The organism is Luteococcus sediminum (assembly GCF_054783495.1).
The window spans coordinates 54787-111240 of sequence record NZ_BAAGQL010000013.1; the positions used below are offsets into that span (position 1 = coordinate 54787).

Below are 56454 nucleotides of genomic sequence, written 5' to 3' on the forward strand. Positions count from 1 at the left end.
CATGGGGGCCCTGGCATCGGTCGGGATCGACATGGATGACGTGGTCACCCAGCTCGAGGAGGAGGGCGTGTTCAAGTTCGTGACCTCCTGGGAGGAGCTTGTGGGTACCGTAGGGGCAGCAGTGGAGGCCGCAAAGGCCTGACCAGCTTCACCTCGACGGCCCGGGCCGGCAGGCGGTGCCGGTCCGGGCCGTCCTGTGTCCCCACTCCACACAGACCCGACAGGAGCCCCCGTGCGCGACGACGAACGCATCAATCCCCTCCGCGACCCACGCGACCGGCGCCTTCCCCGCATCGCCGGCCCCTGCGCCCTGGTGATCTTCGGCGTCACCGGAGACCTCGCCGGCAAGAAGCTGTTGCCGGCCGTCTACGACCTGGCCAATCGCGGCCTGCTGCCGCCCGGTTTCGCGCTGGTCGGCTATGCCCGGCGCGACTGGGACGACGACTCCTTCTCCGAAGTGGTGCTCGAGGCGGTCAAGCAGCACGCCCGCACCCCCTTCCGCACCGAGGTCTGGGAGCAACTGCGCCGCGGCATCCGCTTCGTGAAGGGCGACTTCTCCGGCGACGAGGGCTTCGCCGGGCTCAAGCAGACCCTGGCCGACCTGCGCGAGAGCGAGGGAACCGGCGGCAACCACGCCTTCTACCTCTCGATCCCCCCGGGCAGCTTCGACTCGGTGGTGGGCAAGCTGCGACGCCACGGCCTGGCCGAGGCCCGCAATGGCTCCTGGAGCCGGGTGATCATCGAGAAGCCCTTCGGCCACGACCTCGAGAGTGCCCGCGAGCTCAACGACGTGCTGGGCAGCGTCTTCCCGGCCGAGTCGATCTTCCGCATCGACCACTACCTGGGCAAGGAGACGGTGCAGAACATGCTGGCGCTGCGCTTCGCCAACCAGATGTTCGAGCCGATCTGGAACAACAACTACGTCAGCCACGTGGAGATCACGATGGCCGAGGACATCGGCATCGGCGGGCGCGCCGGCTACTACGACGGCATCGGTGCGGCCCGCGACGTCATCCAGAACCACCTGCTGCAGCTGATGGCGCTCACCGCGATGGAGGAGCCCAACACCTTCGAGGCCGACGAGCTGCGCGCCGAGAAGACCAAGGTGCTGCGCGCCGCCTCCACCCCCGCCGACCTCGCCGCCCACACCGCCCGCGGGCAGTACCTGGGCGGCTGGCAGGGCGGGCAGAAGGTCAAGGGATACCTGGAGGAGGACGGCATCGAACCCACCTCCGGCACCGAGACCTATGCGGCCATCCGGGTCGACGTGGACAACCGCCGCTGGGCGGGCGTCCCCTTCTACCTGCGCACCGCCAAGCGGATGCCGCGACGGGTCACCGAGGTGGCGCTCAACTTCAAGCGCGCACCCCACCTGCCCTTCAACGACACCGACACCGCCGCGATGGGCACCAATGCCCTGGTGATGCGCATCCAGCCCGACGAGGGCGTCACCATGCGCTTCGGCGCGAAGGTGCCCGGCACGGCCATGGAGATCCGCGACGTCACCATGGACTTCGGCTATGGCGGCTCCTTCACCGAGTCCAGCCCCGAGGCCTACGAGAGGCTCATCCTCGATGTGCTGCTCGGCGAGCCCCCACTCTTCCCCCAGCACGAGGAGGTGGAGCTCGGTTGGAAGATCCTCGACCCGGTGCTGGACTTCTGGGCCACGCAGGGCCAACCCGAGGGCTACCCCGCCGGCACCTGGGGCCCCGCCGGGGCCGACGAGATGCTGGCCCGTGACGGCTTCACCTGGCGACGTCCCTGAAAGGCGCGACATGATCATCGAACTCGAGAAGACCTCCACCTCGCAGATCGCCAAGGCGCTGCAGCAGGCCCACCAGCAGACCGGCACCACCGCCATGGCCTTCACCCTGGTGGTGGTGACCCAGGAGAAGCACGCCAAGCGCGTCACCCAGGCCTGCCTGCAGGCGGGCTCGGAGCATCCTTCCCGCATCCTGCTGGTGGTCACCGACAGCCAGGCCGAGTCGCGGCTGGACGCTGAGATCCGCACCGGTGAGGGGATGCCGGGAGACATCGTCACCCTGCGCATGGGCGGTGAGGTCGGCGAACACGCCGCCTCGGTCGTGCTGCCACTGCTGTTGCCCGACTCCCAGGTGGTGGTCTGGTGGCCCAATGAGTCACCCGAGAACCCCGGCGATGACCCCATCGGGGCCCTGGCCACGCGACGGATCACCGACGCCTCGGGGGCCCGCCACCCGATCGAGGCCGTCGCCATCCGGGCCCGCTACCACGCCCCCGGCGACACCGACCTGACCTGGACCCGCCTGACCCGCTGGCGAGGACTGCTGGCCGCCTCGCTGGACCAGTACCCGGGCCGTGTGCGCGGCGCCACCGTCGAGGCTGCCAAGGACAATGCCCCCGCCGAACTCCTCGCGGCCTGGCTGCAGGCCCGCCTGGGCGTGCAGGTGGAGCGCCGCACCACCAAGGGTCCCGGCATCAGCGCCGTGCGCCTGACCACCGCTGCCGGGGACATCGCGATCACCCGGCCCAGCAAGGGCAGCGTCGCCAGCTACCAGGTGCCGGGCCAGCCCGAGCGGCAGGTGGCGCTGCCGCGGCGGGACGTGAACGAGCTGATCACCGAGGAATTGCGCCGGATGGATGCCGACGCCATCTTCGAGCAGGCCAGCCAGACGCTGCTGGAACGCAACGCCCGGGCCGATGACGAGGACGCCCGATGAGCAGCCAACGCGTCCTGCGTCACGATGACCTGGACCAGCTCGTCGACGAGGTCGCCGAGGCCTGGACCCGGACCGTGCTGCGGTTGCAGGAGACCCAGGAGGTGATCAACATCGGCCTGACCGGTGGGCAGACCGCCAACCGGGTCTACGAACGCTTCGCGCAGGTGGCGCCCGGCCGTGGGCTGCGACCGGAGGGCATCCGCCTGTGGTGGAGCGACGAGTGCTTCCTGCCCACCAGCGATCCCCAGCGCAATGCCCTGCAGGCCCTGGCGATCCTGGCCCGCACCCTACCGATCAGCCGCACCGAGACCCACCCCATGCCGGGCAGCGACGGCCAGGACGACCCGGACGAGGCCGCCTTCGCCTATGCCCGTGACCTGGGCGAGACGGTGCTCGACATCTGCCTGCTCGGCCTGGGGACCGACGGCCACGTCGCCGGCCTCTTCCCCGGCCGGGTGCCCAGCGATGCCAGCAGCTCCCAGGTGGTCGGCATCACCGACGCGCCCGTCGGTTGCCAGGAGCGGATCAGCCTGAGCTATGCGGCCCTGAACCGCAGCGAACGCATCTGGGTGGTGGCCTCCGGCGAGCACAAGGCCGATGCCCTGGCCCGCACCCTGGCCAAGGATCCCGACAGCCCCGCCTCCCACCTCGACCCGCGCGGAGAGCTGGTCTGGTGGGTCGACGAGGACGCGGCGCTGGCCCTGCCCTCCTACCACTGCGAGCTCTGACCACCGGGGCCCTGCCCCCGCGGAGGCGACGAAGGCCCTACCCGAGCGGGTAGGGCCTTCGTCGTGCTGTCGTCTCGGCAGGTGGCGCTGCTGGCTCAGTAGATGACGTCGCCACGGGCGCGACGCTCACGCAGGATCTGCAGTGCCTCGTCGAGGATGGCCTTGGCCTGCTCGTCGGTGCGGCGCTCCTTCACATAGGCCAGGTGCGTCTTGTACGGGGTGATCTTCGGCGGCGGGGGCGGATTCTCGGAGTCCCTGTTGGCCGGCAGCCCGCAGCGCGGACAGTCCCACTCCTCCGGGACCTGGGCCTCGACCGCGAAAGCCGGCCGGGTCTCATGTCCATTGGCGCAGAAGAAGGAGATGTGGACGCGCGGTGCTGCTTCCCCGCGCTCCGCCTCCCCCATGGGTCCTGCTCCGACGCGGCTCCCCCGAATGGCGCTGCCACCAGCCACTGTGCACTCCTCTGTTCATCACGGCTCGATTGACGCCCATGTGGCGCGTCACTGGCGCCCAGGGGCGCCCTTGTCATCCGGTGACGGGCCACATGGCCCGTCGGCTCAGGCGTAGCGGTAGAGCAGCAGCAGGCCGATGATGGTCGCGAACCACAGCAGACCGATGACGATCGTCAAACGGTTGAGGTTGCGCTCGGCCACCGAGGTGCCACCCATCGAGGTGGACATGCCGCCACCGAACAGATCGGACATGCCGCCCGCACTGCCCTTGTGGAGCAGGACGAACAGGGCCAGGATCACGCTCAGCACGATCAGGATGATCGAGAGTGTCATGATGGGCCAGGTCGTCAGCGGTACCAGAATCACAAGGCAGATCGTAACCCACGGCCACTGCATTTCCACATTTGCCGGGGACCTCGCGCGCGGCGCACAGACGCCCGACGGGGCGTCACCGCATGCGGTGACGCCCCGTCGGGGACTGCTGCTGGTGCGTGACTCAGACCGAGACGGCCGGCAGCTCGTAGAAACGAACGATGCCGGCGAACTCCTCGGCGTCCAGGCTCGCGCCGCCCACCAGGGCGCCGTCGACGTCGGGCTTGGCCATCAGCTCGCCGACGTTCTTGGCCTTGACCGAGCCGCCGTACTGGATGCGCACGGCCTCAGCGGTCGGGGCGTCGTAGAGCTTGCCGATCTCCTCGCGGATCGCGCCACAGACCTCCTGGGCGTCCTCGGGGGTGGCAACCTCGCCGGTGCCGATGGCCCAGACGGGCTCGTAGGCGATGACCAGGTTGGCCACCTGGGCGGCGGGGATACCCTGCAGCGCGCCACGGACCTGGTCCAGGGTGTAGGAGACCTGGTTGCCGGCCTTGCGGATGTCCAGGCCCTCGCCGACGCAGATGATCGGCGTCATGCCATTCTCGATGACCTTCTTGGCCTTGGCATTGACCAGGGCGTCGTCCTCGGCGTGGTACTGGCGACGCTCGGAGTGGCCGACGACCACGTAGGAGCAGTTCAGCTTGGCCAGCATCGGGGCCGAGACCTCACCGGTGTAGGCGCCCTTGTCCTGTGCGGAGACGTCCTGCGCACCGAAGGCGATGGGCAGCTTGTCGCCCTCGACGAGGGTCTGCACGGTGCGGATGTCGGTGAAGGGGACCAGCACGACGGCCTCGGACTTGCTCTCGTCGTAGCCCTTGTCCTTCAGGGTCCAGGCCAGCTTCTGCACCAGGCCGGTGGCCTCGACGTGGTCGAGGTTCATCTTCCAGTTGCCTGCCATGATCGGCTTGCGTGCCATCAGTTGCTTCCTTCCAGAACGGTGAGACCCGGGAGCTCCTTGCCCTCCAGGTATTCCAGCGATGCTCCACCACCGGTGGAGATGTGGCCGAACTCGTCGTCGGCGTGGCCCAGCTCGCGCACGGCGGCGGCGGAGTCGCCCCCACCCACGACGGACAGGCCGTCGACCTCGGTCAGGGCCTTCGCGACGGCAGCCGTGCCGTGGGACAGTTCCTTGATCTCGAAGACGCCCATCGGGCCGTTCCAGACCACGGTCCTGGCGGTCTTGATGGCGTCGGCGTAGAGCTTCTCGGTCTCGGGGCCGATGTCCAGGCCCATCTTGTCGGCGGGGATGGCATCGGACTTGACGACCTCCACCTCACCCTCGACGGTCTTGGCGTCGAAGTCCATGCCGGTGGCCACCCGCACGTCGACGGGCAGCAGCAGCTTCTTGCCCGACTCCTCGGCCTGCTTCAGGTAGCCCTTGCAGGCCTCCACCGAGGCCTCGTCGAAGAGCGACTGGCCGATCTCGTGGCCCTGGGCCGCGAGGAAGGTGTAGGCCATGCCGCCACCGACGATGACGGTGTCGGCGATCTTGAGCAGGTTGTCGATGACGGCCAGCTTGTCGGCCACCTTGGCGCCACCCAGCACCACGACGAAGGGACGCTCGGGGTCGGAGAGGACCTTGGAGAAGACGTCGCCCTCCTTCTTCACCAGCAGGCCACCGGCGCTGGGCAGCAGCTTGGCGATGTCGTAGACCGAGGCCTGCTTGCGATGCACGACGCCGAAGCCCTCGGAGACGTACACGTCGCCCAGCTCGGCGTACTTCTTGGCAAGCTCGATGCGCTCGGCCTCGTCCTTGCTCTCCTCGCCCTTCTCGTAGCGGACGTTCTCCATCAGTGCGACGTCGCCGTCGGCCAGGGAGGCGACGGTCTCCTGGGCGGAGCTGCCGACCACGTCGGAGGCCAGCTTCACCTCGGTGCCGAGCAGCTCGCCGAGGCGCTTGGCGACGGGCGCCAGGGAGTACTTGGGGTTGACCTCACCCTTGGGGCGGCCCAGGTGGGCCAGCACGACGACGCGGGCGCCGGCCCCACGCAGCTCGTTGAGGGTGGGCAGCGCGGCCTTGATGCGGCCGTCGTCGGTGATGGTCTGGCCGTCGAGCGGCACGTTGAAATCGCAGCGGATGACCACCCGCTTGCCCTTGAGGTCTCCGAGATCCTTGATCGACTTCACGTCAATCCCTTCCGTTGGAAAGTGTGCGGGGCCAGGCCCCGATGTCCTGGTGCGGAGCTGCGCCCCGATGCCATGATGTGACGACGGGGTGGGACGCCGGAGCGTCCCACCCCGTCACACAGGTTCTGCGGTGGATCAGGCCAGCTTGGAGCCGACCAGCGAGGTCAGGCGGACCAGCGAGTTGCTGTAGCCCCACTCGTTGTCGTACCAGGACAGGACCTTGACCAGCTTGCCGATGACCTTGGTCTCGTTGGCGTCGAAGATGCTGGTGTGCGGGTCGCCCACGATGTCGGAGGAGACGATCGGGTCCTCGGTGTACTTCAGGACACCCTTGAGCTCACCCTCGGCGGCCTCCTTGACGGCAGCCTTGATCTCGTCGACGGTGACCTCCTTCGAAGCCTCGAAGGTCAGGTCGGTCAGCGAGCCGGTGGGGGTGGGGACGCGGACGGCCAGACCGTCGAACTTGCCCTTGAGCTCCGGGATCACCAGGGCGACGGCCTGGGCGGCGCCGGTCTTGGTGGGGATCATGTTCAGCGCGGCGGCGCGGGCGCGACGCAGGTCGCTGTGCGGGGCGTCGAGCAGGCGCTGGTCACCGGTGTAGCTGTGGATGGTGGTCATGATGCCGCGCTCGATACCGAACTTGTCGTTCAGCACCTTGGCCAGCGGGGCAAGGCAGTTGGTGGTGCAGGAGGCGTTGGAGATGATGTTCATCTCGTTGGTGTAGTCGCCGTCGTTGACGCCCATCACGAAGGTACCGTCCACGTTCTTGCCGGGGGCGGAGATGATGACCTTCTTGGCGCCGGCCTCGATGTGGGCCTTGGCCGTCTCGCCGTCGGTGAAGAAGCCGGTGGACTCGATGACCACGTCGACGCCCAGGTCGCCCCAGGGCAGGTTCTTGGGATCGCGCTCGGCCAGGGCCTTGATCTTCTTGCCGTCAACGGTGATGTACTCGTCGTCGTAGCTGACCTCACCGGAGAAGCGGCCCATGAGGGAGTCGTACTTCAGCAGGTGGGCGAGGGTCTTGTTGTCGGTCAGGTCGTTGACGGCAACGACCTCGATGTCGGCACCCTGCTCGATGAGGGCACGGAAGTAGTTGCGGCCGATGCGGCCGAAGCCGTTGATTCCAACCTTGACGGTCATGCGTTATCTCCTTCGAGATATCAGTGTCGCTGCACACACGTGCTGCGACGTGTTCGGACACCCCGAGTCTACCGAACCGCGCCTGATGCCGCTTGACCAGACCGCAACAGTCAGTGGTATCAGCGTCACGCGAACAGCGGCCTGCCGGCGCCGGCAATGACCCGTTCGGGGGCATCGTGCGCCCCTCAGCCCTGGTCGCCCCCGCCCGGGCCCGCCCCGGCCCCGTGCAGGCCCGCCTCGGTACCGGGGATGCCCAGCTCGTGGGCCCGCTTGTCGGCGGTGGCCAGCAGGCGACGGATCCGGCCCGCGACGGCATCCTTGGTCAACGGAGGCACGTGCAGCTGACCCAGCTCCTCGAGGCTGGCATTGCGGTGCTCCAGGCGCAGCAGGCCCGCGGTGCGCAGGTGGTCGGGCACGTCGTCACCCAGGATCTCCAGGGCACGCTCCACCCGGGCACCGGCGGCGACCGCGGCGCGCGCCGAGCGGCGCAGGTTGGCATCGTCGAAATTGGCCAGCCGGTTGGCCGAGGCCCTCACCTCGCGACGCATCCGGCGCTCCTCCCAGACCAGCAGGCTCTCGTGGGCCCCCAGCCGGGTGAGCATCGCGGCGATCGCGTTCCCGTCCCGCACCACCACACGGTCGACGCCGCGCACCTCACGGGCCTTGGCCGTGACCTGGAGGCGACGGGCCGCCCCGACCAGCGCCAGGGCCGCCTCGGAGCCGGGACAGGTGACCTCCAGCGACATGGACCGGCCCGGCTCGGTCAGCGAGCCGTGGGCCAGGAAGGCGCCACGCCAGGCCGCCACCTGGCAGCAGGTGCCGCCACCGACGATGATCGACGGCAGGCCGCGCACCGGGCGGCCGTGGGAGTCGGTCAGGCCGGTCTGCCGCGCCAGGTCGTCGGCACCCTGCACCAGGCGGAGGGTGTAGCGCGTCTGGCGACGGATCCCGGACGCGTTGACCATGATCATCTCGGCGGTCAGCCCGTGGAGCTCCTGGATGGCGGTGCGCAGCCGACGGGCCGCGGCACCGGTGTCGAACTCGGCCTCGACGACGATCCTGCCGCTGACGATGTGCAGGCCCCCGCCGAAGCGCAGCATGCTGGCCACCTCGGCGCGGCGACAGCACGGCTTGCTGACGCGAATGGTGGCAAGCTCCGCCTTCACCTGGGGGGTCATGGCCATGGGGATGTCCTTCCTCTGCCCGTCCAGCGGGCACGACTGCGTTCAGCGGGCACGACAGTCGCCCCCGCGATCCAGCTGCCTCCCCCGAGGCCGGACACCGCCTGCACGACGAGGCCCGCGACACGGGGGTGATTCAACCATGATCACGCCCTCGGCGCGCGACCACCGGTGGACGGGCCCCGGGCAGCTGGGGACAGCTCACTCCCCCATCAGGTCCGCATAGACCGAGGCCAGCCGCAAGGGGTCGTGGCGCGGCGTCCCGTCGCGCATCGCCACGTCGGCGACCACCAGCTCCGCCCCCAGGGAGCGGACGAAGGTGTCCAGGTGTTCGTCGGCGAAGCTCTGGTCGGCCACCACGACATCCAGGCGAAGGCTCGGCGCATGCTCGGCGACCAGCTCGATGTGGCGCGAGGCACTGAAACCGTCGGTCTCGTCCGCGGGTGCGATGTTCAGCGTCAGGATCCGCCTCCCGCGCGCACCGGCAATGGCCGTGGCCAGCTCGTCGACCAACAGGTGCGGCAGCACGGAGGTGAACCACGAGCCCGGGCCGAGCACGATGTAGTCGCTCTGCTCGATGGCGGCCAGGGCGTCCGGACAGGCGGGCGCATCGGCCGGCTCGAGCCGGATCTTCTGCACCTGGGCGCGCGTCTTGGCCACCGTCGCCTGACCCGCCAGGGTGCACATCTCGTCGGGACGCAGCGGATCAAGGCCGATCACCTCGGCGGCGATGGTGAGGGGGGTCAGTGACATCGGCAGCACCCGCCCCCGGGTGCGCAGCAGCTGGCCCACCCGGTCCAGCCCCTCGACCGGATCGTCCAGGTGCTGCCACAGTCCGGCGATGAGCAGGTTGCCCACCGCGTGCCCGGCCAGGGGCCCGTCCCCGGTGAAGCGCGACTGCAGGACGTCGGCCCACAGCCGGCCGTCGTGGTCGTCGCCACACAGCGCGGCCAGGGCCATCCGCAGGTCACCGGGGGGCAGGCAGTCGAACTCGCCGCGCAACCGGCCCGAGGAGCCCCCGTCGTCGGCGACGGTGACCACCGCGGTGAGCCGGTCGGTCACCCGGCGCAGGGCGCTCAGGCTCGCCGACAGGCCATGGCCGCCACCCAGCGCGGTGACCGCCGGTCGATCGGATCGACTCATCGGCTCACTCCTTGCCCAGGTCGCGGTGCATCACCGTCACCGGGATGCCCCGGGCGCGCAGGCGGGCACCGAAGGCCTCGCTCATCGCCGTGGAGCGGTGCTTGCCTCCGGTGCAGCCGATGGCGATGGTCACCTGGCGCTTGCCCTCCCGCACATAGCCGGGAGCCATCGTCGCGAAGAGCCCCTCGAGCTGGTCCAGGAATTCCTCGGCCCCGGGCTGGGCCAGCACATAGCCGCTGACCGCCTCGGACAGGCCGGTCTGGGGCCGCAGCTCGGGAACCCAGTGGGGATTGGGCAGGAAGCGCACGTCGAGCACCAGGTCGGAATCCAGCGGCACGCCGTTCTTGAAGCCGAAACTCATCACCGCAGCACGGATCCGGTCGCCGTCGTCCCCGCCATAGGAGTGCGCCACGCGTGCCCCGAGCTGGTGCACGTTGATGTTGGAGGTGTCGATGACGATGTCGGCCGAGGCGCGCAGCGTGGACAGCATCGCGCGTTCCTTCTCCACCCCGTCCAGCAGGCGGCCGTCGCCCTGCAGCGGCAGCGGGCGGCGGATCGACTCCTGGCGCTGCACGATGACGGCATCGTCGGCCTCGAGGTAGAGGATCTCGATGTCCACGCCCTGCTCGCCGAGGTCGGCGAAGACCGCGCCGAGCTGGTCGAACAGGGTGCGGCTGCGCACGTCGAGCACGACGCCCAGCTTCTCGATCTGCTTGTCCCTCGCCAGGTCGACGAGGTTGGGCAACAGGGACGGCGGGAGGTTGTCCACGACATACCAACCGAGGTCCTCCATCGCATGGGCGGCCGTGCGGCGCCCGGCGCCGGACATGCCGGTGATGACGACGACGCGAGGACTGCTCTGGGGGCTCATGGCCCCATTATGGCCGAGCACGGCGAAAGCCGCGGCTGCCTTGTCACCGTGGCCACCCTTGCCAGTCCGGTACCGACGCCCATCCAGCGATCGGTCCGGGGGGGTCGCGGGGCCCTCAGGCCGGCAGCACCTCGCCAGTGGTCATGTTGACCTGCTCGCCGGGCTCCTCGGCCCGCAACGCCGAGGCCACCTGGCCGGCCAGCTTGGGGCCGAAGCCGGGCACCATCGCGATCTCCTCCTCGCTGGCCGAGCGCAGCTTGCGCAGGGAGCCGAAGTGCTTGAGCAGCGCCTTGCGCCGGGTTTCGCCAAGGCCGGGCACGTCGTCCAGCACCGACTCCACCATCGCCTTGCTGCGCCGGCCACGGTGGTGCGTGATGGCGAAACGGTGCGCCTCGTCGCGCAGCCGCTGCAACAGGTAGAGCCCCTCGGAGGTGCGCGGCAGGATCAGCGGATACTCCTCCCCCGGCATCCACACCTCCTCCAGCCGCTTGGCCAGCCCGCACAGGGCGATCTCGCCGGCCAGCCCCAGCTCCTCCAACACCTCGGCCGCGGCCTCCACCTGGGGCTGGCCGCCGTCGACCACCACAAGCTGAGGGGCATAGGCGAACTTGCGGGGCGCCCCGGTGGTGGCGTCGATCAGCACCGGACCCCCCTCAGCCTCGGCGCTCATGCTCGCCCGGTCGTCCAGCAAGCGGCGGAAGCGCCGGGTGAGCACCTCCTTCATGGCGCGCAGGTCGTCGGAGCCCTCGAAGCTCCTGATCACGAAACGGCGGTACTCGCTCTTGCGGGGCAGCCCGTCCTCGAAGACCACCATCGAGCCGACCACCTCGGTGCCCTGCAGGTGGGAGATGTCATAGCACTCCAGACGCAGCGGCACGGTGGGCAGCTCCAGCAGGTCCTGGATCTGCTCCAACGCACGGTTGCGGGTCGACAGGTCGCTGGCCCGCTTCATCTTGTGCTGCTGCAGGCCCTCGGTGGCATTCTTGGCGACGGTCTCCATCAGCACCCGCTTGTCCCCGCGCTGGGGCACGTGCAGGTTCACCTTGGCGTGGCGCTGCTCGGACAGCAGCTGGGCCATCGCCTCGCCGGAGGCCGGCATCACCGGAACCAGTACCTCGCGCGGGATCGCCGAGGCGGTCTCGGTGTCGGCGGCCTTCTCGTCGGCATAGATCTGCAGCAGGAACTGCTCCACCAGCTCCGCGGTGTCGGCGTCGTCGGCCCGGTCCGCCACCCAGCCGCGCTCACCCCGTACCCGGCCCTGGCGGACGTTGAAGATGTGCACCGCCACCTCGAGGGGGTCCTCGGCCAGCGCGATCACGTCGGCATCGGTACCGTCGTCGAGCACGATGGCATTGCGCTCACTGGCCTGCCGCAGTGCCTCCAGCGAGTCGCGCAACACTGCAGCCTTCTCGAATTCGAGCTCGCGGGAGGCCTGCTTCATGTCCGCCTCGATGCGGCGCAGCAACTGGCCGGTCTGGCCCGCCATGAAACTGCAGAAGTCGGAAACGATCTCGCGGTGCTCCTCGGGACTGATCCTGTCCACGCAGGGGGCCGAGCACTTGCCGATGTAGCCCAGCAGGCAGGGCCGCCCGGCTGCGGCGGCATTGCGGAAGACCCCATTGGTGCACGAACGCATCGGGAAGACGTGCAGCAGGGCGTCGACGGTCTCGCGGATCGCCCAGGCCTGGGCGAAGGGGCCGTAGTAGCGGTAGCCCTTCTTCTTGGCGCCGCGGCCGACGAAGACGCGCGGGTACTCCTCGCTCCAGGTGATGCACAGCCACGGGTAGGACTTGTCGTCGCGGTACTTGACGTTGAAGCGAGGGTCGTACTGTTGGATCCAGGTGTACTCGAGCTGGAGGCTCTCCAGCTCGTTCTGCACCACCGTCCACTCCACCTTGGCGGCGGTGCGCACCATCGTCTGGGTTCGGAAGTGCAGGTTGGCCGGGTCGGCAAAGTAGGAGTTGAGCCGCTGGCGCAGGTTCTTGGCCTTGCCGACGTAGATCACTTGGCCGTGGGCGTTGCTGAAGCGGTAGACCCCCGGGTCGGTGGGGATCGTGCCGGGCTGGGGGCGGTAGGTGGACGGATCGGCCATGCCGGCCAGTCTAGGAGGCGCCTCCGACAGACCCGATCTCGTCGGGAGGCCGCCCGCCAGCTGACCCCGAGGCCCCCTGCCGACGACGCCAGGGGTGGTGGATAGGTTGTCAGGACCACGACCTCCAGGAGTAGCCATGAGTCCCACCCGCCGTGACGTCCTCAAGACCGCTGGCCTCGCCGCCGGAGCAGCCACCGGGGCCGCAGGCCTGACTGGCTGTTCCTCGCCCGAGACCATCGCCGAGGGCCCTGCCACCATCAAGGCCGCGGAGGTGCCGGTCGGGGGTGCCGTGATCGTCGAGGACTCCCGCTTCGTCGTGGCCCAGCCCACCGCCGGACAGTTCAAGGCCTTCGACAGGCTGTGCCCGCACGCCGGCTGCGACGTCACCCGCGTGGAGAAGTCCGAGATCGTGTGCACCTGCCACGATGCCCGCTTCTCCGCCGCCGACGGGTCGGTGCTCTCCGGCCCTGCCGAAACCGGCCTCAGCGGCGCGATGGCCACCCTCGACGGGGAGGTCGTCACCCTGCGCGAAGCCTGAGACGGGGCCACACTGCGGGCTCCCGGTCCACCGGGTAGCGTGGGCCACCAGACGAGCCCCCGTCGACAAGACCTGACCAGGAGTACCCATGAGCCCCACCCGTCGTGACGTCCTCAAGACCGCTGGCCTGGCCGCTGGCGCCGCCTCTGGTGCGGTCGGCGTCGCCGGCTGCTCGAGCCCCGAGGAGAAGACCGCTGGCCCGGCCGAGGTGCCGGCCTCGGAGGTTCCTGTCGGCAGCGCCAAGATCATCGAGGGCTCCAACTTCGTGGTCTCGCAGCCCACGGCCGGTGAGTTCAAGGCCTTCACCCGTATGTGCCCGCATGCCGGCTGCGACGTCACCCGCGTGGAGAAGTCCGAGATCGTGTGCACCTGCCACAATTCCCGCTTCTCCGCGGCCGACGGGTCGGTGCTGGGCGGCCCCGCCCAGGGTGGGCTCGGAAGGGCCGTGGCCACCGTCGAGGGTGACACCGTCAGGGTCTCCGGCTCCTGAGCCAGCCCACCAATCGCGCGAGGAGCGTGCTGCCCCCGCCCCTCCAACGTCTTCCATCGGCACCCCGAATGACACCAGGGGCGGGCCATGATCATCGTGATCATGGCCCGCCCCGTGGCTGCCGGCCGGCGGCCGAGAGGTCGGACCCTAGGAGGACCTGCCGGCCGCAGTCTTCTTCGCCGTCGCCTTTGTGGCAGTTGTCTTCTTGGCCGTGGTCTTCTTCGCCGTCGCCTTTGTGGCAGTTGTCTTCTTGGCAGTGGTCTTCTTCGCGGCAGCCTTCTTCGCACCCTTGGCCGGGGCCGTCGCCGCGGCCGGCAGCTCCACGGGCTCGGCCACCGGCACCTCCTTGCCGGCCAGCGCCTGCTTGAGGAAATGCCCGGTGTAGCTCTCCTCGCAGGCCGCGACGTGCTCGGGCGTGCCCTGGGCCACCACGGTGCCGCCACCCGATCCGCCCTCCGGGCCCATGTCGATCAGGTGGTCGGCGGTCTTGATCACGTCCAGGTTGTGCTCGATCACCACGATCGAGTTGCCATGGTCCACGAGACGCTGCAGCACGCCCAGCAGCTTGCGGATGTCCTCGAAGTGCAGGCCTGTGGTGGGCTCGTCGAGCACGTACATGGTGCGTCCGGTGGAGCGTCGCTGCAGCTCGGTCGAGAGCTTCACCCGCTGCGCCTCACCGCCCGAGAGCGTGGTGGCCGGCTGCCCCAGCCGCACATAGCCCAGGCCCACCTCGTCCAGCGTCTTGAGGTGGCGTGAGATGGCGGTGTGGGCGGCGAAGAAGTCGACGGCCTCGCTGATCGGCATGTCCAGCACCTCGGCGATCGTCTTGCCCTTGTAGTGCACCTCGAGGGTTTCGCGGTTGTAGCGGGCCCCCTTGCACACCTCGCAGGGGACGTAGACGTCGGGCAGGAAGTTCATCTCGATCTTGATCGTGCCGTCGCCCATGCAGTTCTCGCAGCGCCCGCCCTTGATGTTGAAGCTGAAGCGCCCGGCCTGGTAGCCGCGCACCTTCGCCTCGGGGGTGGCGGCGAAGAGGTTGCGGATCTTGTCGAAGACACCGGTGTAGGTGGCCGGGTTCGAGCGCGGCGTGCGGCCGATCGGTGACTGGTCGACGTGGATGATCTTGTCGATCTCGTCCATGCCGTCGATGCCCTGGTGCCGCCCCGGCACTGCCTTGGACTTGTAGATCCGCTGTGCCAGCGCCTTGTAGAGGATCCCGTTGACCAGCGTCGACTTGCCTGAGCCCGAGACGCCGGTCACGGCGACGAACTGGCCCAGCGGGAAGGTGACGTCCACCTGCCGGAGGTTGTTCTCGCGCGCACCCCGGATGGTGAGGCTTCGGCCGGTCGAGGCCCGTCGGCTGGCCGGCAGCGGGATGGAGCGCCGTCCCGAGAGGTAGGCGCCGGTGAGCGACTCCTTGCTGGCCAGCAGTTCCTCGACGGGACCCGAGACCACGACATTGCCGCCCAGTTCACCGGCGCCGGGGCCGATGTCGACGGTCCAGTCGGCAATCCGGATGGTGTCCTCGTCGTGCTCGACCACGATCAGGGTGTTGCCGAGGTCCCGCAGTCGCAGCAGGGTCTGGATCAGCCGGTGGTTGTCGCGCTGGTGCAGGCCGATCGAGGGCTCGTCGAGGACGTAGAGCACGCCCACCAGTCCAGACCCGATCTGGGTGGCCAGACGGATGCGCTGCGCCTCGCCACCTGACAGGGTGCCCGCCGCCCGGGAGAGCGTCAGGTACTCCAGGCCCACGTCGAGCAGGAAGCGCAGCCGTTCGTTGATCTCCTTGACCAGGCGCTCGGCGATCTGCGACTCCCGCTCGCTCATCTGCAGCGCCCCAAGGAAGTCGGCAACCTCCCGGATGGACATGTCGGCCAGTTGCGAGATGTTGCGGTCACCGACGGTCACGGCCAGGCTGGTCGGCTTCAAGCGGGCGCCATGGCAGGTGGGGCACGGGATCTCGCGCAGGTAGCCGCCCCAGCGATCCTTGGCCGAGTCCGTCTCGGCCTCGTCGAAGCGGCGACGCACATAGCGCAGCACGCCCTCGTAGTTCTGGGTGAAGGTGCGGGTGCGTCCGAAACGGTTGCGGTAGCGCACGTAGACCGGGTCCCCAGCGCCCTCCAGCAGCAGCTTCTGCACCTTTGCCGGGAGCTCGCGCCAGGGCTGGGTGACGCTGAAGCCGTGCTGCTCGGCCATCGACTCGAAGACGTGCTCGTAGTGGGAGGCGACGTGGGCATTGGCCCAAGGCGCGATCGCGCCGTCGACCAGCGACTTCGTCTCGTCCGGCACCACCAGTTCCGGATCCACCTCATTGGTCGTACCCAGGCCGGTGCAGGCCGGGCAGGCGCCCCAGGGGCCGTTGAAGGAGAACTGGCGGGGCTCCAGCTCCTCGATGGAGATGTCGTGCTCGTTGGGGCAGGCCATCTTCTCCGAATAGCGACGCTCACGGCCAGGGTCCTTGGCGTCCAGGTCGACGAAGTCGATGCCCACCACGCCCTGGGTGAGGCGCAGCGCGGTCTCCACCGAGTCGGTGATCCGCTGCTTCGCCGTGGGTTTGACCGCCACCCGGTCCACCACCACGTCGATGTCGTGCTTGAACTTCTTGTCCAGCGTGGGCGGGTCGGTGAGCTGGTGCACCTGGCCGTCGACCCGCACCCGGCTGAATCCGTCGGTGGCGAACTGGCGGAAGAGCTCGACGTGCTCGCCCTTGCGCCCACGCACCACCGGGGCCAGCACCTGGAAGCGGGTCCCCTCGGGCAGCGCCATCAGCCGGTCGACGATCTGCTGCGGGCTCTGGCGGCTGATCGGCTCACCACACTCGGGGCAGTGCGGGTGGCCGATGCGCGCATACATCAGTCGCAGGTAGTCGTAGACCTCGGTGATGGTGCCCACCGTCGAGCGCGGATTGCGGCTGGTCGACTTCTGGTCGATCGAGACCGCCGGGGACAGGCCCTCGATGAAGTCGACATCGGGCTTGTCCATCTGACCCAGGAACATGCGGGCATAGGCGCTGAGGGACTCCACATAGCGGCGCTGGCCCTCGGCGAAGATCGTGTCGAAGGCCAGGGAGGACTTGCCGGAGCCCGACAGGCCGCTGAAGACGATCAGGGCATCGCGCGGCAGGTCCAAGGACACATTGCGCAGGTTGTGCTCACGGGCACCTTTGACGACAAGACGATCATTCACCCTTCCAGAGTAGGGCGCCCCACTGACAAGTCCGCGACGGCGACGATCCGGACCCTCCAGGACCGCCCGGCAGGTGGCCGTGCGGGAGGCTGGTGGTCAACCGCTCCCCACGGCAGCTAGGTTTGGTACATGAGCGATCAGCAGGAGGCCGACGCGCAGGTCATGCCCGTGACAGCGTCGATGGCCCTGCTGCGACGCCGCAAGCTGGAGGCCACCCAGGCCCTGCTCGGCGACACAATCTCGATCACCGACGAGCAGTGGCACGAACCCAGCAGGCTGACCGGGTGGACCCGGGCCCACGTCGCCACCCACCTGGCGCGCAATGCCGACGGACTGCGCCGCGTGGTGCACGGCCTGCTCACCCACGTCCCCACCACCATGTACCCCGACGAGCGCACCCGGCGGCGCGAGCTCGAGGCGGGCTCGCGGCGCGGTGCGCTGGAACTGCAGATCGACCTCGACACCTCGACCGGGGACCTCAACGAGACCTTCGACTACCTCCAGCAGGCCGGCATCGCCGACGACGTCGAGGTGCGTCCCGGCGTGTGGATGCCCGCCCACCACCTGATGGTGGCCCGCCTCAACGAGGTGGTGCTGCACCGCATCGACCTCGACCACGGCTTCACCGCCGGACAGGTGGAAGCCGACATCGCCCGGTGGCTGCTGGAGTGGAACTGCCAGCGCATCGCCCGCCGCCAGGACTTCCCCGCCCTGCAGGTCTCCAGCACCAGCGGCTTCACCTCCCGCATCGGGCCGAAGGATGCCGACGCGCCCCTGGTGCGGGGAAGCGACGCCCACCTGCTCGGGTGGCTGACCAGCCGCGCCAGCGCCGACGAGGTACATGGCGCGGAGAGCCTCGAACTCCCGGAGTTGTAGATGACCATCCAGACCCATGAGCTGTCCGACGGCCTGAGCCTGAGCACCACCGTGGTGGGAGGCATGGGCAACAACGCCTACCTGCTGCACACTGAGGAAGGCCGTGCCGTACTGGTGGACGCCGCCGACGAGCCCGACCGCCTGCGCGAACTGGTGGGCGAGTGCACCGTCGAGACGATCATCACCACCCACCGGCACCACGACCACATCCAGGCCCTGGCCGAGATGGCCGAGCGGACCGGGGCCCGCACCGTCTGCGGTGAAGCCGACGCCGCGGCCATCGAAGAGGCCACCGGTGTGGCCTGTGAGGGCCTGTGGACCGGTGATGTGGTGCAGCTGGGAAAGCACTCCCTGCAGCTGGTGGGACTGGTGGGCCACACCCCCGGCTCCGTGGCGGTGGTCGTGCGCACCCCCGGCGCCCCCGTGCAGCTGCTCACCGGCGACGCCCTCTTTCCCGGAGGCGTCGGCAAGACCTCCAGCCACGACGACTTCTCCAGCCTCCTCGACGACGTCGAGACCCACCTGTTCGCCCCCTTCGACGACGACACCGTCGTCTGGCCCGGTCACGGCGACCCGACCACCCTCGGGGCCGAACGCCCGCACCTGGACGAGTGGCGCACGCGCGGCTGGTAACCATTGCGTATCACGGGTGATACTCATGGCTCATGAGCGTTCCGGTTCGTGATCTCCGCAACAACAGCGCCGCCCTGCTGAAGAGGGTCCAGCAGGGCGAGAGTGTCGTGGTCACCAAGGACGGCGAGCCGCTGGCAGAAGTCATTCCCCTCCGCCGAACTCCACTCCATCGGGACCGACTGCTGGAGCGTTGGGCAACGCTCCCCCCGATTGACACGGAGCAGTTCCGGCACGACATCGACGACATGCTGGACTGGTGGCTGTGAGAACGACACAGGGCGTTGGCCTCCTCGACACGAATCTCGTGATCGACCTCGCCCGCGTCACCCCCGAGGACCTCCCCGAGGTGCCGCTCATCAGCACAGTCACCCTCGCGGAGCTGTCCATTGGACCGCTCCTCGCAAGTGACCCGACGGAGCGAGCGCGCCGACAGCAGGTGCTTCAGCTGGCGGAGGCATCCTTCGATCCCCTGCCATTTGACGCCGCTGCCGCGCGTGCCTTCGCCGCTGTGGCGGCGTCGCTGCGTGCATCGCGTCGCAAGCCAGCAGCGCGTGGGTACGACGCGCTCATCGCCGCAGTGGCGATCTCCCAGGCCATGCCGCTGCACACCGCGAACCCCGACGACTTCGCACACATCGAGGGGTTGGACCTTCGGCTGGTTCGTCGCTCAGGTGGGTGAGGGGTTCCACTTCGACGCAGCCATGCGGGACTACTGTGCCGAGACCGGCGGGCACCAGACACTGGCCGATGCCCTGGAGCACGACCGCACTTCCCGCGATCACCATGACACGTCGATCGGCGAGCAGTTCGAGCACAACCGCTTCACCTGTGCTTGGGATGCCGAGCACCCGGGAAGGTCGCACGATGAGTTCCTCGCTGCGTGGCAGAGATACCGTTCTCTCCCCGTGGACGAGCGCGGACGCATCCGAACTCCCCCCGGCAGGGTTCCCCGGAGCCGTCGGGAAGACCTCCAGCCAAGACGACTTCTCCAGCCTCCTCGACGACGTCGAGACCCACCTGGTCGCCCCCTTCGACGACGACACCGTCGTCTGGCCCGGTCACGGCGACCCGACCACCATCGGGCCGAACGCCCGCACCTGGTCGACCGGGACGCGGGCGCGGACGGTGAGACCAGCCGCCGGGTGGCAGTCGTTCCGCTAGCCTCCCCGGGGTGAGCGATCCCCACCCCACCCCCGATGCCACCCCCGCGTCGTAGCCCGCCGGGTTGAACACGCCGGCGATGCGCCGCATCCTGTTCTCGAGCTTCATGGGCTCGGCGATCGAGATGTACGACTTCCTGTTGTACGCGCTGGCCACGAGCCTGGTCTTCGACAAGGTCTTCTTCAACAACCTCAGCCCCGGCATGGCGACGGTCGCCGGCTTCGCCACCTTCGCCGTCGGCTACCTGGCCCGCCCCTTCGGCGGCTGGCTCTTCGGCCAGTTCGGCGACACCCTGGGCCGCAAGAAGATGCTCGTGGTCACCATGATGCTGATGGGGCTGGCCTCGGTGGGCATCGGCCTGCTGCCGGACCAGAACTCCATCGGCATCGCCGCGCCCGTGCTGTTGCTGATCCTGCGGGTGCTGCAGGGCATCGGGCTGGGTGGCGAGATCGGTGGCGCGGTGCTGGTGGCCGTCGAGCACGCGCCCGGCGCGCGTCGTGGCTTCGCGGCCTCCTTCGCCAACCTGGGTGGGCCGGCCGGCTCCTTCCTGGCGGCCTTCGCGATGGGCTGGCCAGTCGCAGCCTGTCGCCCGAGGCCTTCCTGTCGTGGGGCTGGCGCAACCCCTTCCTGTTCTCCGTGCTGTTGCTCGCCGTGGGCATGGTGGTGCGCGTCCAGGTGGCCGAGACGCCGCTCTTCCAGGACCTGCAGGACCGCGCCGAGTCGCGCCGCTCGCCGGCCACCGAGGTCTTCACCCGCCACGGACGTGTGCTGAGTTTGGGCATCCTGGCCGGCATCGCCGGCTTCGCCACCCAGGGCATCCTGTCGGTCTGGGCGGTCCAGCACGCCCGCCAGCTGCGCGTTCCCCAGCCCGCGATCCTGGACATCAAGGCGTGGGCTCCGCTGGGCATGTTCATCGTGATGGCCCTGGCCGCCTGGATCTCCGACCGGGTGGGCCGGCGCGCGGTGATGCTGACCGCCTGCGCGGTGGGTGCCGTGCTCAGCTTCCCCCTGCTGCTGGCACTCGACACCGGAACCATCTGGGGCACTGCGGTGGCGATCATCGTCGGGCAGGCCCTGGTGCAAGGGGCGCTGTTCGGCCCCTACACCGCCTTCCTGTCCGAGCTCTTCCCCACCGAGGTGCGCTACACCGGCACGTCCCTGGCCTACCAGAGCGCCTCGACCCTGGGCGCCGGGTTCACTCCCCTGCTCGCGGCCGAACTGATGCGCCGTTCGGGCTCGGTCATCCCCATCGCCGTGGTCTACCTGGCGGCCTTCGTCATCACCGCGACCGCCGTACTGGTGGCCCGGGAGGGCCGCGGCCGGGAGTTCAGCGAGATCGACAGCGACGCGAGGGCACGGCTTTCCTGAGACTCCGCCAGATGGTCGGATTGCGCGAAGACGGGGCAAGGGTGGGAAACTCTTGTAGCGGAGGGGAGTACTCCTCAAAGTGCAGTCCCGTCACCACGGTGCCGCTGACCGGTATCCGGGCCTGCCGCCCACCCGGGCGGACGAGACCTCCGAAGATCTTCCCTGAAAGGGTTCCGCGTGGACATCCATCTCTACACCTGGCTGATCACCGTCGGCGTCATGACGGCTGTGCTGCTCTTCGACGTGCTGGTGATCGGACGGCGGCCACACGAACCGTCCATGAAGGAGTGCGGCATCTTCGTCGGCATCTTCGTGGGCCTGGCCATCCTGTTCGGCATCGGCGTCACGTACTTCTCCGGCGCGCAGTACGGCAAGGAGTTCTTCGCCGGCTGGCTGACCGAGTACAGCCTGAGCCTGGACAACCTGTTCATCTTCATCATCATCATGGCCAAGATGAAGGTGCCCCGGCACCTGCAGCAGTACGCGCTGCTGGTGGGCATCATCCTGGCCCTGGTCTTCCGTGGCATCTTCATTGCCCTGGGCAAGAGCATGATCGAGGCCGCCGCCTGGGTCTTCTTCATCTTCGGTGCCTACCTGCTGTACACCGCCTTCGACCTGGTCAAGGACTTCCTCCAGAAGGACCACGACGACGAGGCCACCGAGAACGTCATGATCCGTTGGGTGAAGCGCACGCTGCCCTTCACCGATGACTGGCAGGGCACCAAGAGCACCATCAAGATCGACGGCAAGCGCCTGTTCACCCCGATGTTCCTGGTGATCGTGGCGTTGGGCTCGACCGACATCCTGTTCGCGCTCGACTCGATTCCCGCGATCTACGGCCTCACGCAGGAGCCCTACCTGGTCTTCACGGCCAATGTCTTCGCCCTGATGGGCCTTCGCCAGCTCTACTTCCTCATCGGTGGCATGCTGACCAAGCTGGTCTACCTGCCGATCGGCCTGTCGGTGATCCTCGGCTTCATCGGCATCAAGCTGGTGTTGCACGCCGCGCACCACTACCACCTGGTGGGCGACTGGGCCGAGATCGGCATCGAGGTGAGCCTCGGTGTGATCGTCAGCACCCTGCTGATCACCACCGTCGCGAGCCTGATGAAGACCCGCGGCATGAGCCAGGAGGAGCTCGACGCGATGCACTGACCTGCACCGCAGCTCCACGGCAAAGGGCCCATCCCGAATTCGGGATGGGCCCTTCTCGTCGTCCCGGCCGGGCCTGGAGGGCCCGACTGACGGCTACTTGTTGGCCTCGATCATGGCGCGCAGCTCCTTCTTCAGGTCGCCGATCTCGTCGCGCAGGCGTGCCGCGAGCTCGAACTGCAGCTCTTCGGCCGCGGTCTGCATCTGGTCGGTGAGTTCCTGCACCAGGTCGGCCAGCTCGCCGACGGCCATGTTCGAGGTGTCGAGCCCACGGGCCTTCTCCACCACCCCCGGCACCGGCGAGGTGGGACGCTTGCCCTTGGGATTGGCCTTGCCCACCAGTTCGGCGGTGTCGGCCTGCTCACGGGCGAGCATGTCGGTGATGTCGGCGATCTTCTTGCGCAGCGGCTGCGGGTCGATGCCGTGCTCGGTGTTGTAGGCGACCTGGATGGCGCGGCGACGATTCGTCTCGTCGATGGCCCGCTCCATCGAGGGGGTCACCTTGTCGGCATACATGTGCACCTGGCCGGCAACATTTCGGGCGGCACGGCCGATCGTCTGGATCAGGGAGCGGTCGGAGCGCAGGAAGCCCTCCTTGTCGGCGTCCAGGATGCTCACCAGGCTCACCTCGGGCAGGTCGAGGCCCTCACGCAGCAGGTTGATGCCCACGAGCACGTCGTACTCGCCCATCCGCAGCTCGCGCAGCAGCTCGACGCGCCGCAGCGTGTCCACCTCGGAGTGCAGGTAGCGGGTGCGCACCCCGTTCTCCATCAGGTAGTCGGTGAGGTCCTCGGCCATCTTCTTGGTGAGCGTGGTGACCAGCACCCGCTCGTCGCGCTCGGCCCGCGGGCGGATCTCGGCCAGCAGGTCGTCGATCTGGCCCTTGGTGGGCTTGACGATGATCTCGGGGTCCACCAGGCCGGTGGGCCGGATGATCTGCTCGACGAAGCCGTCGGAGCGGGCCAGTTCGTAGTTGCCGGGGGTGGCGGACAGGTAGACCGTCTGGCCGATGCGCTCGACGAACTCCTCGAAGCGCAGCGGCCGGTTGTCCAGCGCACTGGGCAGCCGGAAGCCGTGGTCCACCAAGGTGCGCTTGCGGCTGGCATCGCCCTCGTACATGCCACCGATCTGCGGCACAGTGACGTGCGACTCGTCGATCACCAGCAGGAAGTCCGAGGGGAAGAAGTCCAGCAGGGTGTGGGCGGGCTCGCCGGCCTGGCGTCCGTCCATGTGGCGCGAGTAGTTCTCGATGCCGGAACAGGTGCCGATCTGGCGCATCATCTCGATGTCATAACTGGTGCGCATCCGCAGCCGCTGCTCCTCCAGCAGCTTGTTCTGCTGGTGCAGCTCGCCCAGGCGCTGCTCGAGCTCGGCCTCGATGCCGACGATGGCCCGCTCCATCCGCTCCGGACCGGCCACATAGTGCGTCGCCGGGAAGATGTACATTTCGTCATCGGTGCTCAGCACCTCGCCGGTCAGCGGGTGCATTGTGCTCAGGGCCTCCACCTCGTCGCCGAAGAACTCGATGCGCACCGCGTTCTCCTCGTACATCGGGAAGACCTCGACGGTGTCACCCCGCACCCGGAAGGTGCCGCGGGTCCCGGCCAGGTCATTGCGGGCGTACTGGATCTCCACCAGGCGACGCAGCAGCGCCTCGCGCTCGTACTCCTCCCCCACCCGAAGCTTCACCATCCGGTCGACGTACTCCTCGGGCGTGCCCAGGCCGTAGATGGCGCTCACCGTGGCCACCACGATCACGTCGCGACGGGTGAGCAGGCTGGCGGTGGTGGAGTGGCGCAACCGCTCGACCTCCTCGTTGAGGCTCGAGTCCTTCTCGATGTAGGTGTCGGTCTGCGGCACATAGGCCTCAGGCTGGTAGTAGTCGTAGTAGCTGACGAAGTACTCCACCGCATTGTCGGGGAAGAACTGGCGCAGCTCGTTGGCGTACTGGGCAGCCAGCGTCTTGTTGGGCTGCATCACCAGCACCGGACGCTGCAGCCGCTCGGTGAGCCAGCCGATGGTCGCCGTCTTGCCCGTGCCGGTGGCGCCGAGCAGCACCACGTCCTGCTCACCGGCCCTGATGCGCCGCTCCAGCTCATCGATCGCCTGGGGCTGGTCACCGGATGGTTCGAAACCCGCCTGCATCGTGAAGGGGGCCACCACCCGCTGGATCTCGTCTACCTTGCGCATGACGAAGAGGCTACCCGGGCCCACTGACAAGAGGATGGCCCCCGGCGTGGCGCCGGGGGCCATGAAGGGGGGTCAGTGGCAGGCAGCGGTCGCGTGCTTGGCCAGCACCGAGTTCACCGCCACCCAGCGTCCGTCACGCAGGTGGTACCAGCCCTGGGTGCCGCCCCTGGCCTGCTGCACCTCGACGCGGCACACCGCGGTCGCGTGGCTGCGGGGCGCCATGGTGCGCACGGTGGGCGCCTTCGCCAGCGGGGCCTGCTTGACCGCCGCGCGGGTGCGGGCCGTCAGGACGGTGGTGGTATTGCCGTGGCACCAGTGCGGCAGCGCCCCGACGTTCTTCACGTAGCGGGCGGCCACGAAGGCAACCCCCTCGCCGTCACGCATCTGGTACCAGATGTCATTGCCCGCCGCTCGCTGGCCACGCACCTTGCAGGTAGCGGTGACCTTGTCGTCCTTGTGGAGGATGCCCAGCTGCTGCGCCTGCGTGGTGGGCGCCGTGCGGACGCTGAGCTGGGCGGTGGTCCGGCCGGTGGCGGCCCCCTTGGCGACCGCCGCATCGGCGGGAAGGGAGCAGGCCAGGCTGGCGGCCATGGCCAGGCCGGCGGCAGGGGCGAGGATGCGAGGGCTGGTGTTCATGGTGACTCTCCTTGACATGGAGGACGCGTCCACCGCATCTTTCACACTGTCCATGCACGCCACCGGTGGGGATGTTGCGGGATTCGTCTGAGATTTCGATCAGAAAGCACTGAGATGTGCGCACACCACGCCGAATCCTTGCATCGGCAGAGGACGGCTCTGCCATCACGGCTCAGCAGCCGCAGCCGTCCCCCTGCTGGCCGCGCAGCTTGAGCACCTCGTGCCAGACGGCATGGGTGCGCTCGGCCAGCTCCTCGAGACCGGCATCATTGCGGATCACGAAATCGGCCACCCGGAGCCGCTCGACCCGGCTGGCCTGGGCCCCTATCCTGGCCCGGGCCTGCTGCTCGTCCAGGCCATTGCGAGCCATCAGGCGTTCCAGCTGGACCTGCTCGTCGACATCGACCACCACCAGGGCGTCGAAGTCATCGGCCTGGCCAGTCTCCACCAGCAGCGGCACCATGTGCACCACGATCGCGTAGGGGTCCTCGACCTGCGCCTCGATGGACGCCTTCGCCTCGCGCACCCGGGGGTGGATGATGCCGTTGAGCACCGCCAGTGCCTGCTCGTCGCCGAAGACGATGCTGCCCAGCCGGGCGCGATCCAGGCTGCCATCGGCCAGCAGCACCTCGCTTCCGAAGTGATCCACCACCTCGGCGAGGCCCTCGCTGCCGGCCACCACAACATCGCGGGCGAGTTGGTCGGAGTCGACCACCAGCGCACCGAGAAGACGCATCTGCTCGCCCACCGTCGACTTGCCCGAGGCGATGCCCCCGGTCAGACCCACCCTGATCATCGCCACTCCCTCGCATCGTCATGTCCCCTCGCACGTGACGACGCTACCCGACTGCGCCACGGCGGGCCCGACCAGGGCCGCGCAGTGCCCGGTGCGGGGCGGGATCAGGCAGGGCCCAGCTGGAAGTCACCGCTGGCCGCGAAGGAGTCGGTGGCCCGGCACCACAGCTCCATCACGTGCTCCCCGCCATGGCCCTCGGCCTCCACGACGTGGAGCTGGGCCTCGGGCAGCTCCGCCTTGACCGCCCACGGCACGGCGACCGGCCCTGAGATGTCACGGCGCCCGTGCACCATGCACAGCGGCAGTCCCTCCAGGGCAGCCAGGCGGCCGAGCAGGGGGCCGTCGGGCAACCACTGCGGGTCGAGGGCGGCATGGCGCGACCAGTAGTGGCTCACCAGGGTGGTGAAGGCCATCTGCTGGGCGATCGGTTCGTCACCGACCTTGGCGGGGCGCAACTGGTCGACCGGCAGCCCGATCTGGATGTGGGTCTGCTCCCAGTCCATCCAGGCCAGCGCCATCTCGGTGCGCACCTCCGCGTCGGCAGTGAGCATGATCTGGGCCACGGCGTCGACCAGGCGCCCCTTGCCGGGCGCCCAGTCGCTGTGGGCGGCCACGGTTGCGGCCAGCTGCTGCCATGCCTCCGGGTAGATCATGCCCACGCCCTCGGTGATCCAGTCCACCTCGTCGGGGCTGGTGGTGGTGACCGCCACCAGCACCAGGCCACGCACGCGGTCACGATGACCCAGGGCGTAGTGGAAGGCCAGGGTACAGCCCCAGGAGATACCGCTGACGAGCCAGGAGTCGATGCCGAGGTGCTCGCGCACGACCTCGATGTCGGCGACGAGGCGGGCCGTGTCGGTGCCCTCCACCAGACGCTCGGGGGAAGCGTCTGCTGGGGTGCTGCGACCGGCACCGCGCTGCTGCAGGCCGATGATGAGGTACTTCGACGGGTCGAAGTGGCGACGGTAGCCGGGGCGCAGGATGCCACCGGGTCCGCCATGCAGGTACAGGACCGGGATGCCTTCGGGATTGCCGGATGTCTCCCAGTACAGATCGAGGGAGGGTCCTACCGTCAGCATCCCGGAATCGTGGGGGGAGATCGGGGGATACATGGCACAGATGCTAGTGCCCCGCACCCTCCCAGCCGTGGCGAACCGCTGGACCTCCGGACACGACGAGGGGCCCCGACCGCATGGTCGGGGCCCTTCGGTGCTCACCCTGCCACAGCAGGGTTCACCAGTTCATCAGCTCAGGCGTTGCCGGAGAGCTTGTCGCGCAGGGCCTGCAGGGCCTCGTCGGAGGCCAGCGACCCCTCGGGCTCGACATCGGCCTGGGCCGAGGACGAGTAGGTCGGGGCGCTGCTGCTGGTCTCGACAACGGCATTCTTGTCGGCCTGCTCGGCCTCCTCGGCCTGCTTCTTGAGGGCCATCCACCGGGCCTGGGCCTCGGCGTACTGCGCCTCCCACGCACGCTGCTGCTCCTCGAAGCCGGGCTTCCACTCGTTGGTCTCCGGATCGAAGCCCTCGGGGTAGATGTAGTTGCCCTGCTCGTCGTAGCTGGCGGTCATGCCGTACAGCGACGGGTCGAAGTCGTCGGAGCCGAGGTCGATGCCCTCGTTGGCCTGCTTCAGCGAGAGGCTGATGCGACGACGCTCGAGGTCGATGTCGATGATCTTGACCATGACCTCGTCGTTGACCGTGACGACCTGCTCGGGGATCTCGACGTGGCGCTCGGCCAGCTCGGAGACGTGGACCAGGCCCTCGATGCCCTCCTCGACACGCACGAAGGCGCCGAAGGGGACGAGCTTGGTGACCTTGCCCGGCACGATCTGACCGATCTGGTGCATGCGGGCGAAGGTCTGCCACGGGTCTTCCTGGGTGGCCTTCAGCGACAACGAGACGCGCTCGCGGTCCATGTCGACGTCCAGCACCTCGACGGTGACGGGCATGCCGACCTCGACGACCTCGCTCGGGTGGTCGATGTGCTTCCAGGACAGCTCGGAGACGTGCACGAGGCCGTCCACGCCGCCCAGGTCGACGAAGGCGCCGAAGTTGACGATCGAGGAGACCACGCCGTTGCGGATCTGGCCCTTCTGCAGCTGGGTGAGGAAGTTCTGGCGAACCTCGCTCTGGGTCTGCTCCAGCCAGGCGCGACGCGACAGGACCACGTTGTTGCGGTTCTTGTCGAGCTCGATGATCTTGGCCTCGAGCTCCTGGCCCACGTAGGGCTGGAGGTCGCGGACGCGACGCATCTCGACCAGGGAGGCGGGCAGGAAGCCGCGCAGGCCAATGTCGACGATGAGGCCGCCCTTGACGACCTCGATGACGGAACCGGTGACGACGCCGTCCTCTTCCTTGATCTTCTCGATGGTGCCCCAGGCGCGCTCGTACTGAGCGCGCTTCTTGGACAGGATCAGGCGGCCTTCCTTGTCCTCCTTGGTCTGGACCAGGGCCTCGATCTCATCGCCGACGCTGACGACCTCGAAGGGGTCGACGTCGTGCTTGATGGAGAGTTCCTTGGAGGGGATGACGCCTTCGGTCTTGTAACCGATGTCGAGGAGAACCTCGTCACGGTCGACCTTGACGACGGTACCGGTGACGATGTCACCGTCATTGAAGTACTTGATGGTGGCGTCGATCGCTGCCAGGAAGGCTTCGGGCGAGCCGAGGTCGTCAATGGCGACCTGAGGTGCGGCCTCAGTGCTGGAGGTCATGTAGTAGGACTCCGTAGTGGATGTGTGTGTCGTGTGGTGCTCCGTGGCCCTTCGACGAGCCAGGATCGGGCCGGACCAACAGGTCCGGCGATTGACATGACACGACGAGCACAGCCTGCTCCGTCCGAGGATGCGCAGACCACAGCGCACTGCCGAGTCTATCTTTTGCCCTCCTGAAGGGTCAACCGGGTACTGGCACCGGCAACCGGGACCCCGGGTACTGTCGGACCCCCGGGGGCTCGTCCGTCCCCGTGCACCCGAGGAGGACCCACGAATGAGCAGAGCACGCCGGATCGTCGCAGTGATCGCGGGCGTGACCGCACTGGCGCTGCTCGCCACCTGGTGGGTGCTGACCGGGCGCCAGCAGTCGATCACGGCTGATCCCGCCCCCAACACGACACCACCCAGCACCACTTCACCCAGCGCGGGCGCGGCTTCGGGCTCCGCCTCGGCAGGCTCCAGTGCCTCCGGCGGGTCGTCCATGGGGGCAGGCCAGCCGACTGGCCAGACCTCCGCGTCGCCCCAGCCGAGTGGCGCGGCATCCCCCGCCCCACCGGCCGGTTGTTCCACGGACTTCTCCAGGATGACGCCCACCCGGGCCACCGTGGGTGACCTGGTGCGTGACACCCCGGTGCTGAGCCTCGGGGTGGCCAAGGACGGCAGCGTGGCCACCCCGCCCTTCTCCCAGCCCAATTCCATCGGCTGGTACAACCTCGGCCCCCGCCCCGGCGACGTGACGGGCAAGGTGGTGCTCACCGCGCACACCTTCCGCAACGGCGGTGCCCTGGGCAATGCCATGCATGCCAGCAACGGCGGCCTGCGCGCCGGCGACGTGATCCGCGTCTCCGATGCCACCGGCCGCACCCTGTGCTACCGCTACACCACCAGCACCAAGATCGCCGTCAAGGACTACGACCCGGACTCCACGGTCCTCTACGACGCCAAGGGCAGGCACCAGCTCGCGATCGTCACCTGCTGGGACTTCGACGCGCGACGCGAGCACTGGGACTCCCGCATCATCTACTACGCCGAGCCGATCACCGCCTGAACCGGAAGCCCTTGGCGCCCCGGGCCGATCGGGTCGCCGGAGCCGTGTGGGCGCCCGGTCAGTGCGCGGCCTCGTGCCAGCTGCGACCGGTGCCCACACTCACGTCGAGCGGGACGTCGAGTGCCATCGCGCTGCCCATCCTGTCTCGCACCACGGCCTCGACCTGCTCGGCCTCGCCCGGGGCCACCTCCAGGACCAGTTCGTCGTGCACCTGGAGCAGCACCCGGCTGGCCAGGCCGGACTCGTCGAGCGCCTTCTCCACCTGGAGCATGGCGACCTTGATCATGTCGGCGGCCGAGCCCTGGATGGGGGCATTGAGCGCCATCCGCTCGGCCATCTCGCGGCGTTGGCGGTTGGTGGAGTTCAGGTCGGGCAGGGGCCGGCGACGACCCAGCAGGGTGGCGGTGTAGCCGGTGCGACGGGCCTCGTCGACCACACCGGCCAGATAGTCCCGCACCCCGCCGAAGCGCTCGAAGTAGCCCTCCATCAGCTCCTTCGCCTCGGCCACCGGGATGGTGAGCTGCTTGGACAGCCCGAAGGCACTCAGGCCATAGGCCAGCCCGTAGTTCATCGCCTTGATCCGGGCCCGCTCCGTGGTGGTGACCGCATCGGGAGTGGTCTCGAAGACCTTCGAGGCCATGGCGGAGTGGAAGTCCTCGCCGCTGCGGAAGGCGTCGATGAGCCCCTTGTCGGCCGAGACGTGGGCCATGATCCGCATCTCGATCTGGGAGTAGTCGGCCGTCATCAGGCTCTGGTAGCCCTCACCGACCACGAAGGCCTCCCTGATGCGGCGTCCCGCCTCGGTGCGGATCGGAATGTTCTGCAGGTTCGGTTCGGTGGAGCTGAGCCGGCCGGTGGCCGCGATCGTCTGCATGTAGGTGGTGTGGATACGCCCGTCGTCACCGACGCTCTTGAGCAAGCCGTCGACGGTCTGGCGCAGGCGGATCGCGTCGCGGTGGGCCAGCAGGTGCTCCAGGAAGGGGTGCTGCGTCTTGGCGTAGAGCCCCTCCAGCGCGTCGGCATCGGTGGTCCAGCCGCTCTTGGTCTTGCGCGTCCTGGGCATGTCCAGCTCGTCGAAGAGAACCCCTTGCAGCTGCTTGGGCGAACCGAGGTTGATCTTCTTGCCGATCACCTCGTAGGCGGCATTCTCGGCGGCGACCACCTTCGCGTCGAAGTCGGCTCGCAGCTGTTCGAGGTGCTCCACGTCGACGGCGATCCCGTCGCGCTCCATCCGGGCCAGTACCCCTTGCAGGGGCAGTTCCACCTCGCTGAGCAGCGACAGCTCCCCCATGGCCTCCAGTTCCTCGGTGAGCTGTCGCGCCAGGTCGATCACGGCGCGTGCCCGCACCATGGCAGCCTGCACCTGTGCCGGGTCGGGGCCCTTTGCCGGCTCGTCGAAGAGCGACTCCTGGTCCACAACGGCAGACCTGCCGCTGGACTCGGCGCGCAGGTCGCGCTTGAGGTGACGCAGGCACAGGTCGGCCAGGTCGAAGGTGCGCTGGTCGGGCCGCAACAGGTAGGCGGCCAGCACCGTGTCACAGCTGATTCCACGCAGGTCCCAGCCCCGGGCCCAAGCCGCCAGGCGTGGCCCCTTGCCATCGTGGATGGCCTTGGCCACGTCCTCGTCGGCCAGCCAAGCCGCCAGGGCCTGGTCGTCCTCGGGGCTGAGCCTGGAGCTGTCGATCCAGGCGGCGTGGCCGTCGGAAGCGGCCAGCGCGAGGGCGGTGATGTCCCCGCTGCCGGACCCCCACTGGCCGGTGACGTCGAGTCCGGTCAGCTCGCCGTGGCCATGTTCGGCCAGCCAGCCGGCCACCTGGCCTTCCTCCAGCTGGGCCCCGGTGACCTCGAAGCCGTCCTGGACCTGGGCCACCTGGCCGGGCTCGCCGAAGGCCTCGATCAACCGGTCGCGCAGCACCCGGAACTCCAGCTGGTCGAACAGGCCGTGGACCGCCTCACGGTCCCAGTCGCGCCGCTCCAGGTCGGCCGGGGTGACTTCGAGCTCCAGGTCGCGGACCAAGGCATTGAGCCGGCGGTTGCGCTGCACGTCGTCGAGGTGCGCGCGCAGGCTCTCGCCGGCCTTGCCCTTGACCTGGTCGGCGCGCCGGATGAGGTTCTCCAACCCCTCGTACTGGGCCAGCCACTTGGCGGCCGTCTTCGGCCCCACCCCGGGCACCCCGGGCAGGTTGTCGCTGGTCTCCCCCACCAGGGCGGCCAGCTCCGGGTAGACGGCTGGCGCGACGAGGTACTTCTCCTCGACCGCCTCGGGGGTCATGCGGGCCAGCTCGCTGACGCCCTTCTTCGGGTAGAGCACGGTGACGTGGTCGTCGACCAGCTGCATGGCGTCGCGGTCACCGCTGACCACCACGGTCTGGAAGCCGGCGGCGGTGGCCTGCGTCGACAGGGTGGCGATGATGTCGTCGGCCTCGTAGTTGTCCTTGGTGACGAAGGGGATCTCGAGGGCCTTGAGGACCTCCTGGATCAGCGCCACCTGGCCCTTGAACTCGTCCGGCGAGGCCGAACGGGTGGCCTTGTACTCGGCATAGCTCTCGGTGCGGAAGGTGACCCGCGACAGGTCGAAGGCGACCGCGGCGTGGGTCGGCGCCTCGTCACGCAGCAGGTTGATCAGCATCGAGGTGAAGCCGTAGACGGCATTGGTGTGCTGTCCGGTGCTGGTGGAGAAGTTGTCGACCGGCAGCGCGAAGAAGGCGCGGTAGGCCATCGAGTGGCCGTCGACGAGCAGGAGCTTCGGCTGGGCAGGGGTCAGATCAGTCACGTCCCCGACTCTAGTGGCCGCCACCGACAGCGACATGGCCGTCGGCGCGAGCTGCCCTAGAGTGACGCGCATGAATGGTGCCGAACTGCCCGACTGGGTCGCCGACCTGGTCAGCCCCCTGGACGACAAGCTCGGCCTCGAGCTGCTTGAGGTGGGTCCCGAACGCGTCGTCGGGCGAATCCCGGTGCAGGGCAACACGCAGGTGGTGGGACTGCTGCACGGAGGGGCGAGCGCCGCGCTGGTGGAGACGCTCGGATCGGTGGCGGCACTGGCCCATGCGCGCGAGCAGGGCGGGATCGCGGTCGGCATCGACCTGAACATCACCCACCACCACGCCGTGCGCACGGGCTGGGTGACGGGCGTTGCCACCCCCCTGCAGCGGGGGCGGCAGCTGGTGAGCTACCAGGTGGAGCTGACCAATGACGAGGGCCGACGCACCGCCTCCGGCCGGCTGACCTGCCTGGTCAGGCCCACCCCTGGCAAGGGGCCGGGCGGCGCGGGCAGCTGATGCCGTCCTGCGCCGCCCCGGCGGTCACTTCTTGGTCTTGCCCTGGGTGATGACCTTCTCGGCGACCTCGCGCATCGAGATGCGAAGGTCCATGGCGGTCTTCTGGATCCAGCGGAAGGCCTCCGGCTCGCTGAGGCCCAGCCCTTCCTGCAGCATGCCCTTGGCCTGGTCCACCGCCTTGCGGGAAGCCAGGCGCTCCTCGAGGTCGGCCACCTCGTCCTCAACGGCGCGGATCTCGGCGAAACGCCCCATCGCGATCTCGATCGCGGGCACCACGTCGGAGGCATCGAAGGGCTTGACCACATAGGCCATGGCGCCGGCCTCGCGGGCCCGCTCCACCAGGTCTCGCTGGCTGAAGGCCGTCAGCATGACCACCGGGGCGATGCGCTCCTCGGCGATGACCTCGGCGGCAGTGATGCCGTCCATCCGGGGCATCTTGACGTCCATCACGACCAGGTCTGGGTCGAGCTCGCGGGCCAGCTCGACGGCCTCCTGGCCGTCGGCGGCCTGGCCCACGACGTCATAGCCCTCGTCGGTCAACAGCTCGACGAGGTCCATCCGGATGAGGGCCTCGTCCTCGGCGACCAGGACGCGCGACCTGGGACGGGTGGTGGTGTTCTCTGCGTTGCTCACGGGGCGTCCTTGCGTTGGCGTTGTACGGACTGCAGGGGATTGGGTGGTCTGACCTCACTCAGGATTCCACACCACGCCGTGTGGTCAACAGGCCGGACGAGCTTGGTATTCCCCCACAACCCACGGGCACCACGGGTGTGCCCAGGGAGTGCCCAGGAGGGGAGTCGAACCCCCACGGTCGTGAGACCAGACGGGTTTGAGCCGTCCGCGTATGCCATTCCGCCACCCGGGCAGGTGGATCTTGAGTTGTCCATGATGCCACAACGACATCGGCGTGACATGTCACACCATCGTCGGCACCCACCCCCACGGGCGGGTGCCGACGACATCACGTGGTGCGTCATGCAGACTGCCGGATCAGTGCTGGTCGTCCATCGCCGGGCCCTTGATCTTGTGGACCCGCAACGAGTTCGTCTTGCCGGGCACGCCCATCGGGGAGCCCGAGACGATGACGATGTATTCGCCCACCTGTACCTGGCCGGCGTCCAGCATGATCTTCTCCACCGCGCGCACCATCTCTTCCGGATCGGTGAACTCGGGGGTGATCTGCGCAGTGGCACCCCAGGTGAGGGTCATGGTCTGGCGGGTCGACTGGTCGGGGGTGAAGACCAGCATGGGGATTGCTGGACGCAGGCGCGACAGGCGCTTGGCGGTGTCACCCGACTTGGTGAAGGCCACCAGGTACTTGGCGTCGACGCGCTTGGCCACCTCGGCGGCCGCCTTGGCGATCACGCCACCAGTGGTGTGCGGGTCCCAGTCGATCTCGTTGATCTTCGCCAGGCCGTGCTCCTCGGTGTTGTTGACGATGTCGGCCATCGTGCGCACCGTCTCGATCGGGTAGGCACCCACCGAGGTCTCGCCCGAGAGCATGACGGCATCGGCACCGTCGAGGATGGCATTGGCCACGTCGGAAGCCTCGGCGCGCGTCGGACGCGGCGCCGAGATCATCGACTCCAGCATCTGGGTGGCGACGATGACCGGCTTGGCCCACTTGCGCGCGGCCCGCACGATCCGCTTCTGCACCAGCGGCACCTCGTAGAGGGGCAGCTCCACGCCCAGGTCGCCACGGGCCACCATGAAGGCGTCGAAGGCGTCGATGATGGCGTCGAGGTTCTCGATGGCCTGCGGCTTCTCCAGCTTGGCGATCACCGGGACTCGGCGACCCTCCTCGTCCATGATCTCGTGGACGCGGGTGATGTCGTCCGCGCTGCGCACGAAGGACAGGGCGATCATGTCGACGCCCTTGCCCAGCGCCCAGCGCAGGTCCGACTCGTCCTTCTCGCTCAGGGCGGGGACGCTGACGGCGACGCCGGGCAGGTTGATGCCCTTGTTGTTGGACACGGGGCCCGCAACGGTCACGCGGCAGACCACGTCGGTCTCGGTGACCTCGGTGGCCTCCATGGCGATCCGGCCGTCGTCGATCAGGATGGTGTCGCCGGGCTTCACGTCACCCGGCAGGCCCTTGAAGGTGGTCGAGCAGCGGGTCTGGTCACCCTTGATGTCATCGGTCGTGATGGTGAAGGTCTGGCCATAGCTCAGCTGCACCTTGTCCTCGGCGAAACGCCCGAGGCGGATCTTCGGGCCCTGGAGGTCAGCCAAGACGCCCACGGTCTTGCCGGTCTTCTCGGCAGCATCGCGCACCAGCGTCAGGCGCTTGTCGTGCTCCGAGTAGTCACCGTGACTCATGTTGAGGCGGGCGACGTTCATGCCCGCATTGACGATTTCTTCCATACGCTCCGGGGTCGAGACTGCCGGCCCGAGCGTGCACACAATCTTTGCTCTACGCACAGGTCAAGACTACCTGAAGCCTCTTGTGGAAAGGCTGAGCGCGCCGGGTTGCCAAGGGTTGTTCACGCCCCCGTCACCCCACCGACGCCGGGGCTCACCCCTCGCGGACGATCTCCAGGGCCACTGCCAGGTCGTCGGGATAGTCCGAGGTGAAGGTGACCCACTCCCCCGTCCCGGGATGGGTGAAGGACAGTTCCACCGCGTGCAGCCACTGGCGCACCAGGCCCAGGCGCTGGGCCAGCACCGGATCGGCACCATAGGTGGGGTCGCCGACGCAGGGGTGCTTCATGGCGGCCATGTGCACACGGATCTGGTGGGTGCGCCCCGTCTCCAGGTGCACCTCGAGCAGGCTCGCGTGCCGGTGGGCCTCCAGCGTCTCGTAGTGGGTCACCGAGTGGCGGCTACCGTCGACGATGGCCATCTTCCACTCGCTGCCCGGATGACGGCCGATGGGCGCGTCGATGGTGCCGCGCAGCGGGTCGGGATGGCCCTGCACCAGCGCATGGTAGGTCTTGTCGACGGTCCGGTCCCGAAAGGCCTGCTTGAGCACCGTGTAGGCATGCTCGCTCTTGGCCACCACCATCAGTCCCGAGGTACCCACGTCGAGACGCTGGACGATGCCCTGGCGCTCCGGGGCTCCGCTGGTGGAGATCCGGAAGCCGGCACCGGCCAGGTGCTCGACGATGCTGGGACCCTCCCATCCCAGGGACGGGTGGGCCGCCACCCCGACGGGCTTGTCGACCACCACCAGGTCGCGGTCGTCGTGCACGATCCGTACCCCCTCCACTTCCTGGGGTGTCACCTGGACCCCGCTGGGGACGGCATCGAGCTCCACCTCGAGCATCTGGCCCACCATCACCCGCTGGGAGGTCCTGGAGACCTGCCTGCCGTCCAGTTGCACGGCACCGGCCTCGACCAGGTCGGCGACACGGGAGCGCGAGAGTCCAGTCATACGGGCCGCGGCGGTATCCACACGCTCGCCGTCCAGCCCGTCGGGGACCAGCAGGATGCTCATGACTCCTCCCGAGCAGGCCGTTCACCACGAAAGGCGAGCACCACCAGGACCGCGGCAGTGCTGGTGATGAAGATGTCGGCCACGTTGAAGATGGCGAAGTGGGGCAGCTGGAAGAAGTCCACGACGTGTCCGCGCAGCGGCCCCGGCGGCCTCAGCAACCGGTCGACCAGGTTGCCCAGGATGCCGGCGCTGGCCAGGCCAGCCAGCAGCCCCTCCCCACGGGTGCTCAACCGGGGGGCGACGACGACCACCATGGCGATGGCTGCGGCGAGGGCCAGCAGGCTGATCACGACGGTGGAACCGGCCCCCAGGGAGAAGGCCGCCCCCGGATTGCGGATCAGCTGCAGACGCAACAAGCCCCCCAAGAGCACCGGCGGGTCCTGGGGATCGAGCCGCGCCACGGCCAGCGCCTTGCTGCTCTGGTCGAGCACGAGCCCCAGCAGGGCCACCACCGCCATCACCAGACGGGCGCGGGGGGTGCCGTGGGACGCCCCCCGCGCGGGGGTGCTCAGCGTCGCTCCTCGCGCTGCTTGCAGGACACGCACATGGTGGCACGCGGGAAGGCCTGCAGGCGCGCCTTGCCGATCGGCTCGTTGCACACCTCGCACAGCCCGTACTGGCCCTTGTCGAACAGGCTCAGCGCGAGCTGGGACTGCTCCAGCATCTCGCGGGCATTCTGGGCCAGCGACATCTCCTGGTCGCGCTCGAAGTTGGAGGAGCCCACGTCGGCCGGATCACGCCCGGCCCCGTCGCCGCCCTCGCGCATCAGGCCGGCCAGCTCCGCCTCGGCCACCTCGATGGCCTTCTCCATGCGCTCGATGTCATGGGTGAGCTCCTCGCGGACCTCTGCGACCTCCTCGGCCGTCCACGGCTCCTCACCGTCACGAACCGGCAGGACGACCTTCTCGTCCTGTGACTTGTTGCTGGCCACTGTGTGCTCCCTCTGGCAATGGGGACGAGGACCCCAATGGCCTCGTCGTGCTCGCATTGGCGGCCATGGCCGCCTCCTGAGTTGCCGAAGATACACCAGAGGTCAAGCCGCTGCAGGACACGGGGCACTGCGCCGCCCCTCCCATAGCAGTGCAGGCGCTCCGCGGGCAGGATGCACCGCACGGGACCACGCCCTCAGGACATGATGGAGGGCCCGCGACCGTCGTGACGGTCGCGGGCCCTCCCGTGGTGCGTGGCGCTCACTTTCCTTCGGCGAGCAGCGCATCCAGACGCGGGGTCTGCGAGCCATTGCCCTGGGCTGCCCGGGCCTCGTCCAGCGAGGCGGGGGCTTGGGAGGGCTCGGCGTGACCATTGCGCACCGACTCCAGCTGACGGGCCAGCTGCTCGGCCATGGTGCTGCGGTACTCACGCTCGAAGTTGCGCAGGCTGTCGATGGCCACGACCAGCTGGTCGCGCTCGGCCTCCAGCTTGGCGAAGAGCTCGCGACGGCGGTTCTCCACGTCGGTGTTGACCCGGTCGGAGTTGGCGCGAGCCTCGGCGGCCAGACGCTGCGCCTCGGCCTGGGCCGAGGAGGTGAGCTGGTCGGCATTCACACGGGCCTCGGACTGCGTCTTCTCGGCGCGTGCATTGGCCTCATTGGTGAGCTCCTGGGCCCTGCGCTCGGCCTCGGCGACGGTGCGCTCTGCCTCGTTCTCGGCTTCGGTGACCACGGCCTCGGCCTGCTCGGTGGCGAGCTGCACCAGACGGGTCACTGCGGGGCTGGCCTGGGCGGCGGTGCTGACCACGATCTTCTCGATCCTGCTGCCCGAGCCGTCCATCACCGTCAGGCCGGTGGCCTGGCGGGCCTGCTCCAATTCACTGCGCACCTGCTCCAGCTGGCGCTTGAGCTCCTCGTTCTCCTGCGTCAGACGACGGGTCTCGGCGTCGTCGGCCTCGCCCGCAGCGCTGTCACGGCGCAACTGATCGAGCTGGCGGCGCAGCTCGTCGTTCTCGGACCTGAGCTCGGCGCGCAGACGCTCCTGCTCGGCCTCCTGCTGGGGGTCGGGGGTGGCGGCACCATCCAGGGCCTCGAGCTGCGCACGCAGACGCTCGTTCTCCTCAAGCACATTGCCGAAGGTCAGGTCGACCTTGTCGACGAAATCGTCGACCTCGGTGGCTCGGTAGCCCTCGCCCACGCGCTTGGCGATCGGGAAGCGAACGTTCTTCACGTCCTCAAGGGTCAGCGTCATGTGTTACTCCCAGCTAGATGAGGTTGTTCACCCCGGGCGACGGCGCGTCGCCCGGGACCGGGGGTCAGGTGGCCACGTCAGTCGGGACCGGTCCATTCCCCGGGACCTGTCGCAAGGCTACTCCAGCCGCGAGCGGGGGCACCACCGCCAGGTCGAGGGTTGGCCGTGAGCCCGCTTGCGCTCTTGGCCAAGCTTCAGCTCTGGTTGAAGAAACCGCCCGCCGCGATGCGTTCCTTGTCCTCGGCGGTGACGGTCACGTTCTGCGGAGAGAGCAGGAAGACCTTGCTGGTGACCCGCTCGATGGTGCCCCGGAGGCCGAAGATGAGCCCTGCCGCGAAGTCGACCAGACGCTTGGCGTCGGCATCCTCCATGTCGGACAGGTTCATGATCACCGGGACATTGTCGCGGTAGTGCTCGCCGATGGTGCGCGCCTCATTGTATGTGCGCGGGTGGACCGTGATGATCCGGGTCAGGTCAGCGGTGCTCGGCTCCGGAACCGGACGCTGTGCGGGCGCGGGGCTCACGCTGACCGACTGTGGCGCGAGCTGCTCGGCCGGCTTGGGGGCCACGGTGGCACCGCCGCGACGCTCGGGCAGCGAGGTGATCTGCGAGGACTCCTCACGGGAATCGGTGAAGACCTCTTCGGTCAGCTCCCCGTTCGCCTCGTAGTCGTAGCGCGAGTCCTCGATGAGGCCGAGCCACTTGCCCACCTTCTTCATGCTGCTTTCCGACATGTGTGCCTCCTGGAATGACGTCTGGGACGACACTACCCGGTGTGCGGGCACGGTGGGTCAAGGGCAGCTCACGACACGCGACACACGAGCCCTGCAAGGCGTCCCGCCCCGTCGCCGTCACGCCGGTGCGAGTGCAGCACCGGTGTGGTCATGGTGCATCCGCCCACGCTGCGCCACCCGACCCCCAGCGCCTCGAGCTGACGCCCGCAGGCACCACCCAGGTCGAGCGAGTCGCTCCCCCAGCGGGTCGTGGCCCGGATGCCCGGATGGCGCGTCTCGAGTTGCTCTGCCATCTGCGGCGGCACCTCGTAGCAGCCGGCGCACACGTGCGGCCCAACCACCGCCTCGATCCTTCCGGCGCCCAGCCGCCGCATCGCGGTGACGGTTGCCTCCAGTACGCCCAGGTCGACCCCGGCCCGCCCGGCATGCGCGACGCCCAGCACCCCGCCGGTCGCGTCGGCAAGCAGGACCGGGACACAATCGGCAACCCGCACCACCAGCGCGATGCCGGGCCGGTCGGTGACTATTGCATCGGCCTGCGGCAGCGGCGGCCCACCAGCGGCCTCACCCAGCCAGGAGTCGCGGCCCCAGCCGGACAGGAAGGACTCGTCGGCCACCAGCACCTCCCGCCCGTGCACCTGGTGGGTGGCGACCAGCAGCTCGGCACCGAGGGCCCGGCGCACCAGCTCACCATTGGCGCGCACCGCCACCAGCTCGTCCACATCGGTGCGCCCCAGGTTCAGGCTGCCCATCGAGCCGGTGCTGTGGCCACCCTCACGGTCGGTGAAGGCCACCTGGATGGTGCCCCTGGCGCCGGTGATCCGTTCGTGGAAGCAGAACATCCCCCGAGGCTAGTGCCTCGGGGGATGCTGCGGCCGGACAGGCGATGCGTCACGCGCCCTGCGCGAGGGTGCTCACTTCAGGAAGTCGGGGATGTCCAGGTCGTTGTCGTCCTCGACGGGACGCGGAGTACGCGCCGTCTCGAAGGCATTCTGCTGCGCATTGGCCTGCTGGTAGGGCGAGGCCTGCTGCGGCTGCTGCGAAGCCTGCTGCGGCTGCTGCGAAGCCTGCTGCTGGAACTGCGGGGCCTGCTGCTGCGGCTGGTACTGCTGCGCGGGCTGCTGGCGCTGCACCTGCGGCGAAGTGGAGCCCGTCACCTGCGGCCCGCGGGCCACCTGGGTGGCCGTCGGGGTGTTCTGCGCCTGCGGCGGCGTCAGCGGCGTGTTGCGGGTGCCATTCATGTTGAGCCCCGGGGAACGCTGCACGCCCGGCTGGCGGCGGGGCGGGGAACCACCGTCGAAACCGGCGGCGATGACGGTGACACGCACCTCGTCACCCAGGCCGTCGTCGATGATCGTGCCGAAGATGATGTTGGCCTCGTCGTGGGCAGCGGCCTCGATCAGGTTGGCAGCGGCCGATACCTCGAACAGACCCAGGTCCGAACCGCCCGCGATCGACAGCAGGACGCCGTGGGCGCCGTCGATGGAGGCCTCCAGCAGCGGCGAGTTGATCGCCGTCTCCGCCGCGGCGCGGGCACGATCCTCTCCCCTTGCCGAACCAATGCCCATCAGGGCCGAGCCGGCATTGCTCATCACCGACTTCACGTCCGCGAAGTCGAGGTTGATCAGGCCCGGGGTGGTGATCAGGTCGGTGATGCCACTGACACCCTGCATCAGCACCTGGTCGGCCTGCTTGAAGGCATCCAGGATGGCGACCTGGTGGTCGGTCATCTGCAGCAGCTTGTCATTGGGGATCACGATGAGGGTGTCGACCTCGTCGCGCAGGCGGCCAATGCCCTCCTCGGCCTGGTTCGAGCGGCGCTTGCCCTCGAAGGAGAAGGGGCGGGTGACCACACCAATGGTCAGGGCGCCCAGCGAACGGGCGATCTTGGCCACGACGGGGGCACCACCAGTACCGGTGCCACCACCCTCACCAGCGGTCACGAAGACCATGTCGGCACCCTTGAGGGTCTCCTCGATCTCCTCCGCGTGGTCCTCGGCGGCCTGGCGGCCCTTGTCGGGATCCGCGCCGGCGCCAAGACCACGGGTCAACTCGCGGCCCACGTCGAGCTTGACGTCCGCGTCACTCATCAGCAGCGCCTGGGCATCGGTGTTGATCGCGATGAACTCCACGCCCTTGAGCCCGGCCTCGATCATGCGGTTCACGGCGTTGACACCGCCGCCGCCGACACCGACGACCTTGATCACTGCCAGATAGTTCTGCGATGCACTCGCCACGGGGACCCCGCCTCAATTCTTGTACGTGTGGGTTTGGGAACCACACGCCACCCCACTCGACCAGAAGGCGTCGGGGGCAACGCTCAGGTTGACCCCAACAGGCTATGAGAGGCGCAAAACCGCTGTCCAACACGCGAGCCCCGCCGGGGACAGACTCTCAACCAAGCCTTGAGCCATTGGTCGAGGGCCCCGATCTCAACGCGTGCTGGGTGTCCCGGGTGAGCTGACGTCATAGACCTGGGCCTGCTGGCCCAGCAGCACCTCGAGCACCCGGACCTTCTCCCGCGAGGCCGACGAGCTGCCCCAGACCACGCGCCGGCCTTCGTCCAGCTGCAGCTCGATCCGGTCGGCGCTGTCGGCCTGGACCGAGTCCACCTGCTTGGCCACGGCCGGGCTGAGGCTGCCCACCACCGTCGCCACGTCGGCCAGCAGCCGATTGTCGACGGTACTGGTGCGCGCCACGGCAAGCCCCTCCACCGGGTCCGTCTGGCTCGCGAAGACCACCCCGTGGGAGTCCACCAACTGGTGGTTGGGGCCAGAACGGCGCTGGAAGACCGCGGTGCGCTCGGTCACCTCGACCACGACCGTCGACGGGGGCCTGGTGCGCACCTCCACCTTCTCCACCGGGGTGAGACCCTCGGCCACCCGCCGGCCCACCGACTCCACGTCCACCCGGGCCAGTGGCGTGCCCATCGGCACCGCGGCCGCCCGCACCACCTGCTCCTGGGAGACCCGTCGGGCGCCCTGCACCTCCACATGACGGGCAGCAAGGACCGGGCTGAAGCGCACCAGCCAGACCGCGACCAGGGCCAGGACCAGCAAGCCCACGGCCACTGCGACGGCCAGCCTGCGACGTCGGCGCTCCAGCCTGCGCCGCTCGGCGATCGCGGCGGAGACATCGGTGGGGGTGGCGGGCCGACGACGGGCCGGCTCGGGAGCCCGGGTGGCGGGGGCCATCAGGCCTCGCGTCCCTGCTGCTCCAGCTCGGCCACCAGGAGCGGGCCGACCAGGGTCACGTCGCCGGCACCCAGGGTCATCACCAGGTCGCCCACGGTGACCAGTCCGGCCAGCTCCGTGGGCAGGGCTGCCTTGTCGGGAACGTAGACGGTCCGGGCGCCGGCCGCCTGGGCGGCGCGGGCGACCAGGCTGCCGTCGACACCCTCGACCGGGTCCTCACGGGCACCGTAGACGTCGCTGACCACCACCAGGTCGGCCAGCGCCAGGGCCTGGCCGAAGTCCTGGCTGAACTCGCGGGTGCGGCTGTACAGGTGCGGCTGGAAGCAGGCCACCACACGCCCCTCGCCGGCAGCCCTGCGTGCGGCGGTGAGCGCTGCGCGGATCTCAGTCGGGTGGTGGGCGTAGTCGTCGAAGACCTGCACCCCAGCAGGCTGGCCCACCAGCTGGAAGCGGCGCAGGGTGCCGGTGAAGGTGGCGGCAGCGTCGACCAGCCGCTGCGGGTCAAGGCCCAGCAGGCGCCCCACGGCGAAGGCAGCCGCGGCATTGCCCAGGTTGTAGCGGCCGGGCACCTGGAGCCGGAGCCGCCCGCTCCATCCGTCATGGCTGATCGTGGCCGCGGCCTGGGTGCCCTCGAAGTCGAGTTCGGACAGGCGCACCTCGCAGTCGGTGGACTCGCCGAAGGCCAGGACCTGCTGCCCCTGGCAGCGCAGCCGCTGGCCCAGCTCGGCGGCCAGCGGATCGTCGCCGTCCAGCACGACGGCCCGTACCCGCTCACCGGTGGCGAAGCGCTCGAAGCCGGCGCAGTAGGCCTCGGCAGTGCCCCAGTTGTCCAGGTGGTCGGCCTCGACATTGGTGATCACGGCGATGCTGGTGGGGTACTGCAGGAAGGAACCGTCGGACTCGTCGGCCTCCACCACGAAGGCGGCCCCGCTGCCCAGGTGGGCGCTCTTGCCGGTGGCGGCCAGGGGTGAGCCGATCACATAGGAGGGGTCGGCGCCAGCACCGGCCAGCATCACCGCAGCCATGCCGGTGGTGGTGGTCTTGCCGTGCGTCCCGGCCACCGAGACCGCCTCGGTGTCGAGCATCAGGCTGGCCAGCGCGGCGGAACGGTGCCAGATGCGCAGGCCACGGCTGCGGGCCGCGACCAGCTCCGGGTTGTCCTCGCGGATCGCGGAGGAGACCACCACCGTGCGCGCCTGGCCGAGCTGCTCGGCGGCGTGGCCCACGTGGGTGCGGATGCCCTGTGCCGCCAGGGAACGCAATGCAGCAGAGTCGTGCTGGTCGGATCCGGAGACCTCCACCCCCAACTCGCCGAAGAGCTGCGCGATGCCGCTCATCCCGGCGCCGCCGATGGCGATGAAGTGGACCGGCCCGGCCTCGGCAGCGGGGATCACCTCGACGGGTTCACGCAGCATGTCAGTTCCTCTCGGGGCGGGTGGTGCCAGCACGGGGGCCGGCCTGCGGCACGCAGTCCATCACCGCGCGGGCGACGGCCTGTGCGGCCCCGGCGCCCAGCAGGGCCGGACCGGCCGCACCCATCGTGGCCAGGGCCTGGTCGTCCAGGATGCGCGGGAGCACCTCGCCCAGCAGACGGGCGGCATCGAGCTCGTCGTCAGGCACCAGCACTCCCCCGCCGGCGGCCACCAGTCCGGTGGCATTGCGGGCCTGCTCCCCATTGCCGTGCGGGAGCGGCACGAAGACCGCGGGCAGCCCGCAGATGCCCGCCTCGTAGACGGTTCCGGCTCCCGAGCGGCACAGCAGCATGTCGGCAGCGGCATAGGCGCGCTCCATGCCGTCGACATAGGCGACGGGGTGGTAGGCGGCACCCGTGGTGGGATCGGTGACCACCTGCATGTCCTTGGTGAAGTTCTTGGGCCCCCACACGTGCAGCACCTGCACCCCGACGGCCAGCAGGTCGTCGCGGCCCGCCAGCACGGCGGTGTTGATGCTGCGGGCGCCCTGCGAACCGCCGGTCACCACCAGGGTGGGACGATCCGGGTCGAGCCCGAAGCCCTGGCGGGCCTCGCGCCGGGTCGCGGCCCGGCCGGTGGCGGCCAGCGCGTCGATCTCGCGGCGCACGGGCATGCCGACGTGCTCGCACCGCGGCAGCGGGGTGTCGGCGAAGGTCGACAGCACCCGGGAGGCGAAGCGCGCGGCCACCCGGTTGGCCAGTCCCGGCACGGCATTGCCCTCGTGGACCACCACCGGGATCCCGCGACGCCGGGCCGCCAGGTAGGCAGGCATCGAGACATAACCGCCGAAGCCCACCACGACGCTGGCCCGGGGGCTGGCGCCGTCACCGTCGAGCACCTCCCCGGCGCGGCGCACCGAAGCCGCCAGCCGCGAGGGCACCTTGAACAGCGCCAGCGTGGGGCGGCGCGGCATGGGCACCGGCGGGATGAGCTCCAGGGGCAGTCCCGCCTCGGGCACCAGCCGCGTCTCGAGGCCGCGGGCGGTGCCGATGCACACCAGCTCGGGTGCCCCGGGCAGCTCGGCCAACGCCTGGGCGGTGGCGATCATCGGGGCGATGTGACCCGCGGTGCCGCCGCCGGCCAGGACGATCCGGGTGGTGGGGCGCTCGACCATCATTCCTCCAGGCAAGTGGTTCGGGACAGTGGGGACTCAGGACGGCTCACCGGCCGGCGTCCACCACGGTAGTGATCTTGGGGCGCGGCTCGCCAGCCGTGCGGGCCAGCGCCTTGCGGGCCGCCGGCTCCTGCCGCGCGCAGGCCAGCAGGATGCCCACGGCGAAGATGTTGGCCATCAGTGCCGAGCCTCCGGCCGAGATGAAGGGCAGCGGGACTCCGACCACGGGCAGCAGGCTCATCGCCACCCCCACGTTGACCAGCGCCTGGAACATCAGCCAGCAGGTGGTGCCCGCGGCCAGCACCCGGACCAGGGTCGAGTCGGCGCGCATCGCAATCCGCAGCCCGGCCCAGCCCAGCACGGCGAACAGCGCCAGCACCGTCAGGGTTCCCAGCAGGCCCAGCTCCTCGCCTAGGACGGCGAAGACGAAGTCGTTCTGGGCGCCGTCGTAGAGGTTGCCCCACTTCTGGCGCGACTTGCCCAGGCCCAGTCCCCACCAGCCGCCCGAGGCCAACGCATAGATGGCGCTCAGCGGCTGTTGCGAGGCAGCGGGGTCCTCGGCGGCATGGCCGGTGACGAAGGCGGCGATGCGCTTCATCCGGTTGGGGCTGGTGACCACCAGCGCGGCCACCAGGACACCCGCCAGTCCCAGCAGGGCACCCAGCATCCGCACCGGGACGCCAATCACGAACAGGATGGCGAAGGCAATCGCGCCGATCACCAGCGCGGTTCCGAGGTCCTTCTGGGCCAGCACCAGGACCAGAACCAGCCCGAAGCCGCCCAGCAGGGGCAGCAGCTCCCGGGGACGGTCCAGGACCTTCTCCTTGGCGCTGACCACCGAGGCAGCCCACATCACCAGACCGAGCTTGGCGAACTCCGAGGGCTGGATCGTCAGGGGGCCGAGCTTCAGCCAGGCCAGATTGCCCTTGCCCGCGTCGTCGCCGAGCCCGGGCACGAAGATCGCCAGCAGCATCACCAGGGAACCCACATAGACCACCCAGCCCAGCACCTTGAGCCGGGAGGCCTTCTGGTGCGAGAGCCACCAGGCCACCGGCAGGGCCATCACCAGGAAGACCACGTGGCGCTTGGCGATGTAATAGGGATCGCCGTCATTGATCGACTGGGAGTAGACCGAGGAGCTGGACAGCACCATCAAGGCCCCGACGAAGACCAGCAGGGTCGCCGAGACCAGCACCAGGTACCAGGAGGCCAGGGGCGCGGCCAGGGCCTGGCCGATCATGCCGAGACGTTCTACCGGGGTGCGCGCTGCCGTCGCGCCGCCACGCCCCCGGGGACGGGAACCCCGCGGCATTGCCCGGGGACGGGAACCCCGCGGCGTGCCTTGGGCCGTGCGATCTGCCACTGCCTCCCCCTCTCGTGCTGCTGCCCCGGTCGTCTGCCTGCTCCTGTCCTTCGAGGCCCGGCCCGTGCCCAACGGCCCGGACTGCTGTCGGCCGCCGGCGCCGTCGTCGAGGACCACCGGTCAGTGGCCCAGTGCTCGTGCCGCGGCGGCGAAGTCGTCCCCCCGGGCGTCGTACCCGCTCCACATGTCCTGTGAGGCGCAGCCAGGGGCCATCAGCACCGTGTCACCCGGGCGGGCCATCCTGGCCGCCTGCGCGACGGCCTCGGCCATGACGCCGGTGTCGTCACGGTCCAGCACCACCACCGGGACCTCGGGGGCGTGGCGTCGCAGCGCCTCGGCGACGACCTCGCGGTCCACGCCCAGCAGCACTGCGCCGCGCAGCCGCCCGGCGTGGGTGGTGACCAGTTCGTCGAAGGTGGTTCCCTTGGCCTGGCCGCCGGCGATCCACACGATCGAGTCGAAGGCGCGCATCGACGAGTTCGCGGCGTGCGGATTGGTCGCCTTCGAGTCATCGACATAGGTGACGCCATCGTGCTCGACGACCGTCTGGATGCGGTGGCCGCCCAGCGTCAGGTCGCGCAAGCCCTGCCCGACGGCCTTGGCCGGCACGCCGAAGGAGCGGGCCAGCGCCGCCGCGGCCAGCGCATTCTCCACATTGTGCGGCGCCTGCGGGTGGACGTCGTCGAGCTTGGCGATCTCCAGGGCGGAGTCCTTGCGCTGCTCGACGAAGGCGCGGTCGACCAGTAGGTCGTCGACGACGCCGAGCATGCTCATGGCGGGGGTGCCCAGGGTGAAGCCGATCGCGCGGGCCCCCTCCACCACGTCGGCCTCCTCCACCATCCGCTCGGTGCGGGGATCAGCCACGTTGTAGACACAGGAGTGACGCACCTGCTCGTAGACACGGGCCTTGTCGGCGGCATAGCGGTCGATCGGCGACAGCTCGGCGTCGAAACCGTCACCCTCGTACCACTGCAGGTGGTCGGGCTGCAGGTTCAGCACCGCCGCGGAGTGCATCTGCACCGGGCAGTGCGGGTTGCGCAGCATCCAGTGCAGCTGGAAGCTCGACAGCTCCAGCGCCAGCACGTCGTGCTGGGTCTCGTCGAGCACCGCCTCCATCACCGGACGGCCGATGTTGCCGACCGCGGCAGTCTCCAGCCCGGCGGCCCGCAGGATCGACTCCAGCATCTGGGTGGTGGTCGTCTTGCCATTGGTTCCAGTCACGGCCAGCCACGGCACCGCGCGCTCGGGGTGCTGCATCCGCCAGGCCAGCTCCACCTCGCCCCAGATCGGGATGCCGCGGGCGATGGCCTGGGCCAGCAGCGGCGCCGAAGGGCGCCAGCCCGGGGAGGTGACCACGAGGTCGACATCGTCGGGCAGCGTGGTCGTGGTGCCCTTGCCGAGCTCGACGGTGGCGTCGAGGACCTCCAGCAGGGTGGCCTTGTCGACATTGGCCTCCGACTCGTTCTCGTCGAGCACGCGCACCTGCGCGCCCACCTCCAGCAGGCCGTCCGCCGCGGCGAAGCCGGAGGTCCCCAGACCGGCCACCACCACCTTCGCCTCCGGCCACGGCGAGGTGCGGTCGGCCGTGTCGATCCAGTCCTTCACAGTCACTGTCCTGCCACCCATTCCGCGTAGAAGAGTCCGAGCCCGGTGGCCACGGCCAGCCCACAGATGATCCAGAAACGGATCACCACGGTGACCTCGGCCCAGCCCAGGAGTTCGAAGTGGTGGTGGATCGGCGTCATCTTGAACAGCCGCTTGCCACCGGTCGCCTTGAAGTAGCTCACCTGGATCATCACCGAGACCGTCTCCATGACGAACAGGGCACCGATCACGACGAGCAGGAACTCGGTGCGCGAGAGGATCGCCAGGCCAGCCAGCGCCGCACCCAGCGACAGGCTGCCGGTGTCGCCGAGGAAGATCTTGGCGGGGCTGGCATTCCACCACAAGAAACCGAAGCAGGCGCCGGCCAGCGCCATCGCCACCACCGCCAGGTCATAGGGGTCGCGCACCTCGTAGCAGCGCGGACCGGCCGTCGACTGGGCGCCGCACCACTGGTTGAACTGCCAGATGTTGAGCAGTGCATAGGCGCAGAAGACCATCGTCGCGGCACCCGAGGCGAGGCCGTCGAGCCCGTCGGTGAGGTTGACCGCATTGGAGGCGCCCGCGATGAGCAGCATCATCCACACCACGGCCAGCGCGGCCGGCAGCACCAGCCAGCTCACGTCGCGCAGCACGCTGATCGCCTGCGAGGCGGGACGGATGCCCCGCTCATTGGGGAACATCAGGGCCATCGTGCCGAAGGAGGCGGCCAGGAAACCTTGGCCCAGCAGCTTCGCCTTGCCCGTCAACCCCAGGGAGCGCTGTTTGGAGATCTTGGCCCAGTCGTCCAGGAAGCCCAGCACGCCGTGTCCGACGAACAGGTAGAGCACCAGCACGGCCGAGACCGTCACCGGGGTCCAGGTGGCCAGGTGCGCCAGCAGGTAGGCCAGCACCACCGAGATGATGATCACCAGCCCGCCCATGGTGGGGGTGCCGCGCTTGGTGTGGTGCGCGGTGGGTCCGTCGTCGCGGATGAACTGGCCGTAGCCCTTGCGGACCAGGAAGCCGATCAGGATGCGGGTGCCCAGCAGCGTCCCGACCATGGCCAGTCCCCCGGCCAGCAAGATGTTCTTCACTGCGTGACTCCACTCGTCTCACCGTCGCCGCCCAGCAGCGCCTCGGCCACCGTCTCCAGGGCGATCCCCCGCGACGCCTTCACCAGCACCACGTCGGCCGGGTCCAAGACTAGCGAGGCCGCCGCCTGGTCGGTCTTCATGACCCGGGCCTGGCCGCCGGCGCTGCGGGCACCCTCGGCGATGGCCTCGGCGAAGCTGCCGACGGCCACCAGGTCATCGATGCCGCACTCGACGGCCTGCACGCCGACGGCGCGGTGCAGCGCCTCGGCGTCGCCGCCCAGTTCCAGCATGTCGCCCAGCACTGCGTGGACCTTCGCTCCCGGGTGCTCGGCACGACGGGTGCGGCCGATCCGACCGATCGTCGCGACGGCCTCGGCCATCGAGGAGGGGTTGGCATTGTAGGCGTCGTTGAGCACGGCCAAGCCGTCACTGCGCACGTCCATCTGCATCCGCCAGGGACTGCGGGTGGTGGCCGCGGACAGGCTGCTCGCCACCGTCTTCGCATCGCACCCGGCGGCGATGGCGGCGGTGGCGGCAGCCAGGGCATTGGAGACCTGGTGGCTTCCCAGCAGCTGCAGCTGCACCTGGTGCTGTTCGCGCCCGCCTGCACGTTCCACCACCAGGGTGAAGCGGTACTGCTCGAGGTCATTGGCGGACACGTCGACGGCCTGCACGTGCAGATCGCCATCGGGTGCGCTGCCGCCGGTCGACTCCCAGCCGGTCCGGCTCCACCAGGCCAGGTGCGCGCTGGTGCGGCTCGCCATGGCGAAGACCAGCTCGTCGTCGGCATTGAGCACGGCCCACCCCTCGGGCCGCAGCGCCTCGACGATCTCGCCCTTGGCCTGCGCGATGCCCTCGCGGCTGCCGAACTCCCCCAGGTGAGCGGTGCCCACGTTGAGCACCAGGGACACATCGGGGCGGGTGATCGAGCACAGCCAGGCCACATGACCCAGACCGCGCGCCCCCATCTCGCTGACCAGGAAACGGGTTTGCCCGTCCACGCCGCAAGCAGTCAGCGGGACGCCGATCTCATTGTTGAAGGAGCCGATCGGGCTCACCGTCGGGCCGTGGGCCTCCAGCAGCTGGGCCAGCAGGTCCTTGGTCGAGGTCTTGCCCGAGGAGCCGGTGACGGCCAGAGTCACCAGGCCGCGCCCGTGTTCCCGTGCCACCAGGCCCCGGGCCAGCTCGCTGAGGCCGGAGACGGACTCGTCGACCAGCAGGTGCGGCAGGTCCGCCCCGGTGGCGCGGCTCGCCAGGACGGCGGCAGCGCCCGCGGCGGCCGCCTGGGAGGTGAAGTCGTGCCCGTCGACCCGCTCCCCGGGGATGGCCACGAAGAGGCTCCCGGGGGTGGCCTTGCGCGCGTCGATCACGACGTCCGGCCCCACCGCGACCGTGCCGTCGCCCTCCAGGCGTGCCCCGGCCAGCCGGGCCAGCTCCTGGGTACTGCTCGTCCTCATCGCCCTTCCTCCTGCCGCCCCGCACACAGGGCGGTCCACTGCTCGCGGACCACCTGCACGTCGTCGAAGGGGTGCACGGTGCCCTCGACCGTCTGGCCTTTCTCGTGCCCCTTGCCCAGCACCAGCACCACGTCTGCGGCACCGGCACCGGTCAGCGCCCTGGCGATGGCGGCGGCGCGTCCCGCCTGCTCGACCACCTCGGCACCCCCTGCCCCCTGCGCACCCTCGACCACCGCCGAACGGATCCGGGCCGGGTCCTCGTTGCGCGGGTTGTCGTCGGTGACCACCACCAGCTGCGTCCCGGTGGCGGCAGCGGCTCCCATCGGGGCGCGCTTGGCCCGGTCACGGTCGCCACCTGCACCGACGACCACCACGATCCTGCCGCCGGGCCCGGGGCGGGCCGAGCGCACCGCCTGCTCGATGGCCTGCGGGGTGTGGGCGAAGTCGACGTAGACGGTGGGTGCCTGCTCGTCGAGGCGCACCAGCTGCATGCGCCCAGGCACCTGGGCACGGGCCAGGCCAGCCACGAGGCGGTCCTCGTCCAGGCCGGCCTCGAGGCCCATCGCCAGCGCCATCACGGCATTGCGGGCGTTGTACTCACCGGGCAGGTCGATGGTGAACTCCCGCTCGCCCTGCGGACCGCGGTAGACGATTCGGCTGCCCGGTCCCTCGGGCGTGGCCCGCACCAGCCGGTGGTCGCACTCACCCATGCCGGTGGTGACCAGACGGGGATGACCTTGCCCACGTAGTCGTTCGGCCAGCACGCGGCCATGCTCGTCGTCGATGTTGACCACCGCGACCCGGCAGTGGTCGGCCTCGAAGAGCCGCGCCTTGGCCTCGAAGTAGTCCTCCATCGTGGGGTGGAAGTCCAGGTGGTCGCGGCCCAGGTTGGCGAAACCGGCGACGTCGAAGCCGATGTGGTCGACCCGCTGGAGCGCCAGGGCGTGGGAGCTGACCTCCATCGCCACGCTGTCGGCCCCCCGCTCCAGCATGACTGCCAGCAGGGCCTGCAGGTCGGGCGACTCGGGGGTGGTGACGGTGGTGCGAGTGCTCGGCAGCTCCTCGCCGTCGAGCCGGAAACCGTTGGTGCCGATGGTGCCCACCCGTCGGCCGGCCGCCCGGAGGGCCTCCTCCAGCAGCAGGGTGGTGGTGGTCTTGCCATTGGTGCCGGTGATGCCGAACATCACCAGCTGGTGGGTCGGCAGTCCGAACAGCGTCGCGGCAGCATCAGCCATCGCGTCGCGGGCGTCCTCGGCCACCACGACGGGAACGCCGCTGGCCTCGGCCAGCTCGCGCCCGCTCGGGTCGGTGAGCACCGCAACCGCACCATGTTCAACCGCAAGGGCGGCGAAGCGGGCACCGTGCACCTTCATGCCGGGCAGGGCGACGTAGAGATCGCCAGCCCCCACGGTGCGCGAGTCCAGTGTGATGCCGGTGACCTCGACGCCGCGGGCAGGCAGCTGCACCGTGCCCTGCGGGCTCTGCGCAAAGAGCTCCAGCAGGTCGCGGCGCGGCTGGTGGCTGGGCCTGAGCAGGCCCTGGTCGGTGAGGCTCACGGTTCGTACTCCAACGGCTTGTCGGGTGCCGGCGTCGGGTCCGGCAGGACACCGTAGCGCGGCAGGGCCAGCTTCATGATCTCCTGGGCAATGGGCATCGCAACCTCCGAGCCCTGGTGCCCGCGCAGCGGCTCGTCGAGCACCGTGTAGACGAGGATCTGGGGGTTATCGGCGGGAGCGGCGAGCACGAAGGAGGCCGTGTAGCCGTCATAGCCGCCCTTGCCGTCGGCCCGCTCCGCAGTGCCCGACTTGCCGATTGCCCGGTAGCCGGGGATGGCGCGCTTCTCGGGGGCGACGGTGATCACCGACTCCATCATGTCGCGGACCTCCGCCGAGGCCTCCTTCGAGATGACGCGGCGCGGTTCCCGGGCCGGCAACTGCACCTGCTCGCCCTCGCTGGTGGTGGCCTGCTTGATCAGGGTAGGCGGATTGTGGACCCCTCCGTTGACGATCCCGGCCACGGCAGCGGCCTCCTGGATCGGAGTGGTCGACAGGCCCTGGCCGAAGGCGATCTGGTCACGGGTGTAGTCCGGCATGTCCGCCTTGGGCACCAGGCCGACCTGCTCCCCCGGCAGTTCCAGGCCGGTGCGCTCGCCCAACCCGAACTTCTTGAGGTACGCGACCAGGTCGGCCTTGTCGGCCTGGCGCGCCAGCATCGTGGTGCCGATGTTGGACGAGCGGGCCATGATGCCGCGGGCCGTCATCGGGACGGTGCCGTGCACCGAGGAGTCGCGGATGTAACCACCGCCAGAGGCCAGCTTCGGCGGCACCAGCACCCTGGTGTCGGCCTTGACCAGTCCCATGTCGGCCAGCGCGGCCAGGGTGAGCACCTTCTGCACCGAGCCGGGTTCGTAGATGGCCTCCACCGAGCGGTTCATCATGGAATTGCGGGCTGCGACCTCGCTGATCTTGTTCGGGTCATAGCTGGGCACGTTGGCATTGGCCAGCACCTCGCCGGTCTTGACGTTCATCACGATGGCGGTGCCCGTGGTGGCCGCGGCTCCCATCGCCCCCTTGGCCAGGGCTGCCTCGGCTGCCTGCTGGATGGTGGAGTCGATGGTCAGCTGGTAGTCGTAGCCGTCGACGGCCGGGGTCAGGACATCGGTGCCGAGCGGGATGCGGCCATAGGCCGAGCTCTCGAAGGTCTCGACGCCGGGGACACCGGTGAGCTCCTCGTCCAGGTACTTCTCCAGGCCCGTGACGGCGGTGCCGTCGCCACGTACCATCCCGACCAGGTTTCCGCCCACCGACCCGGAGGGGTAGATCCGTCGGGGATGGTCCTCCTTGTACAGGCCGTACCAGTAGGGCACTTTGTGGCCCTCCACGGAACCGCCCTTGCGCAACTGCTTGCTGATCTTGTTCCACACGGCGGTGTCCACCTGCGGGACGACCACCTTGTACTGCAAGAGCGTGCCGTCCTTGCCCTTGGCGGTCAGCGCGGGCAGGTAGTCGGCCGGCGTGCCGCCCAGGTGCTGGGCCAGCACCGCCGCCACGGCCTCCGGGGCCGCCTGGCCGATGGCCTGCTGGCGAGGCGTCAGCTCCACCCGTCCGTCCACACCATTGCGAGCGAGCATGCTGGGGTCGGCCACGATCTTGACCGAGGGCAGGGTGTCGGCCATCACGACCCCGAAGCGGTCACTGATGCTGCCGCGCTGGGGGGCCAAGGGAACGGTGTGGGTCATCTGGGCGGCCGCCTTGGACGCATAGGCCTGCGAATCGAGCGCCTGCAGCTGCAGGGCGCGGCCCATGCACAGCCCCAGGAGCAGCAGGACCAGTACCAGCAGTCGGCGCAGCCGCAGCGTCGGGTCGGCCATCTGCAGGCGTGCGCCGGAGCGACGCGCGGCAGTTGGGCGGCGTCGATGCTGGGACGCCATCAGCGTCCCCCGGTGCCATTCGTCGTGGGTGCAGACTCGTCCTGCGCTGCCTTCTTCTCGGCTGCCTTCTTCTCGGCTGCCTCCTTCTCGGCTGCCTTCTTCTCGGCTGTCTTCTTCTGGGCTGTCTTCTTCTGGGCGGCCTCCTGCTCGGCCGCCTTCTTCTCCGCCGCCTTCTTCTCCTGGGCAGCCTTCTCGCGCGCGATCCGATCTGCCTCGGCCTGCTTGCGCTTGGCCTCCTGCTCGGCGAGATAGGCGGCACGCGACTTCTCCATGCCCACGGTCACCTCGTCGGCGCTGCGGAACTTCTGGTCAGGCATCTCCATGCCCTGGACTCGCATCGGCTCACCGACCACCTGCCCGCCAGTGCCATCGGCATCCAGCCGCACGAAGACCGGGTGCGGGTTGGGGCGAAGGCCCATGGCCCAGGCCCGGTCGGCCAGGTCGGAGCTGGAGCGCAGCTGCTCCACCCGCGCCGACAACGAGGCCTGCTCGTGCCCCAGGTCCTCGGCGGTGCGCTGGGCGGCGACCACCGTCTGGGCCCGCTGCTGGATGCTTGTGTTGAGCAGCAGCACCCCCACCATGCCGGCGCCCAGCAGGGTGATGACGAAGATGATGAAACCGACCCGCGACAGGCGCAGCGGACTGGGCGCGACGGGTCGCAGCGGTGGCCGCGGGGCGCGCGTGGAGCCACGCTCGGCGACCTCTTCCAGTGGGGCGAGCAAGGCGCTCATCGGGCACTCCTGAGACGTTCGGCGACCCGCAGCCGGGCGGAGGCTGCGCGGGGATTGGTCTGGACTTCTTCGGGGGAAGGCTTCTCGGCTCCGCGGGTGAGCAGGCCGAAACGGGGCTGCATGTCCTCGGGCACCACGGGAAGACCGGGGGGTGCGGTGTCCGAGGAGGCCTCGCGCAGGACGTTCTTGACCATCCGGTCCTCCAGCGAGTGGTAGGCCAGCACGGCGAGCCGTCCGCCGACGGCCAGTGCGTCGAGGGCGGCAGGCAGGGCGCCCTCGAGGGCCTCCAGCTCGCCATTGACCTCGATCCGCAGGGCCTGGAAGGTGCGCTTGGCGGGGTGGCCCCCGGTCTTGCGGGCCGCCATCGGGATCGCATCGGAGATCACCTGCACCAGGCGTGCGGAACGGTCGAAGGGCTCCACCTCACGTTCGACGACGATGCGTCGCACCACGCGGTCGGCGAAGCGCTCCTCGCCATAGCGGCGCAGGATGTGCACCAGCTCGCGCGGCTCGTAGGTGTTGACCACCTCGGCGGCGGTGAGCCCCTGCTTGCCGTCCATGCGCATGTCCAGGGGCGCGTCCACCGAATAGGCGAAGCCGCGCTCGCGCCGGTCGATCTGCAGGCTGGAGAGCCCCAGGTCGAGCAGCATGGAGTGGATCTGGTCGATGCCGAGCTCCTCGAGCACCTCGGGCAGCTCGTCATAGACGGCCTCGGCCGGGATGAAACGGTCACCGAAGCGCTCCAGGCGCCTCGAGGCGATCATCAGGGCCGTGGGATCGCGGTCGATGCCCACCACGCGCGCTGTGGGGAAGGCCTCCAGGACCGACTCCGCATGGCCGCCCATGCCCAGGGTGCCATCGACGTGCACCGCACCTTCGCGCTGCAGGGCCGGACCGAGCAGCTCCAAGATGCGCTCGCGCATCACCGGGACGTGGATCCTCGCCGCCTCCAGGGCCGTGACCTGGGCGGGATCGAGCGCGCGGTCGCCACCGATGGCGTCCACGCCAGCCTCGGTCTCGCCCATTCGACCCACCCATCCACTCGTTTGTGCCTCGGGGTTTCAATCCGGGTCCACCCGGGAGTCGGTTGACCCCCCGGTCGGGAAGAGAAGGACCTGGCACCGGGGAAGGTGAGCCAGGGCCTCCAGGACCCGGATCGAAGCCTCGCGGCACAAGCCGCACCTTGCGTCCCCGGTCACAGGCCGGGGAAGACCTCTTCATTCATCTCGGCGAAGACCGATTCCTGCGCAGCGGAGTACTCCTGCCAGGCGACGACGTCCCAGACCTCGACCCGGTTGATGGCACCCACGACGACGATCTCCTTGTCCAGCCCCGCATAGCTGCGCAACATGGGCGGGATGGTCACGCGTCCCTGCTTGTCCGGCGTCTCGTCGCTGGCCCCCGCCGCCAGCATGCGCTGGAAGTCGCGGACCTGCTTCACCGTCGTCGGAGCGGCGCTCACCTGCTGGGTCATCGCGACGAAGGTGGCCGTCGGATAGATCGCCAAACAGCGATCCTGGCTCCTGGTGATCACCAGGCCGTCGGCCAGCTCGTCACGAAACTTCGCCGGCAGGAAGAAGCGGCCCTTCTCATCGAGCTTGGGAGTGTGCGTACCCAGGAACACCGGGACACCTCCACTCACTCCACGATTGCGCCGATCCTCTCCACTGCGCTCCACATTACTCCACCAGCCCCCACTTCAAAGACATTGCGCTCCCCCGCGCCCGTCCTTGGGCAATCTTCAGAGAGCTTTTCCGAGCGTGTGCCGCATTGGGGGCTGGTATGGCAG

General features: G+C 69.2%; 53 protein-coding genes and 1 tRNA gene (1 of these 54 only partly in view). 16 read left to right on the forward strand and 38 right to left on the reverse strand.

The window, feature by feature from the left end:
- The 4 genes from tal to pgl all read left to right on the forward strand — a co-directional run.
- Positions 1-142, forward strand: partial view of a transaldolase gene (gene tal, locus ACYVKA_RS07050; protein WP_394276803.1) — the 3' portion only. 974 nt of this gene lie to the left of the window's left edge; only the last 142 of its 1116 coding nucleotides appear in the window; the start codon falls outside the window, past its left edge; the stop codon is at positions 140-142.
- A 150-nt stretch (positions 143-292) separates the two neighbouring features.
- Positions 293-1765 carry a glucose-6-phosphate dehydrogenase gene (gene zwf / locus ACYVKA_RS07055; protein WP_460704883.1) on the forward strand — a complete coding sequence of 491 codons (1473 nt, stop codon included), beginning with the start codon at positions 293-295 and terminating at the stop codon, positions 1763-1765.
- A gap of 10 nt (positions 1766-1775) precedes the next feature.
- Positions 1776-2699, forward strand: a complete 924-nt coding sequence (locus tag ACYVKA_RS07060) for a glucose-6-phosphate dehydrogenase assembly protein OpcA (protein WP_394276344.1) — start codon at positions 1776-1778, stop codon at positions 2697-2699.
- Positions 2696-3427: a 6-phosphogluconolactonase gene (gene pgl / locus ACYVKA_RS07065; protein WP_460704139.1), complete on the forward strand. Its 732-nt coding sequence runs from the start codon at positions 2696-2698 to the stop codon at positions 3425-3427. The genes ACYVKA_RS07060 and pgl overlap by 4 nt, the downstream gene beginning before the upstream one ends.
- A gap of 95 nt (positions 3428-3522) precedes the next feature.
- Here pgl and ACYVKA_RS07070 read toward each other — a convergent pair whose 3' ends face one another.
- The 9 genes from ACYVKA_RS07070 to uvrC all read right to left on the reverse strand — a co-directional run bounded on the left by ACYVKA_RS07070 (position 3523) and on the right by uvrC (position 12808).
- Positions 3523-3879: an RNA polymerase-binding protein RbpA gene (locus tag ACYVKA_RS07070; RefSeq protein ID WP_460704141.1), complete on the reverse strand. Its 357-nt coding sequence runs from the start codon at positions 3877-3879 to the stop codon at positions 3523-3525.
- A 105-nt stretch (positions 3880-3984) separates the two neighbouring features.
- Entirely contained in the window at positions 3985-4212 is a 228-nt protein-coding gene (gene secG / locus ACYVKA_RS07075) for a preprotein translocase subunit SecG (protein ID WP_394276346.1), read from the reverse strand.
- Between the two features lie 163 nt (positions 4213-4375).
- Positions 4376-5170, reverse strand: a complete 795-nt coding sequence (tpiA, locus tag ACYVKA_RS07080; protein WP_460704143.1) for a triose-phosphate isomerase — start codon at positions 5168-5170, stop codon at positions 4376-4378.
- Positions 5170-6381, reverse strand: coding sequence for a phosphoglycerate kinase (locus ACYVKA_RS07085; protein ID WP_460704145.1), 1212 nt, complete (start codon positions 6379-6381; stop codon positions 5170-5172). Before ACYVKA_RS07085 ends, tpiA begins: the two co-directional genes overlap by 1 nt.
- Before the next feature lie 135 nt (positions 6382-6516).
- The gene (gene gap / locus ACYVKA_RS07090) at positions 6517-7521 is read right to left on the reverse strand and encodes a type I glyceraldehyde-3-phosphate dehydrogenase (RefSeq protein WP_460704147.1); all 1005 of its coding nucleotides are present in this window, start codon (positions 7519-7521) and stop codon (positions 6517-6519) included.
- A gap of 185 nt (positions 7522-7706) precedes the next feature.
- Positions 7707-8705 (reverse strand): DNA-binding protein WhiA, encoded by a 999-nt coding sequence (whiA, locus tag ACYVKA_RS07095; protein ID WP_460704149.1) that lies wholly within the window; start codon positions 8703-8705, stop codon positions 7707-7709.
- A gap of 198 nt (positions 8706-8903) precedes the next feature.
- Positions 8904-9845: a gluconeogenesis factor YvcK family protein gene (locus ACYVKA_RS07100; protein WP_394277130.1), complete on the reverse strand. Its 942-nt coding sequence runs from the start codon at positions 9843-9845 to the stop codon at positions 8904-8906.
- Between the two features lie 4 nt (positions 9846-9849).
- On the reverse strand, positions 9850-10716 hold the full coding sequence (gene rapZ, locus ACYVKA_RS07105) for an RNase adapter RapZ (protein ID WP_394277129.1): 867 nt from the start codon (positions 10714-10716) through the stop codon (positions 9850-9852).
- Between the two features lie 115 nt (positions 10717-10831).
- Positions 10832-12808 (reverse strand): excinuclease ABC subunit UvrC, encoded by a 1977-nt coding sequence (gene uvrC, locus ACYVKA_RS07110; RefSeq protein WP_460704151.1) that lies wholly within the window; start codon positions 12806-12808, stop codon positions 10832-10834.
- Positions 12809-12944: 136 nt separating this feature from the next.
- On the opposite strand from uvrC, the gene ACYVKA_RS07115 reads away from it, so the two are divergent.
- Both ACYVKA_RS07115 and ACYVKA_RS07120 read left to right on the forward strand, forming a co-directional pair.
- Complete coding sequence (locus ACYVKA_RS07115) at positions 12945-13346, forward strand: Rieske (2Fe-2S) protein (RefSeq protein WP_460704153.1); 402 nt, start codon at positions 12945-12947, stop codon at positions 13344-13346.
- An 88-nt stretch (positions 13347-13434) separates the two neighbouring features.
- Positions 13435-13836 carry a Rieske (2Fe-2S) protein gene (locus tag ACYVKA_RS07120; RefSeq protein ID WP_460704155.1) on the forward strand — a complete coding sequence of 134 codons (402 nt, stop codon included), beginning with the start codon at positions 13435-13437 and terminating at the stop codon, positions 13834-13836.
- A gap of 147 nt (positions 13837-13983) precedes the next feature.
- Here ACYVKA_RS07120 and uvrA read toward each other — a convergent pair whose 3' ends face one another.
- On the reverse strand, positions 13984-17022 hold the full coding sequence (gene uvrA / locus ACYVKA_RS07125; RefSeq protein WP_460704157.1) for an excinuclease ABC subunit UvrA: 3039 nt from the start codon (positions 17020-17022) through the stop codon (positions 13984-13986).
- A gap of 129 nt (positions 17023-17151) precedes the next feature.
- On the opposite strand from uvrA, the gene ACYVKA_RS07130 reads away from it, so the two are divergent.
- The 8 genes from ACYVKA_RS07130 (at position 17152) to ACYVKA_RS07165 (ending at position 22215) form a co-directional block, all read left to right on the forward strand.
- Positions 17152-17898, forward strand: a complete 747-nt coding sequence (locus ACYVKA_RS07130) for a TyeA family type III secretion system gatekeeper subunit (RefSeq protein ID WP_460704159.1) — start codon at positions 17152-17154, stop codon at positions 17896-17898.
- Positions 17899-18531, forward strand: a complete 633-nt coding sequence (locus tag ACYVKA_RS07135; protein WP_460704161.1) for an MBL fold metallo-hydrolase — start codon at positions 17899-17901, stop codon at positions 18529-18531.
- Between the two features lie 32 nt (positions 18532-18563).
- Positions 18564-18797: a type II toxin-antitoxin system Phd/YefM family antitoxin gene (locus tag ACYVKA_RS07140; protein WP_460704163.1), complete on the forward strand. Its 234-nt coding sequence runs from the start codon at positions 18564-18566 to the stop codon at positions 18795-18797.
- Complete coding sequence (locus ACYVKA_RS07145) at positions 18794-19210, forward strand: PIN domain-containing protein (protein ID WP_460704165.1); 417 nt, start codon at positions 18794-18796, stop codon at positions 19208-19210. Before ACYVKA_RS07140 ends, ACYVKA_RS07145 begins: the two co-directional genes overlap by 4 nt.
- Positions 19211-19395: 185 nt before the next feature.
- Positions 19396-19692, forward strand: coding sequence for a hypothetical protein (locus ACYVKA_RS07150; protein WP_460704167.1), 297 nt, complete (start codon positions 19396-19398; stop codon positions 19690-19692).
- 79 nt (positions 19693-19771) lie between these two features.
- The gene (locus ACYVKA_RS07155) at positions 19772-20464 is read left to right on the forward strand and encodes an MFS transporter (RefSeq protein ID WP_460704169.1); all 693 of its coding nucleotides are present in this window, start codon (positions 19772-19774) and stop codon (positions 20462-20464) included.
- Positions 20350-21060 (forward strand): MFS transporter, encoded by a 711-nt coding sequence (locus tag ACYVKA_RS07160; RefSeq protein WP_460704885.1) that lies wholly within the window; start codon positions 20350-20352, stop codon positions 21058-21060. The genes ACYVKA_RS07155 and ACYVKA_RS07160 overlap by 115 nt, the downstream gene beginning before the upstream one ends.
- Positions 21061-21237: 177 nt before the next feature.
- Positions 21238-22215 (forward strand): TerC family protein, encoded by a 978-nt coding sequence (locus ACYVKA_RS07165; RefSeq protein WP_460704171.1) that lies wholly within the window; start codon positions 21238-21240, stop codon positions 22213-22215.
- A 93-nt stretch (positions 22216-22308) separates the two neighbouring features.
- On the opposite strand, the gene uvrB is transcribed toward ACYVKA_RS07165, so the two are convergent.
- From uvrB to rpsA, 5 genes are all read right to left on the reverse strand, one after another.
- Positions 22309-24402 (reverse strand): excinuclease ABC subunit UvrB, encoded by a 2094-nt coding sequence (gene uvrB / locus ACYVKA_RS07170; RefSeq protein ID WP_460704173.1) that lies wholly within the window; start codon positions 24400-24402, stop codon positions 22309-22311.
- A 72-nt stretch (positions 24403-24474) separates the two neighbouring features.
- Complete coding sequence (locus ACYVKA_RS07175; protein WP_460704175.1) at positions 24475-25038, reverse strand: SH3 domain-containing protein; 564 nt, start codon at positions 25036-25038, stop codon at positions 24475-24477.
- A 172-nt stretch (positions 25039-25210) separates the two neighbouring features.
- Positions 25211-25834 carry a dephospho-CoA kinase gene (coaE, locus tag ACYVKA_RS07180; protein WP_460704177.1) on the reverse strand — a complete coding sequence of 208 codons (624 nt, stop codon included), beginning with the start codon at positions 25832-25834 and terminating at the stop codon, positions 25211-25213.
- A gap of 104 nt (positions 25835-25938) precedes the next feature.
- The gene (locus ACYVKA_RS07185) at positions 25939-26913 is read right to left on the reverse strand and encodes an alpha/beta fold hydrolase (protein WP_460704178.1); all 975 of its coding nucleotides are present in this window, start codon (positions 26911-26913) and stop codon (positions 25939-25941) included.
- A gap of 170 nt (positions 26914-27083) precedes the next feature.
- On the reverse strand, positions 27084-28547 hold the full coding sequence (gene rpsA, locus ACYVKA_RS07190; RefSeq protein WP_460704180.1) for a 30S ribosomal protein S1: 1464 nt from the start codon (positions 28545-28547) through the stop codon (positions 27084-27086).
- A 274-nt stretch (positions 28548-28821) separates the two neighbouring features.
- Between rpsA and ACYVKA_RS07195 the strand changes: the two genes are divergently transcribed.
- The gene (locus ACYVKA_RS07195; RefSeq protein ID WP_460704182.1) at positions 28822-29595 is read left to right on the forward strand and encodes a class F sortase; all 774 of its coding nucleotides are present in this window, start codon (positions 28822-28824) and stop codon (positions 29593-29595) included.
- 58 nt (positions 29596-29653) lie between these two features.
- On the opposite strand, the gene polA is transcribed toward ACYVKA_RS07195, so the two are convergent.
- On the reverse strand, positions 29654-32404 hold the full coding sequence (gene polA, locus ACYVKA_RS07200) for a DNA polymerase I (RefSeq protein ID WP_460704887.1): 2751 nt from the start codon (positions 32402-32404) through the stop codon (positions 29654-29656).
- A 34-nt stretch (positions 32405-32438) separates the two neighbouring features.
- Here polA and ACYVKA_RS07205 point away from each other — a divergent pair, with 34 nt between their 5' ends.
- The gene (locus ACYVKA_RS07205; protein WP_460704184.1) at positions 32439-32876 is read left to right on the forward strand and encodes a PaaI family thioesterase; all 438 of its coding nucleotides are present in this window, start codon (positions 32439-32441) and stop codon (positions 32874-32876) included.
- A gap of 24 nt (positions 32877-32900) precedes the next feature.
- On the opposite strand, the gene ACYVKA_RS07210 is transcribed toward ACYVKA_RS07205, so the two are convergent.
- The 22 genes from ACYVKA_RS07210 to mraZ form a co-directional block, all read right to left on the reverse strand.
- Positions 32901-33509 (reverse strand): ANTAR domain-containing response regulator, encoded by a 609-nt coding sequence (locus ACYVKA_RS07210; protein ID WP_460704186.1) that lies wholly within the window; start codon positions 33507-33509, stop codon positions 32901-32903.
- 149 nt (positions 33510-33658) lie between these two features.
- Positions 33659-33741: transfer RNA gene (locus ACYVKA_RS07215), tRNA-Leu, on the reverse strand.
- 125 nt (positions 33742-33866) lie between these two features.
- A complete protein-coding gene (pyk, locus tag ACYVKA_RS07220) occupies positions 33867-35297 on the reverse strand; it encodes a pyruvate kinase (protein ID WP_460704188.1) in 1431 nt (476 codons plus the stop codon).
- Between the two features lie 94 nt (positions 35298-35391).
- Positions 35392-36312 carry an RluA family pseudouridine synthase gene (locus tag ACYVKA_RS07225; protein ID WP_460704190.1) on the reverse strand — a complete coding sequence of 307 codons (921 nt, stop codon included), beginning with the start codon at positions 36310-36312 and terminating at the stop codon, positions 35392-35394.
- On the reverse strand, positions 36309-36770 hold the full coding sequence (locus ACYVKA_RS07230) for a signal peptidase II (RefSeq protein WP_460704889.1): 462 nt from the start codon (positions 36768-36770) through the stop codon (positions 36309-36311). Before ACYVKA_RS07230 ends, ACYVKA_RS07225 begins: the two co-directional genes overlap by 4 nt.
- A 50-nt stretch (positions 36771-36820) precedes the next feature.
- The gene (locus ACYVKA_RS07235) at positions 36821-37300 is read right to left on the reverse strand and encodes a TraR/DksA family transcriptional regulator (protein WP_460704192.1); all 480 of its coding nucleotides are present in this window, start codon (positions 37298-37300) and stop codon (positions 36821-36823) included.
- A gap of 202 nt (positions 37301-37502) precedes the next feature.
- Positions 37503-38492 (reverse strand): DivIVA domain-containing protein, encoded by a 990-nt coding sequence (locus ACYVKA_RS07240; protein WP_460704194.1) that lies wholly within the window; start codon positions 38490-38492, stop codon positions 37503-37505.
- Between the two features lie 194 nt (positions 38493-38686).
- Positions 38687-39226: a cell division protein SepF gene (locus tag ACYVKA_RS07245; protein WP_460704196.1), complete on the reverse strand. Its 540-nt coding sequence runs from the start codon at positions 39224-39226 to the stop codon at positions 38687-38689.
- Between the two features lie 68 nt (positions 39227-39294).
- Positions 39295-40068, reverse strand: coding sequence for a polyphenol oxidase family protein (locus ACYVKA_RS07250; RefSeq protein WP_460704198.1), 774 nt, complete (start codon positions 40066-40068; stop codon positions 39295-39297).
- Positions 40069-40140: 72 nt separating this feature from the next.
- Positions 40141-41463 carry a cell division protein FtsZ gene (gene ftsZ / locus ACYVKA_RS07255; RefSeq protein ID WP_394275259.1) on the reverse strand — a complete coding sequence of 441 codons (1323 nt, stop codon included), beginning with the start codon at positions 41461-41463 and terminating at the stop codon, positions 40141-40143.
- Between the two features lie 195 nt (positions 41464-41658).
- Entirely contained in the window at positions 41659-42420 is a 762-nt protein-coding gene (locus ACYVKA_RS07260) for a cell division protein FtsQ/DivIB (RefSeq protein ID WP_460704200.1), read from the reverse strand.
- Positions 42420-43835: a UDP-N-acetylmuramate--L-alanine ligase gene (gene murC / locus ACYVKA_RS07265; protein ID WP_460704202.1), complete on the reverse strand. Its 1416-nt coding sequence runs from the start codon at positions 43833-43835 to the stop codon at positions 42420-42422. Before murC ends, ACYVKA_RS07260 begins: the two co-directional genes overlap by 1 nt.
- Before the next feature lies 1 nt (position 43836).
- A complete protein-coding gene (locus ACYVKA_RS07270; RefSeq protein ID WP_460704891.1) occupies positions 43837-45006 on the reverse strand; it encodes a UDP-N-acetylglucosamine--N-acetylmuramyl-(pentapeptide) pyrophosphoryl-undecaprenol N-acetylglucosamine transferase in 1170 nt (389 codons plus the stop codon).
- 46 nt (positions 45007-45052) lie between these two features.
- The gene (gene ftsW / locus ACYVKA_RS07275; RefSeq protein WP_460704204.1) at positions 45053-46246 is read right to left on the reverse strand and encodes a putative lipid II flippase FtsW; all 1194 of its coding nucleotides are present in this window, start codon (positions 46244-46246) and stop codon (positions 45053-45055) included.
- Between the two features lie 243 nt (positions 46247-46489).
- Entirely contained in the window at positions 46490-47995 is a 1506-nt protein-coding gene (murD, locus tag ACYVKA_RS07280) for a UDP-N-acetylmuramoyl-L-alanine--D-glutamate ligase (protein ID WP_460704206.1), read from the reverse strand.
- Entirely contained in the window at positions 47977-49047 is a 1071-nt protein-coding gene (gene mraY, locus ACYVKA_RS07285; protein ID WP_394275264.1) for a phospho-N-acetylmuramoyl-pentapeptide-transferase, read from the reverse strand. The genes murD and mraY overlap by 19 nt, the downstream gene beginning before the upstream one ends.
- Positions 49044-50504 carry a UDP-N-acetylmuramoyl-tripeptide--D-alanyl-D-alanine ligase gene (locus ACYVKA_RS07290; protein WP_460704208.1) on the reverse strand — a complete coding sequence of 487 codons (1461 nt, stop codon included), beginning with the start codon at positions 50502-50504 and terminating at the stop codon, positions 49044-49046. Before ACYVKA_RS07290 ends, mraY begins: the two co-directional genes overlap by 4 nt.
- Positions 50501-52060 carry a UDP-N-acetylmuramoyl-L-alanyl-D-glutamate--2,6-diaminopimelate ligase gene (locus tag ACYVKA_RS07295; RefSeq protein WP_460704210.1) on the reverse strand — a complete coding sequence of 520 codons (1560 nt, stop codon included), beginning with the start codon at positions 52058-52060 and terminating at the stop codon, positions 50501-50503. Before ACYVKA_RS07295 ends, ACYVKA_RS07290 begins: the two co-directional genes overlap by 4 nt.
- Positions 52057-53874, reverse strand: coding sequence for a peptidoglycan D,D-transpeptidase FtsI family protein (locus tag ACYVKA_RS07300; RefSeq protein ID WP_460704893.1), 1818 nt, complete (start codon positions 53872-53874; stop codon positions 52057-52059). Before ACYVKA_RS07300 ends, ACYVKA_RS07295 begins: the two co-directional genes overlap by 4 nt.
- Before the next feature lie 59 nt (positions 53875-53933).
- Positions 53934-54665, reverse strand: coding sequence for a hypothetical protein (locus ACYVKA_RS07305; RefSeq protein ID WP_460704212.1), 732 nt, complete (start codon positions 54663-54665; stop codon positions 53934-53936).
- Entirely contained in the window at positions 54662-55690 is a 1029-nt protein-coding gene (gene rsmH / locus ACYVKA_RS07310) for a 16S rRNA (cytosine(1402)-N(4))-methyltransferase RsmH (RefSeq protein ID WP_460704214.1), read from the reverse strand. Before rsmH ends, ACYVKA_RS07305 begins: the two co-directional genes overlap by 4 nt.
- A gap of 170 nt (positions 55691-55860) precedes the next feature.
- Complete coding sequence (gene mraZ / locus ACYVKA_RS07315; protein WP_394275269.1) at positions 55861-56289, reverse strand: division/cell wall cluster transcriptional repressor MraZ; 429 nt, start codon at positions 56287-56289, stop codon at positions 55861-55863.
- Positions 56290-56454 lie beyond the last annotated feature (165 nt).

What these genes read in the sequence shown, in the direction of transcription:
- ACYVKA_RS07245 (WP_460704196.1), bottom strand. Translation starts at nt 39,226, where the DNA reads ATGTCGGAAAGCAGCATGAAGAAGGTGGGCAAGTGGCTCGGCCTCATC.
- uvrB (WP_460704173.1), bottom strand. Translation starts at nt 24,402, where the DNA reads ATGCGCAAGGTAGACGAGATCCAGCGGGTGGTGGCCCCCTTCACGATG.
- ACYVKA_RS07120 (WP_460704155.1), top strand. Translation starts at nt 13,435, where the DNA reads ATGAGCCCCACCCGTCGTGACGTCCTCAAGACCGCTGGCCTGGCCGCT.
- ACYVKA_RS07270 (WP_460704891.1), bottom strand. Translation starts at nt 45,006, where the DNA reads ATGGTCGAGCGCCCCACCACCCGGATCGTCCTGGCCGGCGGCGGCACC.
- uvrC (WP_460704151.1), bottom strand. Translation starts at nt 12,808, where the DNA reads ATGGCCGATCCGTCCACCTACCGCCCCCAGCCCGGCACGATCCCCACC.
- ACYVKA_RS07225 (WP_460704190.1), bottom strand. Translation starts at nt 36,312, where the DNA reads ATGAGCATCCTGCTGGTCCCCGACGGGCTGGACGGCGAGCGTGTGGAT.
- ACYVKA_RS07195 (WP_460704182.1), top strand. Translation starts at nt 28,822, where the DNA reads ATGAGCAGAGCACGCCGGATCGTCGCAGTGATCGCGGGCGTGACCGCA.
- ACYVKA_RS07175 (WP_460704175.1), bottom strand. Translation starts at nt 25,038, where the DNA reads ATGAACACCAGCCCTCGCATCCTCGCCCCTGCCGCCGGCCTGGCCATG.
- ACYVKA_RS07230 (WP_460704889.1), bottom strand. Translation starts at nt 36,770, where the DNA reads ATGGCGGTGGTGGCCCTGCTGGGGCTCGTGCTCGACCAGAGCAGCAAG.
- ACYVKA_RS07150 (WP_460704167.1), top strand. Translation starts at nt 19,396, where the DNA reads ATGAGTTCCTCGCTGCGTGGCAGAGATACCGTTCTCTCCCCGTGGACG.
- whiA (WP_460704149.1), bottom strand. Translation starts at nt 8,705, where the DNA reads ATGGCCATGACCCCCCAGGTGAAGGCGGAGCTTGCCACCATTCGCGTC.
- coaE (WP_460704177.1), bottom strand. Translation starts at nt 25,834, where the DNA reads ATGATCAGGGTGGGTCTGACCGGGGGCATCGCCTCGGGCAAGTCGACG.
- ACYVKA_RS07240 (WP_460704194.1), bottom strand. Translation starts at nt 38,492, where the DNA reads ATGACGCTGACCCTTGAGGACGTGAAGAACGTTCGCTTCCCGATCGCC.
- rpsA (WP_460704180.1), bottom strand. Translation starts at nt 28,547, where the DNA reads ATGACCTCCAGCACTGAGGCCGCACCTCAGGTCGCCATTGACGACCTC.
- ACYVKA_RS07140 (WP_460704163.1), top strand. Translation starts at nt 18,564, where the DNA reads ATGAGCGTTCCGGTTCGTGATCTCCGCAACAACAGCGCCGCCCTGCTG.
- polA (WP_460704887.1), bottom strand. Translation starts at nt 32,404, where the DNA reads ATGTCGCTGTCGGTGGCGGCCACTAGAGTCGGGGACGTGACTGATCTG.
- rapZ (WP_394277129.1), bottom strand. Translation starts at nt 10,716, where the DNA reads ATGAGCCCCCAGAGCAGTCCTCGCGTCGTCGTCATCACCGGCATGTCC.
- murD (WP_460704206.1), bottom strand. Translation starts at nt 47,995, where the DNA reads ATGGGTGGCAGGACAGTGACTGTGAAGGACTGGATCGACACGGCCGAC.
- ACYVKA_RS07250 (WP_460704198.1), bottom strand. Translation starts at nt 40,068, where the DNA reads ATGTTCTGCTTCCACGAACGGATCACCGGCGCCAGGGGCACCATCCAG.
- ACYVKA_RS07135 (WP_460704161.1), top strand. Translation starts at nt 17,899, where the DNA reads ATGACCATCCAGACCCATGAGCTGTCCGACGGCCTGAGCCTGAGCACC.
- ACYVKA_RS07130 (WP_460704159.1), top strand. Translation starts at nt 17,152, where the DNA reads ATGAGCGATCAGCAGGAGGCCGACGCGCAGGTCATGCCCGTGACAGCG.
- ACYVKA_RS07115 (WP_460704153.1), top strand. Translation starts at nt 12,945, where the DNA reads ATGAGTCCCACCCGCCGTGACGTCCTCAAGACCGCTGGCCTCGCCGCC.
- murC (WP_460704202.1), bottom strand. Translation starts at nt 43,835, where the DNA reads ATGCTGCGTGAACCCGTCGAGGTGATCCCCGCTGCCGAGGCCGGGCCG.
- ACYVKA_RS07100 (WP_394277130.1), bottom strand. Translation starts at nt 9,845, where the DNA reads ATGAGTCGATCCGATCGACCGGCGGTCACCGCGCTGGGTGGCGGCCAT.
- ACYVKA_RS07300 (WP_460704893.1), bottom strand. Translation starts at nt 53,874, where the DNA reads ATGGCCGACCCGACGCTGCGGCTGCGCCGACTGCTGGTACTGGTCCTG.
- pgl (WP_460704139.1), top strand. Translation starts at nt 2,696, where the DNA reads ATGAGCAGCCAACGCGTCCTGCGTCACGATGACCTGGACCAGCTCGTC.
- ACYVKA_RS07060 (WP_394276344.1), top strand. Translation starts at nt 1,776, where the DNA reads ATGATCATCGAACTCGAGAAGACCTCCACCTCGCAGATCGCCAAGGCG.
- ACYVKA_RS07260 (WP_460704200.1), bottom strand. Translation starts at nt 42,420, where the DNA reads ATGGCCCCCGCCACCCGGGCTCCCGAGCCGGCCCGTCGTCGGCCCGCC.
- gap (WP_460704147.1), bottom strand. Translation starts at nt 7,521, where the DNA reads ATGACCGTCAAGGTTGGAATCAACGGCTTCGGCCGCATCGGCCGCAAC.
- ACYVKA_RS07290 (WP_460704208.1), bottom strand. Translation starts at nt 50,504, where the DNA reads ATGAGGACGAGCAGTACCCAGGAGCTGGCCCGGCTGGCCGGGGCACGC.
- ACYVKA_RS07205 (WP_460704184.1), top strand. Translation starts at nt 32,439, where the DNA reads ATGAATGGTGCCGAACTGCCCGACTGGGTCGCCGACCTGGTCAGCCCC.
- ACYVKA_RS07185 (WP_460704178.1), bottom strand. Translation starts at nt 26,913, where the DNA reads ATGCTGACGGTAGGACCCTCCCTCGATCTGTACTGGGAGACATCCGGC.
- rsmH (WP_460704214.1), bottom strand. Translation starts at nt 55,690, where the DNA reads ATGGGCGAGACCGAGGCTGGCGTGGACGCCATCGGTGGCGACCGCGCG.
- ACYVKA_RS07235 (WP_460704192.1), bottom strand. Translation starts at nt 37,300, where the DNA reads ATGCGAGCACGACGAGGCCATTGGGGTCCTCGTCCCCATTGCCAGAGG.
- tpiA (WP_460704143.1), bottom strand. Translation starts at nt 5,170, where the DNA reads ATGGCACGCAAGCCGATCATGGCAGGCAACTGGAAGATGAACCTCGAC.
- ftsW (WP_460704204.1), bottom strand. Translation starts at nt 46,246, where the DNA reads ATGATCGGCCAGGCCCTGGCCGCGCCCCTGGCCTCCTGGTACCTGGTG.
- ACYVKA_RS07160 (WP_460704885.1), top strand. Translation starts at nt 20,350, where the DNA reads ATGGTGGTGCGCGTCCAGGTGGCCGAGACGCCGCTCTTCCAGGACCTG.
- ACYVKA_RS07155 (WP_460704169.1), top strand. Translation starts at nt 19,772, where the DNA reads ATGCGCCGCATCCTGTTCTCGAGCTTCATGGGCTCGGCGATCGAGATG.
- ACYVKA_RS07305 (WP_460704212.1), bottom strand. Translation starts at nt 54,665, where the DNA reads ATGAGCGCCTTGCTCGCCCCACTGGAAGAGGTCGCCGAGCGTGGCTCC.
- secG (WP_394276346.1), bottom strand. Translation starts at nt 4,212, where the DNA reads ATGACACTCTCGATCATCCTGATCGTGCTGAGCGTGATCCTGGCCCTG.